The sequence below is a fragment of the Faecalicatena faecalis genome (assembly GCF_012524165.2).
Lineage (GTDB): Bacteria > Bacillota > Clostridia > Lachnospirales > Lachnospiraceae > Faecalicatena_A > Faecalicatena_A faecalis.
Genome location: NZ_JABACJ020000030.1, coordinates 1 through 57,671, shown reverse-complemented (window position 1 = coordinate 57,671; position 57,671 = coordinate 1). Strand labels below are relative to the sequence as shown.

42 protein-coding genes (1 of these 42 running past the window's edge) are annotated in these 57,671 nt (G+C 44.8%); 7 read left to right on the top strand and 35 right to left on the bottom strand.

The window, feature by feature from the left end; translation table 11 throughout:
- The 3 genes from HGO97_RS21140 to licT all read right to left on the bottom strand — a co-directional run.
- Nucleotides 1–393, bottom strand: partial view of a 6-phospho-beta-glucosidase gene (locus HGO97_RS21140; protein ID WP_216244991.1) — the 5' portion only. It extends 1,032 nt beyond the left edge of the window; only the first 393 of its 1,425 coding nucleotides appear in the window; the start codon lies at nucleotides 391–393; its stop codon lies off the left edge, out of view.
- Nucleotides 394–405: 12 nt separating this feature from the next.
- Nucleotides 406–2,376, bottom strand: a complete 1,971-nt coding sequence (locus HGO97_RS21135) for a beta-glucoside-specific PTS transporter subunit IIABC (protein WP_216244989.1) — start codon at nucleotides 2,374–2,376, stop codon at nucleotides 406–408.
- A gap of 87 nt (nucleotides 2,377–2,463) precedes the next feature.
- A complete protein-coding gene (gene licT / locus HGO97_RS21130) occupies nucleotides 2,464–3,309 on the bottom strand; it encodes a BglG family transcription antiterminator LicT (protein ID WP_216244987.1) in 846 nt (281 codons plus the stop codon).
- 410 nt (nucleotides 3,310–3,719) lie between these two features.
- Between licT and HGO97_RS21125 the strand changes: the two genes are divergently transcribed.
- Entirely contained in the window at nucleotides 3,720–5,066 is a 1,347-nt protein-coding gene (locus HGO97_RS21125; RefSeq protein ID WP_216244985.1) for a DUF4474 domain-containing protein, read from the top strand.
- 101 nt (nucleotides 5,067–5,167) lie between these two features.
- Here the strand turns inward: HGO97_RS21125 and HGO97_RS21120 are convergent, their stop codons facing one another.
- The 6 genes from HGO97_RS21120 to HGO97_RS21095 form a co-directional block, all read right to left on the bottom strand.
- Nucleotides 5,168–7,861: a glycosyl hydrolase gene (locus tag HGO97_RS21120; RefSeq protein WP_330654314.1), complete on the bottom strand. Its 2,694-nt coding sequence runs from the start codon at nucleotides 7,859–7,861 to the stop codon at nucleotides 5,168–5,170.
- Between the two features lie 30 nt (nucleotides 7,862–7,891).
- Nucleotides 7,892–9,010 carry a uroporphyrinogen decarboxylase family protein gene (locus HGO97_RS21115; RefSeq protein WP_216244984.1) on the bottom strand — a complete coding sequence of 373 codons (1,119 nt, stop codon included), beginning with the start codon at nucleotides 9,008–9,010 and terminating at the stop codon, nucleotides 7,892–7,894.
- A gap of 47 nt (nucleotides 9,011–9,057) precedes the next feature.
- The gene (locus HGO97_RS21110; RefSeq protein WP_216244982.1) at nucleotides 9,058–10,233 is read right to left on the bottom strand and encodes a trans-sulfuration enzyme family protein; all 1,176 of its coding nucleotides are present in this window, start codon (nucleotides 10,231–10,233) and stop codon (nucleotides 9,058–9,060) included.
- Between the two features lie 3 nt (nucleotides 10,234–10,236).
- The gene (locus HGO97_RS21105; RefSeq protein ID WP_216244981.1) at nucleotides 10,237–11,079 is read right to left on the bottom strand and encodes a carbohydrate ABC transporter permease; all 843 of its coding nucleotides are present in this window, start codon (nucleotides 11,077–11,079) and stop codon (nucleotides 10,237–10,239) included.
- Nucleotides 11,079–11,957, bottom strand: coding sequence for a carbohydrate ABC transporter permease (locus HGO97_RS21100; RefSeq protein ID WP_216244980.1), 879 nt, complete (start codon nucleotides 11,955–11,957; stop codon nucleotides 11,079–11,081). The genes HGO97_RS21105 and HGO97_RS21100 overlap by 1 nt, the downstream gene beginning before the upstream one ends.
- 153 nt (nucleotides 11,958–12,110) lie before the next feature.
- Nucleotides 12,111–13,478 (bottom strand): ABC transporter substrate-binding protein, encoded by a 1,368-nt coding sequence (locus HGO97_RS21095; RefSeq protein ID WP_216244979.1) that lies wholly within the window; start codon nucleotides 13,476–13,478, stop codon nucleotides 12,111–12,113.
- 398 nt (nucleotides 13,479–13,876) lie between these two features.
- Between HGO97_RS21095 and HGO97_RS21090 the strand changes: the two genes are divergently transcribed.
- On the top strand, nucleotides 13,877–15,946 hold the full coding sequence (locus HGO97_RS21090) for an alpha-amylase family protein (protein WP_216244978.1): 2,070 nt from the start codon (nucleotides 13,877–13,879) through the stop codon (nucleotides 15,944–15,946).
- A gap of 78 nt (nucleotides 15,947–16,024) precedes the next feature.
- Complete coding sequence (locus HGO97_RS21085; RefSeq protein ID WP_216244977.1) at nucleotides 16,025–17,140, top strand: uroporphyrinogen decarboxylase family protein; 1,116 nt, start codon at nucleotides 16,025–16,027, stop codon at nucleotides 17,138–17,140.
- A 138-nt stretch (nucleotides 17,141–17,278) separates the two neighbouring features.
- On the opposite strand, the gene HGO97_RS21080 is transcribed toward HGO97_RS21085, so the two are convergent.
- The 23 genes from HGO97_RS21080 to HGO97_RS20970 all read right to left on the bottom strand — a co-directional run bounded on the left by HGO97_RS21080 (nucleotide 17,279) and on the right by HGO97_RS20970 (nucleotide 48,178).
- A complete protein-coding gene (locus HGO97_RS21080; protein WP_216244976.1) occupies nucleotides 17,279–17,986 on the bottom strand; it encodes a FadR/GntR family transcriptional regulator in 708 nt (235 codons plus the stop codon).
- Nucleotides 17,987–18,139: 153 nt separating this feature from the next.
- Nucleotides 18,140–18,913, bottom strand: coding sequence for an SDR family oxidoreductase (locus tag HGO97_RS21075; protein ID WP_216244975.1), 774 nt, complete (start codon nucleotides 18,911–18,913; stop codon nucleotides 18,140–18,142).
- A gap of 89 nt (nucleotides 18,914–19,002) precedes the next feature.
- Nucleotides 19,003–19,761: an IclR family transcriptional regulator gene (locus HGO97_RS21070; protein WP_216244974.1), complete on the bottom strand. Its 759-nt coding sequence runs from the start codon at nucleotides 19,759–19,761 to the stop codon at nucleotides 19,003–19,005.
- A gap of 12 nt (nucleotides 19,762–19,773) precedes the next feature.
- Nucleotides 19,774–20,403, bottom strand: a complete 630-nt coding sequence (locus tag HGO97_RS21065) for an RpiB/LacA/LacB family sugar-phosphate isomerase (RefSeq protein WP_216244973.1) — start codon at nucleotides 20,401–20,403, stop codon at nucleotides 19,774–19,776.
- A gap of 23 nt (nucleotides 20,404–20,426) precedes the next feature.
- Nucleotides 20,427–21,911 carry an SLC13 family permease gene (locus tag HGO97_RS21060; protein ID WP_216244972.1) on the bottom strand — a complete coding sequence of 495 codons (1,485 nt, stop codon included), beginning with the start codon at nucleotides 21,909–21,911 and terminating at the stop codon, nucleotides 20,427–20,429.
- Between the two features lie 52 nt (nucleotides 21,912–21,963).
- Nucleotides 21,964–24,822, bottom strand: a complete 2,859-nt coding sequence (locus HGO97_RS21055) for a molybdopterin-dependent oxidoreductase (protein ID WP_216244971.1) — start codon at nucleotides 24,820–24,822, stop codon at nucleotides 21,964–21,966.
- 47 nt (nucleotides 24,823–24,869) lie between these two features.
- Nucleotides 24,870–25,751: an FAD binding domain-containing protein gene (locus HGO97_RS21050; protein ID WP_216244970.1), complete on the bottom strand. Its 882-nt coding sequence runs from the start codon at nucleotides 25,749–25,751 to the stop codon at nucleotides 24,870–24,872.
- A gap of 85 nt (nucleotides 25,752–25,836) precedes the next feature.
- On the bottom strand, nucleotides 25,837–26,943 hold the full coding sequence (locus HGO97_RS21045; protein ID WP_216244968.1) for a zinc-dependent alcohol dehydrogenase: 1,107 nt from the start codon (nucleotides 26,941–26,943) through the stop codon (nucleotides 25,837–25,839).
- Nucleotides 26,944–26,992: 49 nt separating this feature from the next.
- On the bottom strand, nucleotides 26,993–28,873 hold the full coding sequence (locus HGO97_RS21040) for a thiamine pyrophosphate-dependent enzyme (protein ID WP_216244967.1): 1,881 nt from the start codon (nucleotides 28,871–28,873) through the stop codon (nucleotides 26,993–26,995).
- 439 nt (nucleotides 28,874–29,312) lie between these two features.
- A complete protein-coding gene (gene ppdK / locus HGO97_RS21035; RefSeq protein WP_216244966.1) occupies nucleotides 29,313–31,943 on the bottom strand; it encodes a pyruvate, phosphate dikinase in 2,631 nt (876 codons plus the stop codon).
- Nucleotides 31,944–32,264: 321 nt separating this feature from the next.
- Entirely contained in the window at nucleotides 32,265–33,707 is a 1,443-nt protein-coding gene (locus HGO97_RS21030) for an aminopeptidase (RefSeq protein ID WP_168866408.1), read from the bottom strand.
- A 242-nt stretch (nucleotides 33,708–33,949) separates the two neighbouring features.
- Nucleotides 33,950–35,320, bottom strand: a complete 1,371-nt coding sequence (locus HGO97_RS21025; protein WP_174805372.1) for an aminopeptidase — start codon at nucleotides 35,318–35,320, stop codon at nucleotides 33,950–33,952.
- 173 nt (nucleotides 35,321–35,493) lie between these two features.
- On the bottom strand, nucleotides 35,494–36,885 hold the full coding sequence (locus HGO97_RS21020; protein ID WP_168866410.1) for a glycine--tRNA ligase: 1,392 nt from the start codon (nucleotides 36,883–36,885) through the stop codon (nucleotides 35,494–35,496).
- A gap of 189 nt (nucleotides 36,886–37,074) precedes the next feature.
- Nucleotides 37,075–37,791, bottom strand: coding sequence for a DNA repair protein RecO (gene recO, locus HGO97_RS21015; protein ID WP_216244993.1), 717 nt, complete (start codon nucleotides 37,789–37,791; stop codon nucleotides 37,075–37,077).
- Entirely contained in the window at nucleotides 37,757–37,966 is a 210-nt protein-coding gene (locus tag HGO97_RS21010; RefSeq protein WP_216244965.1) for a hypothetical protein, read from the bottom strand. The genes recO and HGO97_RS21010 overlap by 35 nt, the downstream gene beginning before the upstream one ends.
- Nucleotides 37,967–38,101: 135 nt before the next feature.
- On the bottom strand, nucleotides 38,102–39,001 hold the full coding sequence (gene era / locus HGO97_RS21005) for a GTPase Era (protein WP_216244964.1): 900 nt from the start codon (nucleotides 38,999–39,001) through the stop codon (nucleotides 38,102–38,104).
- 91 nt (nucleotides 39,002–39,092) lie between these two features.
- The gene (locus tag HGO97_RS21000) at nucleotides 39,093–42,020 is read right to left on the bottom strand and encodes an insulinase family protein (protein ID WP_216244962.1); all 2,928 of its coding nucleotides are present in this window, start codon (nucleotides 42,018–42,020) and stop codon (nucleotides 39,093–39,095) included.
- A 72-nt stretch (nucleotides 42,021–42,092) separates the two neighbouring features.
- Nucleotides 42,093–42,458, bottom strand: a complete 366-nt coding sequence (locus HGO97_RS20995) for a DUF1667 domain-containing protein (protein WP_216244960.1) — start codon at nucleotides 42,456–42,458, stop codon at nucleotides 42,093–42,095.
- 3 nt (nucleotides 42,459–42,461) lie between these two features.
- Nucleotides 42,462–43,769, bottom strand: a complete 1,308-nt coding sequence (locus tag HGO97_RS20990; protein WP_216244958.1) for an NAD(P)/FAD-dependent oxidoreductase — start codon at nucleotides 43,767–43,769, stop codon at nucleotides 42,462–42,464.
- Nucleotides 43,770–43,868: 99 nt separating this feature from the next.
- Nucleotides 43,869–45,305, bottom strand: coding sequence for an NAD(P)/FAD-dependent oxidoreductase (locus HGO97_RS20985; protein WP_216244956.1), 1,437 nt, complete (start codon nucleotides 45,303–45,305; stop codon nucleotides 43,869–43,871).
- Between the two features lie 232 nt (nucleotides 45,306–45,537).
- Nucleotides 45,538–46,029, bottom strand: a complete 492-nt coding sequence (locus HGO97_RS20980) for an L-2-amino-thiazoline-4-carboxylic acid hydrolase (RefSeq protein WP_216244954.1) — start codon at nucleotides 46,027–46,029, stop codon at nucleotides 45,538–45,540.
- Between the two features lie 11 nt (nucleotides 46,030–46,040).
- Nucleotides 46,041–47,540 carry a glycerol kinase GlpK gene (glpK, locus tag HGO97_RS20975; protein WP_216244952.1) on the bottom strand — a complete coding sequence of 500 codons (1,500 nt, stop codon included), beginning with the start codon at nucleotides 47,538–47,540 and terminating at the stop codon, nucleotides 46,041–46,043.
- A gap of 62 nt (nucleotides 47,541–47,602) precedes the next feature.
- A complete protein-coding gene (locus tag HGO97_RS20970) occupies nucleotides 47,603–48,178 on the bottom strand; it encodes a glycerol-3-phosphate responsive antiterminator (RefSeq protein WP_216244950.1) in 576 nt (191 codons plus the stop codon).
- A 225-nt stretch (nucleotides 48,179–48,403) separates the two neighbouring features.
- On the opposite strand from HGO97_RS20970, the gene HGO97_RS20965 reads away from it, so the two are divergent.
- The 4 genes from HGO97_RS20965 (at nucleotide 48,404) to HGO97_RS20950 (ending at nucleotide 54,275) form a co-directional block, all read left to right on the top strand.
- Nucleotides 48,404–48,754 (top strand): hypothetical protein, encoded by a 351-nt coding sequence (locus HGO97_RS20965; RefSeq protein ID WP_216244948.1) that lies wholly within the window; start codon nucleotides 48,404–48,406, stop codon nucleotides 48,752–48,754.
- Nucleotides 48,755–48,893: 139 nt separating this feature from the next.
- A complete protein-coding gene (locus tag HGO97_RS20960) occupies nucleotides 48,894–51,743 on the top strand; it encodes a hypothetical protein (RefSeq protein WP_216244946.1) in 2,850 nt (949 codons plus the stop codon).
- Nucleotides 51,740–52,444, top strand: coding sequence for a hypothetical protein (locus HGO97_RS20955; protein ID WP_216244944.1), 705 nt, complete (start codon nucleotides 51,740–51,742; stop codon nucleotides 52,442–52,444). Before HGO97_RS20960 ends, HGO97_RS20955 begins: the two co-directional genes overlap by 4 nt.
- A gap of 286 nt (nucleotides 52,445–52,730) precedes the next feature.
- Nucleotides 52,731–54,275, top strand: coding sequence for a hypothetical protein (locus tag HGO97_RS20950; protein ID WP_216244941.1), 1,545 nt, complete (start codon nucleotides 52,731–52,733; stop codon nucleotides 54,273–54,275).
- A 198-nt stretch (nucleotides 54,276–54,473) separates the two neighbouring features.
- Here the strand turns inward: HGO97_RS20950 and HGO97_RS20945 are convergent, their stop codons facing one another.
- The 3 genes from HGO97_RS20945 to HGO97_RS20935 form a co-directional block, all read right to left on the bottom strand.
- Nucleotides 54,474–55,409, bottom strand: coding sequence for a hypothetical protein (locus HGO97_RS20945; protein WP_216244940.1), 936 nt, complete (start codon nucleotides 55,407–55,409; stop codon nucleotides 54,474–54,476).
- Between the two features lie 64 nt (nucleotides 55,410–55,473).
- A complete protein-coding gene (locus HGO97_RS24305) occupies nucleotides 55,474–56,685 on the bottom strand; it encodes an ATP-binding protein (RefSeq protein ID WP_216244939.1) in 1,212 nt (403 codons plus the stop codon).
- Nucleotides 56,686–56,777: 92 nt separating this feature from the next.
- On the bottom strand, nucleotides 56,778–57,527 hold the full coding sequence (locus tag HGO97_RS20935; RefSeq protein WP_216244938.1) for a LytR/AlgR family response regulator transcription factor: 750 nt from the start codon (nucleotides 57,525–57,527) through the stop codon (nucleotides 56,778–56,780).
- Between the last annotated feature and the right edge of the window lie 144 nt (nucleotides 57,528–57,671).

The following is a 57,671-nucleotide window of genomic DNA, read 5'->3' as shown; positions in this document are numbered from 1 at the left end:
AATAGTCACTAACGGCTGTATTTTGTATTTTCTGCACGTCTTGAATATCTCTTCATAAAACTTCAGCCCTTCTTCATTCGGCTCCTCTTCATCCCCCCTGGGGAAAATTCGTGTCCATGCAATGCTCATCCGATAGACTTTAAATCCCATCTCTGCGAACAGGCGGATGTCCTCCTTAAAATGGTGGTAAAAATCAATTGCCTCCGCGGCTGGATATGTATGGGCATCATCCATTTTAAGCATCTTCATATGTCCCGTAATGACTGCATTTCTATCACTGCCAGAAGGACAGACATCTACATTGGCAAGCCCTCTGCCGCCCTCAGAAATTCCACCTTCGCACTGATTGGCTGCAGTTGCTCCGCCCCATAAAAAATCCTTTCGCAATCCCATGACAACACCTCCTTATCTCAAGATCTCCAGCAGCTTCTCCAAAGGATCGACCTGCTCTTTTCCACTTTCAATTACATCCAGAAAATCATCTGTGTTTGTAATAATCACAGGTGTTTCCATGCAAAATCCTTTGTTCATAATGAATTCCCGGTCGAACTTCACAAGGAGCTGTCCCTTTTTCACATGGTCTCCCTGTTTTACCATCGCCTCGAATCCTTCTCCTTCCAATTGAACCGTATCAAGTCCAATGTGAATCAGGATTTCCACTCCATCCTCTGTTTCCAGTCCCAGAGCATGCAGCGTTGGAAATAAAGTAGAGACCACTCCGTCTGCAGGTGCAAAAACATTCCCCTCTTCTGGCAAAATCGCCGCTCCTTTTCCCAGGACACCAGATGAAAATGCAGCATCCTGAACCGCTTCTAATTTCAGCACCTTCCCTTTCATCGGACTGGCAACCTCTACCCTTTTCAGCAGGTCGTCCTTCTTTTCCCCCGTTTTTATTTCTACAGCACTGTTTTCCACATCAAAGTCTGTATCTGCCTTGGCTTTTCCACATTCCAGCACAGCCGTATCCACTTGATCTTCCTTATATAGAACCATCGTTGCCACAAAAGCAATCACCATTGTAATTACGGCACCTGAAACAGCAACGATCAGGTTGCCCATGCTACCATCCGGCTCTATCATTGCCGGGAATTCAAAGATTCCCATACCGCCCATCATGAATTTTCTAAAGTTGAATGCTCCATAAAATCCACCACCGATTCCTCCTGCAATACAACTGATGATGAACGGCTTTTTTAAGGGAAGCAGAATTCCGTAAATGGCCGGTTCAGTAACACCAAAAATACCAGAGATACAGTTCGGCAGCGCCATCTCCTTCATCTGTTTATCCTTCGTCTTAAAGAAGATCGCCAATACCACCGCCGATGTAGCAAATGTACATGCAAAGAACGGCATCATTACGTTATCGAAACCATTTGTCATAATGTTATTGATGTAGACTGGAATAAATCCCCAGTGCAGTCCGAAAATCACAAGAATCTGCCAGGTCAGCCCCACGATTGCACCAGCCAGCATCGGACTGAAATTTCGTACTGTCATAACACCTTCCGCAATCAGAGTCGACGCAAATGTCGCAAGGGGTCCAATCAGTAGAAGACCTACCGGGATCGCTGCAAGCAGTGTCAGCATCGGCACAAAGAAAAATTTCACCAGATCCGGTATATATTTATTAAAAAATTTCTCACACTTGGATGCAAAATATACGACAAAAATAACTGGAATCACAGTTCCTGTGTAGTTCATAGCAATCAGTGGGATTCCGAAGAAATCTGTGTATACATTCGATTCGAACATTGTCCCTGTAAACAGGGTATATAACACATCGCCTCCCGATGACAAGGCGCTGGCCTGTATCGTCGGATAGCACATGATCGCACCGATGACCAATCCCAGCATTGGTTTTAGGTGAAACTTCTTAGCCGCTGTATACCCAAGAAACAGCGGAAGAAAGTTGAACAGGCCGTCTCCGATCGCATTCAGCACCAGATAGCCTCCACAGGTATCCGAATACAGATTCATTGCCACAAACAGAGCATTCAGACCTTTAACCATACCGCAGGCCGCCATAATACCAAGAATCGGCTGGAAAATTCCAGAAATAACATCGATGAACCGATTGAAGAGATTGCCGGATGGCTTCTCTTTTTCTTGGTCATGTGAAGCCTCCTCAAGACCAAGCAGCGGCATCACATCCCCATAGACATCAGGCACATGATTTCCGATGACTACCTGATACTGCCCGCCGCTTTTCATAACGGTCACGACACCATCCATATTCTTCAGGACATCATCGTTTGCTTTTCCTTCGTCTTTCAGTTTAAAACGAAGCCTTGTGATACAGTGTGTCAGACTGATGACGTTTTCTTTACCGCCGACATTTTTGACAATTTCTTTTGCCAGATTTTCATACTTACCCATTTTGTTTCCTCCATTGATAAAAAATATATTTATGAAGGTTTGGCCAACTTAATGTCACCATCCTGGCATACGTAAGATATAGTAGGTCTATTTCCCTGTTTTATTGATCACACGTTCAATATGAATGGTCAGATAAAGCTGTTCCTCCTTGGACAACTGATAATCATACTTTTTCTGAATGAACTGTGTGATTTTCTCCACACATCGAAAAGCCTGCGGGTACTTTTCCCGGATGACTTCCCAGAGGTCATCGTTCTCGTCTTCCTGATAAGTCTTATGTTCGGTCAGACGTTTTGCAAAAAACTTTAAATGTGTGATGAACCGATAATAATATACATCGTCCTCATCAAATTCTATATGGAAGTAATATTTAACGATATTCACCATTTCCTGCATGATTCTGGTAATTTCATACATATTGTGCATTTTTTCTTCGTTCATTTGGGCATTCGCCAGATGCAGTGCGATAAAACCCGCCTCATCCTCCGGAAGCCGAACCTTACATTTTTCCTCAATCAGGTCCAGCGCCCACAGTCCGACTTGAAATTCATCTTTATAAAATCTGCGGATGTCCCACAGCAGAACATTTTTCACCGTCACGCCTTCCAAGAAACGGACAATGGAGGTATGTACATGATCGATCAGTGAAATGTAGATCATCTCATTGAGCTTATTTCCCAGCCGCAGTTTTGCCTCGGTGATAATCTCCTCACCGATTGCGATATGCTCCATCGGGACATCCTGAATCAGCACCTGAAATTTATTATTTGCCTCGGATTCCGACAGGAAAAAGGTCTTGTCGATGACCTCGTCCGGTATCTCATCGCCGTTCCTTTTCTGAAAGCAGATGCCCTTTCCCATCACGATTTTTTCCTGTCCCTTTTCATCCAGTACGACCGCCACATTATTATTCAGAGTCTTAAAAATCTTCATTTTCACATTCCCCTTATATCGAAAACATTTCCGGTAACGCGGACATCCGCAATCCGCTTTTGCTGCTTAGGCAGTAAACAGGATGCTCTTACTTATCCTGCATTCAATTAAAAAAACCTATATGCACAAATAGACCTGGAAAACCTCTGTTTCCAAATATATCTCTACATATAGGTTTAGCTTGCCTTGGCAATCACCATCCCATTTACATGAAGGAGCATAACACAGCTTTTTAAAGAAGTCAATTCTATCTGGAACTCAAGATCTGACTTTCTCCATTTTGTCCAAAATTTAAATTCAATTTTTGGTAAATCTGCCCGATACCAATTCACGAATCATGGACCGTCCGTCACGAAAAGACCGCTATGGAATAAGATATAGTAATAATATTATAGAAAGGATAAAATAATATGATTACAAATTATCTTATTATCGCAGCAGTTATCCTGATTCTTTTGATACTGCTCATCTTCATCATATGGCGGGTCAGAAGCCGTCGTTTTCGGCCTGATAGCAATAAACAAAACCAGCAGAATGAACTGAATGTTGATCTTGAAGAGACCGGTTTCGCTTATGAACTGAACGGGGACTATTTTTATTCTCTAATGGACTGCTGGCAGAGAGAGGTCGGTTACTGCCGCCTTTATGATGAAGCAGCGCCTCTGTTCAATATGATCATGGACTGTGAACCCGTCACCTTTTCTTATGGTGGAAAACGTTGGCTCATTGAACTTTGGAAAGGCCAGTACGGCATCACGACAGGCGGAGAAATCGGTATTTATCATACCGAGCGCAGTGATATCGATACCGAAAAGTTTCAGGGAACCTTTTATGAAAACATCTCAAATGAGGAAAGACTGAAAATGTCATTTATACTCCGCAGGAATGGTAAAGTCATTCTGCGGCGCAGTGCAGTACACTGGTGGCTTACAGGCTTTAAACTGGGAATGTTCTCTCAGACCAGCCTGCTGACAATGGATGCTAAGATCACATTCCCTGACCGTGGGATGCGCAATGCATTTGTCGACAGTCTGACGGAACTAGGGTATCATAAAAAGGAATACTCTTTATTAAGGAACACCGTATCTATCCATTATACAACGCCCCATTCTCCTCAGACAGAATCCCGCAATAAAGCCAGTGAAACACTTGTACAGCAGACTAATCGAAATAACTGCAAGCTGTATGAATTTGCTACCGGAAAATATAGTGATACACTGGATAAACTGGAATATTTAAAGGCAATGGCGCCAGAACTGTACCAGATATTCCTGGACTCTCTCTATGCACGCGGAGTATATGAAGCATTCGACTGGATCAAGGATTGGCTGGGAGGAATCACCCCGGGTCCAAAACCAGATCCACATCCGCCGGTAGGGCCGTGTCCGCCTCCGGTAACGCCATGCCCTCCGCCTATACAGCCGTGTCCACCTCCGGTAACGCCATGTCCTCCGCCTATACAGCCGTGTCCGCCTCCGGTATGCCCTTGCCCAGAGCCTCCCATGCGCCCTTGCCCGCCCCACAATTGCCTGAATTCTCCTATGCATCACTGCTCTCCGCATCATTGTCCTGACTGCCCATCTGGTCTGAACCAGCAGCCAGGACAACAGAGACGGCGCAATAATTGTAATATGGATTGTAGGAATCAACCTTTGTGCCAGCCTTATCGGGAGAACTCATACCCTGAAAATAGAAGGTATGAAGAACCGCCAGAAAATGAAAGATGGAATACACAGGATGAGGATGACTTCTTATAGTTTATGACAAAAAAATTCCGGAGATGTATGTTTACATTTCCGGAATTTTTACACTCATACTCCTCTGCCAATCTGAGCTGATACACCCCCATTGCCCAATTCTACTTTTGTACGGTAATCTCGACCTTCCCCCAAATTCCTGATGGGTATGGTTCTTTCACCATTTCTCTTTCTCTCCAGTTAAACAGCCGTTCCTTCCTGCACTCATTCAATCCACCTGATGCATATGGCCACTGCGGCAGAATCGTTTCTTCCAGTCTCTCCGGATACTCTGGATCGATCATCCGATTGATCAGAAGATTTACTGCTGTAATCTCTATCCTATTCTCACCCTGCTTTAGAAGACCGGTAATATCCACACGGTAAGGATGCTTTATAATTGTATCAACAAATGTGCCATTCACATAGATTTCCGCGGTCTTTCCAATATGTTCCAGCTCTAGCAGCACAGTGTCTGCATCCTGAAGCTGCTGCCAAGCGCTTTCGGAAATCTGGAATGTCTTGCTATAAGAACCACTGCCAGAATAATATTTGAGCTCCGGCTCTCTCTCCCATCCTTCCAGGATATCATATTCCTTACGGAATGCCTTTTGAGGAATCTCCAATGTCCATCCATTGGAAAGCTCCAGACATTTCTCTTTTGTCTCTTTTTCCCTTTCAACAGAAGGGAAGGCGATATCTTGTCCAAACACAAATAGCAGCGACTGATAGGCATCTAAATCCACACTGACTTCGATTCCATCTTCCGCGATATTCAGTTGATGTATCTCTTTTTCCTTTCCATCCATAGGATCAAACACACAGAAACCTTTTTTATTCTTTGTAAACTTAATTATTTCTTTTATATCATTTATACTTACATTTGATATGAAATATATCTCTTCTGTATCTGTTCTTCGATGTACATATCCCACGGTGTCGGGATGATGATAAATCTGGACATCCGGCTTTTTCACTCTGCGCAATTCCTGAATCAGACTCTCGAACTTATCGGATGTGACCGTCAGCTTTCCTTGTTCTTTCATCTCACTTCCGATCCGGCATATTTCTGCTGTCCGTTCCTCATAATGCATCCTGCCGCATGACTTACTAGGAACTCTTTCTGCAGCGATGACCCTTCCTCCATGTTCCGCAAACTCTCGAATTTTCTCCATTGTTTCAAGTGGAATCCGATCGCATTCAATCAAGAGCAGGGTGTCATATCCATAATCTTTCCAATTCTTTAGCACATCATCATTCACATAGTCAAACCAGTATCCGGCTTTATGGATTCCATCAATACATGCAACCTGCAGCCTTTCATCCAACTTCATGCACATGTGTGTATCTGCGATCGGCGTCTCTGCCCAGATATCATGCTGAGGCAGATACACAGCCGTCGTCACAACAGGCTCGCCGCGCTGCATAAAATCACAGACACGGTTGATATAGACACTCAGCTTCTTATAGTACTTCCACCACGTATTTGTATGATTGATGTTCGTAGATGCATAAAAGGCCAGCATCTTCTCATCGTCGTCTTTACTGTAGCTGTATCCATGGTTCACGATCTGGTTGATTCCATCCAGGAAAATACTATCTGCCGCTGCTTTTATATTTTCCAATGAAACAACGAACCGTGGGAAACGCAGCCACGTAAAAGACTCATTTGAAATGATTGGTTTATGATATACATGTCCCGCTGAAACTGCCAGCTTCCGATGTACTGTATTCACCTCATATCTGTCAAATGCAGAAAATGTCTCTCCTTCCGGGATATCTGCTGCCCCATATGCCTGCAGGATGTCTCCCCAGGTCCCATGTGCCTGGATTCTGGAGACTGCACCCTTTTCGTGGCACCACGCCGTCAATTCCTGGAAAAAGTTCTCGACCGTCAGCTCTGCCATCGTTTTCTGGTAATCATATCTGACCTGGTCTGTCATCCCTTTGATTTCTCCCCACAAAGCATAGATATATGGTCTGAGTTCATATCCGCGCCGCTTTCTAAATTCATCGTACAGAATATCCGTCCAGTTATGTCCGAACACCTCGATGGAATCACAGAAAAAGTTCTGGATCTTCCCCTGTCCCACCGCCTCTACAATTGGATCTCCGCCATATTCTAGAAACTTCCTCAGAGAATCCTTCCTATTATGGTCTATAATCAGTCCATCACCGCCCCGCAGCGGTTTTAGTACCCTTTGCTTCTTATCACTGGAAACGAAAAGTACGATCTTGTGCAGGCCCGCAGGTATGTCGATTTCCTCAATTTCCGTTCCCCACGGCCAGTTGAACAGATATTTATCTACTACATGGTCTGTAATATCCACGATGGTCTCTGGCATCATCTGGGCACCTTCCATTTTTCCAAGCACCGCGCCCACCACTTTTCCATAAATGACAGTGGTCAGATCCTTATAAAATGTACACGGACCTTCCACATCAATACTAAATGGCAGGACATTCTGCCCACATAGTTCCTCTGGCATGAACGGCCCCCCGAACGGCCATGAGGACCCCAGCGTCAAATCGAACTGCATTCCCCTGGCAGCGGCCTCATCGGCAGCGAACCGAATCAGCTCGAAATAGCCCGGAGATAGATATTCGTAGTTTTGTAAACTTTTTTCTTTCTCATCTGCTTGTAAAGGATATAAAATCTGTAGCTCTACCCCTCCGATTTCTGCCTCCTGCATCATGTCCAATTCCCGGATAATTTCTTCCTTTTCCACTGCGCAGCCATACCACCACCATCTTGTCCGGCCTTTTGTTTCCTTGCGCGGGTGCCATAACTGATGTCTTACGTCCTCTCTATTCACTGCTATCTCCTCCTGGCTGCCCGTGGGTGCTCATGCATCCGCACAGGCCTGTTTCATTACTTCTTTCAGTCTGCTGATATAATACTTATAATTCTCAAAGGAAGCTGAAGGCGGTACCTGATGGTCTGCACCCGGGAGATACCCACCCTGCCTGATAACAGGCAGAATCCGCTCGAACTCCCTGTCGATCGCCTCTTTTCCTTCCGCGATTCTCAATTTATTGAATCCACCGATAAACTTAAGCTTTGGATATGCCTCTCTCACAGCGATGATATCCATCCCCGCATTCACATCCATCGGCAGAAAGCCGTCCACTTTCGCTTCTAAGAACTCTGGAATCAGCTTCATAAAATCCCCATCCGTATCTACAAACACATTCCCGCATCCATGCTCTTTCAGGAAAGGAACCAGCTTCTGATAATATGCCCCCACGAATTCCCGGAAACATTCCGGTGAGATCATAGGCCCATTCTTACCGCTTAAATCTTCCTGTATATAGACCACATCCGGCTGAATGATATGCAGGATACGAGGAAGGTATGTTTCATACAGATTCAAGATAAACTCATTGATTTCATGCATCCACTCGGGTTCGTCATAAAAAGCAAATAAGTGCTCCTCTACTCCGAAAAGTTCCCTGGGAATCCAGAAAAATCCCTGCAGGCTCAATCGTACAGAAAAATCTCCCCTCTCATGTCCTGCCTGCATCCCTTTGCATAACTGCTCTACCTGCTCTTCTGAAAGACACCGTTTTGCTTCTGCCTCTATATGTTTCTTTAAAGCCGTCCAATCCTCATAGGCGTGCAGCATGATTCCGCTTTCCTCTCCAAAAGGAAACTCGAACTTCACCCGCTTGACAGGATCAAAGCCAAGATACTCCTCATACACCATGACCGGACCGCCAAAACTCACCTTGAGAAATGTCTCATCTACAGAAATCATCTTCTTCCCGGAATCCGCCCCTGTAAAAGACACTTCCTCCTTCTCCGGCGCTTCCTTTCTAAGCCCCATCGAAATATCCTCCGGCAGCCCTTCTTTATGAAAGCGCTCTACCGTTAAATCCCACGGGTAGAACGTCTCCTCCACAGCTCCGCGTCCCATTGGATCGCCAAAATTCAAGGTTGCAAATTCTCTGTCTCTGTTTGTCATAGGATACCTCTCATATTCTATCTCTTGTACTGGCACCTGCCTTGCTTTTATGCTTCCCTCAATGCCTGTTCCAGATCTTCGATCAGGACATCCGCCCCCTCAAGTCCACAGTGGATACGAATCAGTCCTTTATCACGCTCTTTCAAATTCAAGAACGCAAGCTCCTCCGACGAATAATGGATAAGCGGACATAGTGCCAGGCTCTCGAATCCGCCCCAGGAACAACCGATTTCAAAGACCTTCATCTGATTGACCACCTTGATCGCTTTTTCCGGCTCACTTTTCAATACAAAGCTCATCAACCCGGTATGTCCCGTCTGCTGTCTTGCGATCAGCTCTGCCTGGGGATGCGATTTGAGCCCTGTGTAATAGACCCGTTCTACCTTCGGATGGTTTTCCAGATATTCTGCCACGATCATTGCAGTCTGCTGGTGCTGTTCTACACGCAGATGCATGGTACGCAGTCCCCTGATTGCAAGCCAGGCCTCCATAGGTCCTAAGATTCCCCCAAAAAGTTCCCGGATGGTATCCTGAATCAATTTCCCCAGCTCCTCATCCTTCACGATCAGGATTCCTCCGATAATATCACTATGTCCCCCGATATACTTGGATAGTGTATGCATCGAAATATCAATTCCCATCGTAAGCGGCTTCTGATAAAGTGGTGTACAGAACGTATTGTCGATGTAGGTCTTCACCCCATGCGCCTTTGCGATCTCTGCCGCTCCCTTGATATCTGTCACGGTAAACACGAACGTCGCCGGACTCTCCAGAAGAATCATCGCCGTATCCTCCTGAATCAATGCCTCCAGCTCGTTTAAATCCAGCCCGTCCCAATAAGATACGGTAATTCCCATTCTCGGGATAAAATAACGGTTCAAGATATTTTTAATCGGCTGATAGACATCCCTCATGCAAATGATATGGCTGCCGGCGCGGCATACGGCAAGAATTGCCGCCGATGCCGCTGCCATTCCGCTGGAAAATGCCAGTGCCATACACCCTTCTTCCAGCGCTGCCACCTTTTCCTCTAAAATCTGTACTGTGGGATTCGTGACTCTTCCATATACATATGCATGCTCATCCTCACGAGCCGCATAAGATTCCATACTGTCGAAAATATGGAGAGAATTCATAAATACGGGCGGCACTACCGCATTCAAATATTTGCTCTGTTCTTCTCCCAGATGTGTGATTGCTAATCTGTCGTCTCTCTTCTGCATATTTTACTCCTTCACAGCACCTGCTGTCATCCCTTCTACAATAAATTTCTGCATAGCCGCGAACATCAACGCTGTAGGCAGAAGTGCCATAACACCGCCGGCCATCAGAAGTCCCCATTCTACGTTGTATTTTCCGATCAGCGTCTTTAATCCAACCGGAATCGTCCACATTTCCGGCGTGCTGATGAAGATAGATCCTGCTATCAATTCGTTCCATGCTCCGATAAAACCGAATACGAATACAGATACGATTCCAGGGAACATAATCGGAAATACGATTTTGAATAAGGACTGCATCTTGGTACAGCCATCCACTCTTGCAGCCTCTTCCAGCGTAATCGGAATTCTTTCAAAGAAACTGCGCATCGTGATGACACAGAACGGCAGGTTCACCGTCACATAATAGATGAACAGCCCGATATGTGTATTGATCAGACCCATCTTTGAGAAAATAATGTACAATGGGATGATGACCAGGATACCAGGAATCATCTGCGTAATCAGGAAAAAGAGCACTACCGCCTGTTTCCCATTGAACTTATAACGTGCCAGCGAATATCCGCCCAGCATGGAGAATACAGTCACAACCAATGCAGAAGCAATGGATACCAAAAGGCTGTTTTTCAGCAGCACCCCGTAATTAAACTGTTCAAACAGATCTGTATAGTTCTGCCAGGTAAATGTCTTCGGAAAGAACGTCAGGTTATTTACATCCAGAATCTCACCGCTGGTCTTAAATGAGGTAATGACAATCCAATAAATTGGCAGCACGACCAGTAAAAAGAAGAATACTAAAACAATCACCCGGATTGTTGTCCCGATTGCATTTTTCGCTTTTCTGCTCATTAAAAATCACCTGCCTTATCATATTTGGTAAGCTTTAGGAATGCCATTGCATAAATTCCCAGGATTACCATCAAAATCACACCAAGTGCTGCTGCAAATCCAAAGTCATAAGATCCAAATGCCTTGGAATACATATATGCAGGAAGTGTCTGCGACGTATTTGCAGGACCGCCGTCCGTAATAATGACGACAAGGTCCAGGGAATTGAAGATCCAGATCGTCCTCAAAAGTACCGTTGTGATCAACGTCGGCTTTATGTAAGGAAGGGTAATCTGGAAAAACTGTCTGATCGTACCACAGCCGTCTACATCTGCTGCCTCATAGACATCTGTCGGAATCGACTGCAATGCAGCGAGTATCATGATTGCAAAGAACGGGATTCCCATCCAGATCATAGCAATAATGACAACGGCCAGTGAAAATCCAGGTGTTCCAAGCCAAGCAATGTTCTTGTCGATCAATCCGAATTTCTCAAGCAGATTATTTACCACTCCATATTCTCCGTTAAAGGACCAACGGAAGATCAGACCGACTACAAATCCTGAAAAAGCCCAGGGAAGGAATACGATGGACTGATAGATTCCTCTTCCTTTGAACTGCTTTTTCAATGCTACAGCCAGAGTCATTCCAAGCAGGAACTGTCCAAGCACGGAAACGATGACGTAAACGAAGGAGTTCTTCAAAATCATCAGTCCGTCCGGATCGCCTACCAGCTTCGCAAAGTTGTCAAGACCATTAAAATGAATATCATTCGGTGCTGTCAGCTTATAATTCTGAAATGCCATGATAAAACTGTTGATCAGCGGATAGCCGAACAGTAATAACAAAATCACCAGAACAGGAAGCAAAAACAGCCAGGGTTCCATTTTCTTTTTCATGTAGGTATCAGTCTCCTTTATTTTTTCTTAGCAGGTACACATGAGAAGCTTTGTATCTTATTCGGATAAAACATAAAGGGGGTTAATGTTCTTCTTACTTTCACATTAACCCCCTTTTTATTACCCTATTCCACTAAAGCTTATTGTCCCATTTTACTGCATTGTCTTAGGTGTTTCGATGGTAGAACCTTCGTTGTCAGCTAAATACTGTTTCATACGGGTCGTAAGTTCGTCCCCAATATGATTCAGTACGTCTTCTGCTGACTGCTGTCCCAGCAGATACTTCTGCAGTTCTGTGTGGAACATATCCTGATGAAGGTCCGTGTAGTTGAAAGGACCATACATCGGCGGAACTGTAAAGTTAGGGTCATTTAATTCATCTAAGAATACTCCGTAAGGCCCGTCTTCTCCATATGTCTCATCATCTCCAACGTCTTTCTTGATTGGAATCAGACCGCCCATCTTGCAGTATTCGATGTTGTTGTCAGCTCTTACAAGGAAATCAATCAGTTGAAGAGCCTCGTCTGGATACTCAGAGCTCTTGGCGATCGTATATGAATATGGGCTTCCTGCTGTATTCATCATCTTTCCGTCAACTGTTGATACAGGCATTGGAAGCACGCCCCATGTCTCCGGGTCCATCTTCTCTTCACATGCCTTCGCTACTTCTGAGTCATTGGAAATTGTTCCTGTCAGGCCGCCTGTAAAGTTGTCGACCATCTCCACGAATCCCCAGTTCACGGAATCCTCTGGTACATATCCGTCTTTGTAGATCTCACACCACTTCTCTACTGCTTCTACACATTCTGGTGTATTCAGAATGAAGTTGCCTTCCTCGTCATATACATAACCGCCTGTGAAGGACTGCAGGTATGCAAGCAATGGATCAAATGCACCTCTTGCTCCGCGGAAGGAGTTGCCATAACGCTTTTTATCCTTATCTGTCAAAGCCTTGATCAGATCGAAGTATGCATCGTATGTCCAGTCTTTTCCAGTAGGAATCTCATATCCGATTTCTTTTACCCAGTCTTTTCTATAGAAGATGCCTTTTACCATGAATCCATCCGGTACAGAATATACATGGCCGTATCTCTCTTTTTCCTGTGCCCAGTTGATCTTCTGCACTGCATCCACGAACTGATCGCCGTTCTTTTCCACATAGTCATCGATCGGGAGCACCCAGTCTGCTTCTGTAAACTGTCCGAGCCACAATGGATGTGTGGTGATAACATCCGGCAGTTGTCCTGATGAGCCAAGTACGGTCAGCTTGTCTGCCGCGTCATCCCACGGAACGCTCTCATACTTTACTGCAACTCCAGTCTCGTCCTCGAACTTTGCAAATACATTCTCATAATACTTCTGACGTTCCGGGCTGGGGCTTACATCAATAAAACGAAGTGTTGCCTTGCCGTCGCCTTTTTTGGAATCTTTAGATGAATCCTTACTGGACGATCCGCATCCAGCCAACAATCCGGCTACCATAGTAGCTGCCATCAATGCTGCCAAAATCCTTTTTTTCATAAACATCCTCCTTTTTCTTTTCAGTTCACAATACCAGATGACCTGAATGAATTCGTAACATATACTTTTCTCCCTTAACTGGTTTTTCCCCGCCACTTTCGTGAGGTATTTCCGGTCTGACCACTTATGCATTTATACTAACATCTCATATGCTAACTGTCAATATTTTTGTTATTTTTATACTTTTTATCTAATTTTTGCTTTTCTTTTTTGGTTATTTTTCATCAATTAACTTTTTGATTGTACTTGACAAGTCATCACATTTTTTATATTCTTACCTTAATACTTTCCCCTTTTCTGCCTCCATTTCCATTACACTTATGCGATGAATTGATTCATTACAACTAGAAAGGAGTCAGGCAATATAAACGAACTACATACATATTGCTGAATTTAAGATGAGTAAAAAATACACTGCCACCAGGCGATGCTACTTAATCGATCATCACTCCCCCCAACCCCCGGATGTCTTATTAAATAATCTTAATATTGACGAATACGATGCCTTTTTCGAAACTGCAGGCATTGATTCCCTTATGGTGTACTGCAAAGACCATTGGGGGGTTACTTATTACCCGAGCCAGGTTCCCGGAGCACAGATGCATGAGGGGGTCAAAAGAGACTGGATCAAAGAGGTGAGCAATCGACTGAAAGAAAAGGAGATAGAATTTGTAGCTTACTATTGTATCGAATATGATGAAGGGGCTGCAAGAAGATTTCCTGAATGGAGAGTCACCAGACCAGATGGCACCGGACGGATACGTGATGACGAATTTGCAAAATGGAGCCTCTGCTGCTATCAGACCGGTTACCGGGAATATTGCCTTAAACAGTTGGAGGAGATTGTTCAGAACTATGCACCAGACGCACTGTTCCTGGACATTTTTGGTGCATCTTTATGTTACTGTGAGCACTGCCGTAAAAAATTCGAATCCATTTATCACTATCCTCTTCCTGAAGACTTAGAGGATGTCCTGGCACACAAGACGGATATCATTGAATTTTTAAATCACAATGCAAAGGAGTTCCTGGCAGAATTAAAACAGCGTGTCAAGGCCATTGATCCGACCCTCGCTGTGACCATTAATTTCTCCTGTCATTATCCGAAGGAGATCCGTGATATGCTGGACTACCAGTTTTCAGAGCCGCTCCTTAAGGATAATTGGTTCTCCTCTGCCTATGCCCGTGATACTGCAGTGGGACAATACCCGATTCTTGCACCGGGAGAGGCTTCACAGGTCTATAATTACAGTGCTGTTTCTGAATACATCTGTGACCTTTCCTCCATCGCCGCACAGGGATGCCGTGTGGGCATGTACAGTGGTTCCCAGCATATAGACGGCACATTGGATTTTGAGGAAGCGAAAAGACTCGGGGCAGCCTATACAGAGATCAAGAAGATGGAGCCTTATCTGGTCGACCGTACTCCGGTAAAATGTGCGGGTATCATCCAGAGTGATCTGTCCATAGCAATTAATATTTCTTCCCTGGAACCTGATGCCATCCTTCGGGCCAAACGGCATAATCCTCACCAAAATGCCGTTCTGGGAGCTATGCAGCTCTGTGAACACGCCAAAGTGCCTTATATGGTACTGCCGGAACGCACACTGAACAAGGACCTTCTAAAGGAATTCGATGTCATTCTTCTGCCAGAAGTATTTGTCATCGAGCAGGATATCGCAGACCTGCTGACGGAATATACCGCCAATGGGGGAACCATCATCAGTTCCGGGCAGAGCGGTCTATGGGATGCTGACTCTAAGAAACGAGAAGTATCCACGATTGCCGGCCTGATGGGAACAAAAGAAAGTACCATCCATACTGAATATCAACAGAACCGCTGGTCCGCTTACTTAAAACCAACTGGCAGTCCTAAGTTCACAGGATTATTATCCTGCACAACACCTCCTGTCAGCGAACACTTTATTGAAACCACCGCAACAGATGACAGTGAGACTCTTTTGAACCTGATTCTTCCATGCGTTGCATGTGATTCGGAACATTGGGTCAACTGGTGGAGCCCGCCGCCGGGAGCAGATTCCGGTTATCCGGCACTCATCTGCCGCAGAGAAGGAAACGGAAGCACCTATTATATGGCCTTCGATTTCTTCACGATGGCTTCCCAGGAAAGCTTCCAATATCCGAATGAATTATTCGCAGATCTCCTTGAGCTTGCAGGCATTGTTCCAACTGTACAAAACCTGACAGACATTCCTGACATCATCCGTACGGCATATTTTGCGACCAAGGACAGCTACATCATCCACCAGATTTCTATGATGCCCAAGCGTTTCCACGGAGATGTCTGCCCGGTAAGCGGCGGCACCCTAGAATTCAAAGTGCCTGTTGAACAGGCAAAAATTGTCTATCCAGAACCTGCTACATTGAAGATGGACAGTATCGATGGCAGAACCACCGTAGCACTGCCGGACTTCACACTCCAGCAGATCATAGTTTGCAAAAAATAAATGATTCTTCAGACCAGTCGGTAAGCCGATGTTCCGGCTGGTCTGACTTCTTCTATACAGAAAGACGAGGAAATTATTATGAATAACCGCGAACGATTACATGCGATTATGAATTACCAGAAACCAGACCGTATGCCTGCTGTACATTTTGGATTCACCCCGGAAGTCATTGAAAGATGGGTCCAGGAAGGACATATCAGCAAAGATATTCTGGATTTTGAGGACTACGCCTATGAGGCCGAGGACCTTCTTTCCCAAAAGCTTGGCTTTGACTTTGGATGGCACGCGGCACGTGTAACAACAACAGAGCTTTTCCCCTTTTTCGAGGAAAAATTCGTAGAACATTTAGACGATGGTTTTGATAAATATATCAACTGTGACGGCGTCTATATCCTTCAAAGGAAGGATGCAAAGTCGATTCCCGCTGAAGTCGGCCACCTGTTAGAGGACCGGGCTTCCTGGGAAAAATATTACCTGCCAAGGCTGACCTATCAAGAGGAACGATTTTCTCAAGCAGAGCTGGACCGTCTGAAAGCGGAACAGGCAAAAGGAAATCCGATCGGTCTGCACTGCGGCAGCCTCTGCGGACGTCTCCGGGATTATCTTGGAATCGTAGGCCTTAGTTATATGGTCGTAGATGATGAGGAACTGCTTGAAGAAATGTTCTGCACCATCGGAGATCTGTGCCTAAAGTCCGTTCAGAGAACGCTTGATACTGGCGTGAGCTTTGACTATGCACACTTTTGGGAGGATGTCTGTTACAAAAATGGTCCTCTTCTCTCCCCTGCCATGTTCGAGGAATATACGGCCGCCTATTACAAGAAGATCACCACGCTCCTGCATTCATATGGAATTGACACGATCAGCGTAGATTGCGATGGAAAGGTGGATGCCCTTCTACCGATCTGGTTGGAAAATGGAGTCAACACCATGTTTCCGATTGAAGTTGGCACCTGGGATGCCAGTATTGCACCATGGCGTGAAAGATATGGAAAAGCCATAAAAGGAGTCGGCGGCATGCGCAAACATCTTCTCGCTCAGGATTACGCCGCTATCGATGAAGAAATCAAACGTTTAAAGCCTCTTGCACAGCTCTACGGCTATATTCCCTGCCCGGATCACCGGATTCCCGATGATGCAAAGTGGGAAAATGTACAATACTACTGTGAACAGGTGAAAAAAATCTTAGATTAAGTGTGTATCTCCAGCAGAATATCTGCAGGCTTACATCAGAAAGAAACTGCTGTACAGCGCCCCCTTTGGGCATGCTGTACAGCAGTTCTGCTATCCACATATCTCTTATCCATTAGCTAACAGATAAAAAACAGCACACTATTCAATCCTTCCATAAATCTCCAGGTCAAGTGCAACGATCTTATCGAACATCTCGAGCGCTTTCTCCACATTCCGCTCTTTCATGCAGCGTACCATCTCAAGATGATAAGGAAATGTACTGAGCAGGATTGGAAAATAATCGAAGCCTGTCTCCTCAAAATATCCATAGAGCTCTTTATCAAAGGTCTCATACATCTCGATCATATTACAGACCATGTTGGTCATCTCCTGATTTCCATAGCTTTCGATCACACTGCGGTGAAACTGATGATCCATCTCCTTGGGCATCACACCTCTTGCTGCTATGGCATCCATCTGAACCGCCAGATCCTCCAGTTCTTTAAGCTTAGACTCTGAAATCTTCGGAATCGCATTCTCCAGACAGTACCGCTCCAGGACTGTCTTGATCTCAAAAAGCTCCAGAAAGTTCTTCAATGCAAGATGAATGCTCATCTGCCTTCCTTCCACATAATCTGTAACAAAAGTCCCCTTTCCCACTTCCACACGGACGACTCCCTGATTCTCTAACTCCCGGATCGCCTCCCTGAGGGTGGGACGGCTGACCTTCCATTCCGCTGCCAGCTTCCTCTCTCCGGGAAGCCTGTCCCCGGGTTTTAAATCTTCTTCTTTGATGTATTGGTATATTCTATCTGACAGTTTGGAATATAACAATGATTTTCCTTCTGTTTCTCTACTGTATTCCATAATGCTCCTTACCGGTCTGACCATATTTTCTTTTATTATATCGGGATTCCGAAGGTACGTCAAGTACGTTCAATAGCCTATAAAAGCGAAAAAAATAAGTGTATCACTATTTCTAATGATACACCTATTCTCCTATCGTTTCTAAGCATTTTCTTATTTTCCCATGAAACCGCCATCGACCGGAATCACTGCACCGGAAATATAAGCCGATGCATCTGATGCTAAGAAGACCGTTAATCCCTGCAGATCCTCCATCTTCCCCCAGCGTCCCATCGGAATCCTGCTGGTGATCTCATCATACTGCTTCGGATTTACTTCCTTCATATTTGCGGTCAGCTCCGTAGCCATGTATCCTGGTGCGATTGCATTTACATTCACGCCCTGGCTGGCCCATTCGTTTGACAGCGCCTTCGTGATCTGTGCTACTCCAGCTTTACTGGCACTGTACGCCGGAATCAATACGCTGGCAAAAAATGAAGTCATAGAGGCAATATTGATGATCTTGCCGTATTTTTGTTCCAGCATGGTTTTACCAGCTAACTGTGACAAATAGAATACGGCATTCATGTTAATCGCTACAATCTTCTCCCAACGGTCATGCGGGAACTCCACTGCCGGCGCCCGGAACTGTATCCCCGCACCGTTCAGAAGGATATCCACCCTTCCTCCCAGTTTTTCCAGACATTTTTGATAGAGCTCCTTAAGCCCTTCCGTCTTGGACAGATCCCCCCGTACTGCATGCACCATCGGCCCATTTTCTGCCATTCTCTTAGCAGACTCATCCACCATATCCAAAATGTCTAACAGAACCACCTCAGCTCCGGCGTCATGCAGCGCCTGTGCCATGCCATTGCACAGTCCCTTAGCACCGCCTGTAACAATTGCTTTCTTTCCTTTTAAACTAAACTGCTGTATAAAATCACTCATAAAAACTTCCTCTCGTGGTACCGGCAGCTCAAAGTGCCGATTTCTACTTCGTCCGTATGTTTCTATATCTTCTTTTCTATCAAGATTCCCTAGCTTCTATACAGACCGTAACCTAATTCTTTACTGATCTGACTGCCATACTTTTTCATGCACAACGTGTATTTCTTAATCGTTGCCGGCGTAATCTGCTCCTTTGGTGCCGAAATTCCAACACAACAGCTAACATTCCCATTGTAGTTAAAAACCGGAACCGCTAAGCATCTTACTCCCAAAGTACGCTCCTCATCATCCAGGGCGTATCCCTGCTCTCTGATCTTTTTTAACTCTTTTTCTAAATCTGCATAATTTGTGATTGTGTTTGACGTATAATGTTCAAACTGGTAATCGCGGAAGATATCCTCAATAAAGGACAGAGGCTTATAGGCCAGAACACATTTCCCCACAGCGGAACAGTGCCAGGCCTCGATCATCCCGATCTGGGCCGAGAGATTATACTCCCTCTGACTCCGAACCTGGTCAACAATATACATTTTACGGTTTCCCATCGCAGCCAGATGAACACTTTCTTTTGTTTCATCACAAATTTTGTATAGATATGGCCGTGCTGCTATTGCAACATTAAAGTTCTTTTTGACTCCTTCACTTAAGTATAAAAGCCTGAATCCCAGCCGATATTTTTTGCTGACCGGATCAACACTGACCATATCATATTTCATCAGAGTTGCCATCAGCCGGGAAACCGTACTTTTGTCCACGCCAAGGACGGCGGCCACCTCCACAATTGTCGCACTTCCTCTTTCATGAATAATTGATAAAATCTCGATTCCTCTTGCCAATGACTGTACCATATAACACCTCTCCTATTTCATTTTCTCAAGCAATTCAAAGACTGCCTTTGCACTTTCTTTGCCGTCCTTCAAAGCCTCCATGAAGTCTTCACTCCCGGCAATTGCTTTTAAAATACCCGGATCAGATGCTTTCAAGATATCGATAAGATCCTTGTGCGTAATTTTAGAAATTTCCGCTAATATCTCTCGGCTCTGTGCCTGGCTTTCTGCTCTTTCCTTCGGATATCCTGCTCCTTTGGGATCTGCAAACAGCTTTTCAAAGATATATTCTAACTCAATATTGCCAGCCCATCCATACCCTTTATTCAGCGGCAGGGATACACAATTCCCTCCGTTGATCTGGGAGAAGAGCCAAGCATCCAGCGGTTCTACGATAAGGCCGCATACGACTTTCGGGAAATTGAGTACTCCATTCATAAATCCCTGTCCGGTACCGCATCCACCGACCACAAAGTCACAGCAGCCGGTATTTAATAGAATTGCCGCCATATAACTGGTATGGATGTAAGTCAGAGATGGGACCTGTTCCGGGCCTTTCATTCCAACATTCAGCACCTTTGCATCTGTGGTCTTATGTAATGCATTTACAATATCTGCATTTTTGTTAGAAGCACTTACTTCATTGATCACTGCGATCTTCATACTTATATTCCTCCATTCGTAGATTAATACAATCCTGTCAGTAATCCTACGCCATACATCACTACGGCTACGATCACGCAAGAAACGATCGACATCAGGACTCCTGCCTTAGCAAAATCCTTGATTGAAAAATAACCGGCTGAATAGGCGATTACGTTTGTTGGAGTTGATGTGATCAAAATAAACGCCAAGGAAGATGCTAACGCTGCCGGGAACGCAATTCCCAGTGTTGGAATTCCCAGATTCATAGAAAGCTCTATAATGATCGGAATTACAATACTCGCAGATACCGTAGCACTTGAAAGCGTAATATTCATCAATGAAACGCTCAATACAACCACGAAAATCATTAAAATTGGACTTAATCCACCTACATTTCCCAACAGACCAAGTGCGATCCAGTTCGCTACTCCTGTCTGATAAAGCACCATACCGATCGATACACCTGAAAGCACTAAGATTATGCTGCTCCAGGACATTTCTTTTTCGATTGCTTTGTATTTTGTCTGACTGACTCCCGGGAAGAAGAACAGCATCGTAGTCAGCATAACCGGCAGCGCGATCGGAAGGTCAATTCCCAATAATTTGGAAATTGGAGAAGAGAACACCCATAATGCAACCGTTGCAATAAAAATAATCAAGGTTACGATCTCATCACGTGAGAGCTTCGGCTGATTTTTGAACTCTTTCTTGATTTCTTCATTTGTCTTTTTAAGATACTTCATTTCGGGCTTAAATGCCAGTAAAAGCAGTCCCCATGCGATTGGAATATGTACCAGGGAAATCGGAATTCCATATTTCATCCAGTCTAAAAAGGAAACATCAATCCCTGCCATATCCTTCATAAAACCAATCGCTAACGGATTGGGACCATTTCCTGCCGGAGTCCCGAAGCCGCCGATCAAGCTGCCCCATGCAACAGAGATCAAAAGTGCTTTTCCAAAATTGCTTTCCAGCGGCTTTACTCCTTCTTCATCCAAAAGAGATTTTGCCAGCGGCATAAGCATCGCAGCAACAGCCATATTGGAAATCCACATGGACAACACCACACCTACGACCAGAAAACCTAATATAATATATTTGGTACTATTTCCGGTAATGGACAGACATATGTTGACCAGTCGTTTTCCAAGTCCTGATTTATTGATGAATGCACTGAGGATAAATACACCAATAAAAAAGACTACATTAATGTTACCGAAACCGACTTTAACAATATTCCCAAAGGAATCTACACCCAGCAAGGCCAGCAGAGCCATCGCAAGCAGACCGGTAAAATGGAACGGGATCGCCTCTGTGATCCAAAGCAGGAGAGCAAAGATAAGCACGGCCAGTGCCTTCTGTCCTTCTGCGGTCAGAGTTGCATCTTTTATCGTCACAATGGATGCCGGGAAACTGATATTCTTAATGAGTATCAACACAACAACGCTGATACATATATAGATCCATCTTTTTGCATTTACTGATAAACCGCTAGGTTTACCAGATACGTTATTTGTACTATTCATAATCAATTTTCTCCATTTACAATGTATTATGGGTGACGAGATACAAAACGTGCTATTTTGCCATCTCGTTCAAAATCTTTTCTGGAGTTGCCGGAAGCGAAGTAATGCGTACTCCTACGGCATCATAAATCGCATTCACAATTGCCGGTGTTGTCGGCAGAGGAGCCGGTTCACCGATTCCTTTTGCACCAAGCGGACTGAATGGATCCCTGTCTTCCACCAGATTGGTATAGACCTTTGGAACATCCACACTCGTAGGCAGGATATATTTTGCAAAGTTCCGATTGATCGGCACTCCCTCTGAAAGCTCAAAATTTTCCATGATGGCCTGACCCAAGCTCTGTACGGCGCCGCCCTCGATCTGCCCTTCAATTCCCTGTGGATTGATTGCTCTCCCGACGTCATGGGAAGCCCAGATACCAAGAACATGCACCTCTCCTGTATATGTATCGACAGCGACCTCTGCGATCTGGCTTCCAAATACATATGCCTGCCAGGGATTTCCCTTTCCGTTTACTGGGTCCAGTGCCTCATGATGGGCAGTATAAGTCCCCGAGCCCAAAGGAACATACCCTCTTACTTTTTTACAAATATCCACTGCTTCCTTCAGCGAAAGGTCATAATTCGAATGTCCCTGTACAAAAATTCTCCTGTCCTTCATACAGATCGAGGAAGAATCCACATTCCAGTAGGCCGCAATTTCCCGGATAAATTTTTCTTTTACATCCCGGCAGGCATTTAATACTGCATTGCCGATCATATAGGATTGTCTGCTCGCACCTGCATGAGCAGCTTCCGGTGCTCTGGCCGTATCATTATCACCAATCGTAATATCCTGTGGATACATCCCAAGCTCATCCGCTGCGATCTGTGTTAGAACAGTCAGAATCCCTTCTCCGATCTCGGTGACTCCGGTCAATATCATTGCCGTGCCGCCGTCATCGATTTCCACGAATGCGCCTGCTTTATCAACGGTAGCGCAGCGCCCTATTCCATACCATCCGCTTCCTACACCGCGTCCATATTTGAATCTTGCTTGACAGAGCTCAAGAGCGGCCGGTGACTTGAATTCATAGCCTGGAATATAAGGCTGTGCGATTTGGCTGCCCTTTACATCTTTTCTCACCTGTCCTCTTACATTAGAAGGACCCGGCTCCCAGGAGGCAAGTTTGGCACATTCCTTTAGCGTCTCACAATAGCTCACGCTCCCCAGTACTTGCTGAGTATGCGTGACTGCCCCATCCTTTACCCCATTTATGAGGCGGAGTTCGATGGGATCGATTCCTAACCGCTTGGAACAGATATCCATAGTGGATTCAATTGCAAAAGTGGGCTGCAGGATTCCAAAGGTCCGCATTGCCCCGGATGGTGTATTATTTGTATAATACCCGGTTGAAACCATCTTGACATTCTCTATCTCATATGGACCTGCTCCTAAGATCGCAGACTTCGCGACAGTACCTTTTGTAGAGAAGCAATAGGCCCCGCCATCTGATTTTATATTCACTTCGATCGCCCGTATCCGGCCGTCTTTACTAAGACCGATCTTATGCCGGATCAGAACTGGATGACGTTTACTGCTTCCTATCATAGAATCTTGTCTGGAAAATACCAGCTTTACGGGACGTTTTGTCTTCAACGCAGCGATTGCCAGGATTCCCTGATAAATCATATCCTCCTTGCCGCCAAAGCCTCCACCCACAGGAGTCATGATGACCCTGATCTTATTGATCGGCATACCCAGGATTTTGGCTAAAAGCATACGGTGATGTGTGATATCCTGATCACAAGATTTGACGACCAATACACCATCTGGATCACAGTATGCAAGTCCGGCCTCTGTCTCAAGGTAGGCATGATCCACACTTTGTGTGGAATATTCCTGTTCGATAATGACATCACTGCTGTGAAAGCCGCTTTCAACATCCCCCTTTATCACAGATGTTGTAGAGACCACATTATCTGGATAATCCTCGTGGACGATAGATTTGCAGTCAATTGCTTCCGCAATATTGGAAACGATTGGAAGCTTTTTGTAGGTGATCTCGATGCATTTTTCTGCCTCTTGTGCCTCCTCCAAAGTCTCGGCAACAATCGCTGCGACCGGCTCTCCATAAAAACGGATTTTTTCCTTTGCCAAGACAGGCTGATCATGATAGTAGACGCCGAACCCATCTATACCAGGAACATCCTCGCTGGTAATCACAGCTTCGACACCAGGCATCTCCAATGCCTTCTCATAATCAATCTTTTGAATCTGGGCATGAACCTCCCGGCTTCTGACCAGGTGGACATTAAGCATCCTGGGCATCGTCATATCAGCCGCATATTCCAGTGCACCCATGACCTTCCCTCTGGCATCGACTCTCTCGATACGAGAACCGATGATCTTATTTGTTTCCGGTGTAACTGCCTCTAAACAATCTGCGCTTTTCTCATGGTTCAAGATATCCCGGGCCAATTCTATCGCCTCTATGATCTTCGCGTAGCCCGTGCATCTGCAGATATTTCCACCGAGGCCTTTTCTTATTTCTACTTGATCGGGATGTCTGTTCTTTTTTAGAATCGCTGTTGCAGCCATGATCATACCAGGAGTACAATAACCGCATTGGACAGCGCCGACCTTCATAAAGCACCTTTGAATGATGTCCAGCCCATCCTTTCCGATACCTTCTATCGTTAGAATTTCACAGTGATTGACTTTCTTGACTGGAATCATACAACTTTTCTTTAGCACGCCGTTGATCAGGACAGAGCATGTCCCGCATTCTCCAGCATTACAGCCTTTTTTTGTTCCAATTAAATGAAGCTCTTCTCTTAAAAAATCTGCAAGCCGCATAGCCGGTGGAACATACTTACAAACCTTTTTTCCGTTTACTATCAGTTCAATCTTTTCAAGTTCTAAATCCATAATCTCTCACTTCTTTAAGCTTCTTTTCTCATTTCTGTGTCGTTTGGTTACCTCAGTACAATATTTATTTCTGCAAGCGATTCATAAAGCCCCGCCATTAAAAAGTTTCTGACAACAGTCCTCCTATATTCTCTTCTGCTTCTGGAGCGTACAATGTCCTCTGGAATATAATCGGCCACTTTCTGAATCACCTCTTTTGAAATAGGTCTTCCCTTTAATCTCTCCTCAATCTCCTTTAATCTTGTAGGAACCGGGGCGATTCCTCCAAACGCAATTCTAACATCTTCAAAATACTGTTTCGTTTTATCAGCTTTTACTAAAAAGGCAGAGTTCACTGCCGAAATACACAAAGAACGTCTAAGTCCTACTTTCTTAAATGCACAACCATAATCCTTTTGTATCGGACAGGAAACGGATTGAATCACCTCTCCTTCCAGCAAAGAAGTCTTTCCTACTCCTTTCACGAATTCAACAGCCGGAATCTCCCTCATTGATACACCGTCCTTATTTTTCATTGCGGTATGAATTACTGCATCCAATGTAAGCAGGGGCGGAATCATATCTCCGCAGGGAGAAGCATTTGCCAGATTCCCCCCGATCGTTGCGATTTCCCGTATCTGCTGATCAGCAAAATAACAGGCAGCATGCCTCAGAATAGGTACATTATCAATGAATTCCGGTTTTTCCAAAAACTGTTGGATTCTGGTATTTGCCCCAATGATTATAGAATCCTTTTTCAGTTCAAATGTTGAGAATTCTTCGATACCACTGATATCGATCACGACCTCGATATCATAGAATGGAGTCCTTTCCTCTGCATAAAGATCTGTTCCTCCTGAAATAAGATCGTAAGAATGCTCATTGTTTTCCATGAGTTCAAAAAGCTCTTCCTTTGATTTGGGCATATAATATTTTTTATATTGAAGCATACAATTACTCTCCTAGTAAGCACCAAGTCAAAGCGGATATTGAAATCCGCTTTGCTCCTTCTTGATGCGGTTTTAACAGGCTTTCCTATTCAGGAATCTTCACAACAACTTTAATCGCGTCATCAATTCTTTCTTTTGAATATTTCAGCGCTGTAAGCAGCTCTGTGAACCCAAATGTATGAGTATGGATCAAGGATGCATCAAACCGTTTTTCACTGATCAGTGAGGCGGCTCTATGTACAGCGCTTCGTCCTTCCCCTCTGATACCAAAGAGAGAAATATTATTCCGTACCAGGGCAGCAACATCAACCTCAACAGGTTTGGACGGGAAGGCTGCCAGGCAGATCCTGCCACCTCTTTTCACCATATTAGCAGCTTCATTGACAGCATTCGGAGCTCCAGAGCATTCCATCACATAATGCACGCCCTCTCCATTTGTAATTTTCTTCACTGCATCGACTGCATTCTCTTTTCTGACATTTACGGTATAATCTGCACCAAGTTTCTTGCCAAGCTCCAGTCTATTATCTCTTGTACCAGTCAGAATAACAGGGTTAGCGCCTAAAGATTTAGCGACTGCGACCGCCATCAGACCGATCGGTCCAGGACCAGTTACGACTACGGATTGACCTGCGATGATACCACCAAGTGTATCCAGACCATACATTGCAGTTCCGGCTGTTACGATCAGTGTTGCCTCCTCATCCGTAACGTTATCCCCAACATGACACAAGGTGTTTACGTTGTTGATCGCATACTCTGCGAAGCCTCCGTCTGTTGTGAATCCATTCGCTCTGTGTCCTTTGTCGTTGCCTTCATAGTTCTTGCCGTAGTTCAGACATGAGGTGTACATTCCCTCACGGCAGCGCTCACAACTGGAACATCCTGCATGGATCTCTACTGCAACTCTGTCACCGATTTTATATTCGTCGACACCAGGTCCCAGCTTCACGACTGTACCCATGTATTCGTGGCCAGGTGTAAATCCCTTGTTGAAAGGCAGGCCGCCCTGAATCATGGCCGGTGGTCCGTTTTCGATGATTTCCAAGTCCGTTGCACAGATCGCTACTGCATCAATTCGGACAAGCACCTCTGACTTTTTAGGCTGCGGGACCGGTTTCTCCTCCAATGTAAGTTCTCCCGGATTCCCGAGAACCCATGCCTTCATCTTTTCTGGAACTTCGTAATTCATAGTATATATCCTCCTTCAAATATCTTTCTTTTCCTTGTATTTTTAACGCTTAAAATCCAATAGTATGTTTGAGTTTCTGTACTCTTTCGCACCAATTACCGACATTCCAGTCTCCAAAAGAACCAAGACCGGAGAGTTCCTCTTTTCCGTAATGTACCGGAATATGTACCAGGGACAGACCGCCATACTCGTATGCCTGTTCAAGTGCCTGTTCAAGCTCTTCTAACGTCTCGCCTCCGTAGAATCCCTTCACGCCCTCTACCGCTTCTGCCATCTGTACATAATCTACTGCGACCGTATCGTCTGTTTTGTACTCTACCTCATATTGTGAATGCTGCAGACTTGTGATCGCACCCATGCGACGGTTGTCGAACAGAACGATCATCCCTCTCAATCCGTGCTCGACTGCATCGATCAAAATCTGTGGATTCATCATAAAGCTTCCGTCACCTGTGAAGGCCATCGGATAATCTTTCCCGCCTTCCAGCGCAAATGCCAGCATGGAGGATACGGCAAATCCCATATAGGAGGAACCTGTATCGCTGATTGTCTGGCCTGGTCTTTCATCTGTTACGATCTGGAAGCCGTTTGCCTGGACATCCCCCGCATCAAATATTTTAATGCAGTCATTACGATCAGCAAAATCCACGGCTTTCTTGATTGCAGCCGGCTCTGTAAGAATTGCTCTTCCACGTTTTTCATCCAGAAGAACAGGATGGTCATATCGTAACTGCTTATAGGCCTCCCACTCCATTTTCTTATTTGTGCACTCTTTTAACCATGCAGGATCAGAAGTCTTATCTTTCACATTTTTTAACATACCGATCAATTTTAAGAGTACTTCCTCGGCATCTCCCTGGATGCGTACAGAATTATTATACTGTGCCAGGTCTTCATATTCACAGTTAATATTTACCATCCTCTTAGCCTTTCGGTAGGCAGTTCCAGAGCTGTCCCATTGACAGACGCCTCTCGCTCCAATGACAATTGCCAGATCACATTCGTTCATCGCATAGTTTCCGCAGATAGAGCCTTTGGAGCCGCCGACACTCATATTGCGTTCTCTGGAATATGGATATAAGCCCGGTACCTGTGGGCCATGAACATATACAGCATCTGTAAGCTCCAAAAATTCATCGAATACCTCTGCTGGAACATGGGCGGCTCCGCCTCCAACCTTAACTGTGATTCTGGATGCATCGCAGATTGCTTCCACCGCAGAATTAAAAAGCTTTTCATCTGTACTTATGACCTTCGATTCCACTGATTTTTCAGGGAACTCAAGCAGATTGCAGTTTTCCATGACTTTAGGCTGAATGTTCATCGGAAGCAGCATATAAAATGGAGAATGCTTTGCCTTTCCATTCACTGCTGCGTCCCCCCTCTTCAAGGCTGTAAATACGGCCTCTGGAGTATGCAACGAATATGCTGGTCCAAGTGTTGATAGAAATCTCAGGAACAGCTCCTGTTCTCTTCTTGGAATCTGTTGCATATTAGGACCTTCGCTGTGACTGGTCTCATCTCCCATCAGGTAATAGATCCCAAGTCCATTGGCCAACGGAACTAAAGATCCTGCGGCGGCCTGTAACGCTCCTGGTCCAATCGAAGTAAATACTGCTGCTGTCTCACCATATTTCCATTTGAGCATCGATGCCGCGTGGGAAGCCTCCACTTCATTTCGGACATTTACCGTTTTCACAGCTTTCTCTTCCTCATAGATACGTAAAACTTCGCCGACATCCGTCATTCCATGGCCGAAAATCCCAATAAAGGTCTTTACCCCCTGATTTATGAAACCTAACACAACCGCTTCACTCAGACTAATGTCTTGAAATTGTTCTAAGCTGCCTGCTTCTACAGCCTTTCGAACTGTGCCATAGGCTTTGATCTCCCTGGCACGTTTTCTTCTCTGTTCAATCATTTCACTCATAATTATTCCTCAATATACGTTTGATTTTTTCTACTTCTGTATTCATATTTTACTTTTCACAAACATTCGTTTTATTTCGTACGCTTTCACCTCGCTTATCCATTTCATCAAATCAAAATTTGTTTCTTTCTTGAGTTTGATTATAGCATAGTGAAATCCTGATACAAAACAGAATCCAAAGGCCTATTGCGCATTATGCAACCTTGTCTATTTTTGACGTTTTGTACAAATGTAAAAGTGTTTTTTTATGCATATTTACCCATATAGGACCATATAAGTTTTTTATAATCATAGGAAAAAATTAGAAAGAAAAAAGAGCTTTTTATAGCAGCTTTACAAGATGAGCAGACTTTTGAAGGCGTCGGATGCCCGCACGGAAGTTAACAAAACACCAAAAAAGGACTGCCTTTCGACAGTCCTTTTCGTATATAAAATCTAATTATGCATTCTTCTTAGCGATTGCAGCCTGAGCAGCAGCCAGTCTTGCGATCGGTACACGGAATGGTGAGCAGGATACATAATCCAGTCCAAGTGTGTTGCAGAATTCTACAGAACTTGGATCTCCACCGTGCTCTCCACAGATTCCGATGTGAAGGTTCGGATTAACCGGTTTTCCTAACTTAATGGACATTTCCATTAATTTGCCGACACCTGTCTGATCCAGTTTTGCAAATGGGTCATTCTCGAAGATCTTAGCGTCATAGTATGCATCTAAGAACTTACCAGCATCGTCACGGGAGAATCCGTATGTCATCTGTGTCAGGTCGTTTGTTCCGAAGCAGAAGAAGTCAGCTTCTTTTGCGATCTCGTCAGCTGTAAGAGCAGCTCTTGGGATCTCGATCATTGTACCAACTTCATACTTTAAGTCGCTTCCTGCTGCTGCGATCTCAGCGTCAGCGGTCTCAACAACAACCTTCTTCACATATTTTAACTCTTTGATATCTCCAACCAATGGAATCATGATCTCTGGGCATACATTCCAGTCAGCGTGTGCTTTCTGTACGTTGATTGCTGCACGGATAACAGCCTTTGTCTGCATCTTAGCAATCTCTGGGTATGTCACTGCCAGACGGCATCCACGGTGTCCCATCATTGGGTTGAACTCATGCAGAGAATCGATGATAGTCTTGATCTCTTCTACTGTCTTGCCCTGAGCGTCAGCCAGTTTCTTAATGTCCTCTTCCTCTGTAGGAACGAACTCATGAAGCGGTGGGTCTAAGAAACGGATGGTTACCGGATTTCCTTCCAGTGCTTCGAACAGTCCCTCGAAGTCTCCCTGCTGTACTGGAAGAATCTTCTCAAGTGCTGCTTCTCTTTCTTCTACTGTATCAGAACAGATCATCTCACGGAATGCATCGATTCTGTCGCCTTCGAAGAACATATGCTCTGTACGGCAAAGTCCGATACCTTCTGCTCCAAGTTCACGAGCCTTCTTAGCATCTGCAGGAGTATCTGCATTTGTACGAACCTTCATTGTTCTGTACTTGTCAGCCCATCCCATGATTCTTCCGAACTCACCAGCGATTGTTGCATCAACTGTCGGGATCAGACCATCATAGATGTTACCTGTAGAACCATCCAGGGAGATTGCATCTCCTTCGTGATATTCTTTTCCAGCAAGTGTAAATTTCTTGTTAGCTTCGTCCATAGCGATGTCGCCACATCCAGATACACAGCATGTACCCATTCCACGTGCAACAACGGCAGCGTGAGATGTCATACCACCACGTACTGTCAGGATACCCTGAGCAGCCTTCATACCTTCGATATCTTCTGGAGATGTCTCAAGACGTACAAGTACGACTTTCTCTCCTCTTGCAGCCCACTCTTTTGCATCGTCAGCTGTGAAGACGATCTTACCACATGCAGCTCCTGGTGATGCGCCAAGTGCTTTTGCAACTGGCTCAGCAGCCTTTAATGCAGCAGCATCGAACTGTGGGTGAAGCAGTGTATCTAAGTTTCTAGGATCGATCATTGCAACAGCTTTTTCTTCTGTGATCATTCCTTCGTCAACTAAGTCACAAGCGATCTTTAAAGCAGCCTGAGCTGTTCTCTTACCGTTACGTGTCTGAAGCATGTACAGCTTTCTGTCTTCGATCGTGAACTCCATGTCCTGCATATCTCTGTAGTGATCTTCCAGTTTATTGCAGATCTCTACGAACTGATCATAAACTTCCGGCATTACTTCATGTAACTGAGAAATCTTCTGTGGTGTACGAACACCAGCAACAACGTCTTCTCCCTGAGCATTCATCAGGAATTCTCCCATGAGCTTCTTCTCTCCTGTAGCTGGGTCACGTGTAAATGCAACACCTGTACCGGATGTCTCACCCATGTTACCGAATGCCATCATCTGTACGTTAACAGCTGTTCCCCATGAGTAAGGGATGTCGTTGTCACGACGGTATACGTTAGCTCTCGGGTTGTCCCATGAACGGAATACAGCCTTGATAGCTCCCATTAACTGTTCCTTCGGATCAACTGGGAAGTCTTCACCGATCTTCTCTTTGTATTCAGCCTTGAACTGCTCAGCCAGTACATGTAAGTCTTCTGCAGTCAGTTCAACGTCCTGTGTAACACCTTTTTCTTCTTTCATCTTGTCGATGAGCTCTTCGAAGTACTTCTTACCAACTTCCATAACTACGTCAGAGTACATCTGGATGAATCTTCTGTAGCAGTCCCAAGCCCAGCGTGGATTGCCTGATTTAGCTGCCAGAACTTCAACTACTTCTTCATTTAAACCAAGGTTCAGGATTGTATCCATCATACCTGGCATGGAAGCTCTTGCTCCTGAACGAACGGAAACAAGAAGCGGATTCTCTTTATCGCCAAATTTCTTTCCAGTAACTTCTTCCATCTTTGTGATAGCATCCATGATCTGATCCATGATTTCATCATTGATCTTTCTGCCATCTTCATAGTACTGCGTACAAGCTTCTGTTGTAATCGTGAATCCCTGCGGTACTGGAAGACCCAAGTTTGTCATCTCAGCAAGGTTAGCACCTTTACCACCAAGCAGGTTTCTCATGGTCGCGTTACCTTCTGTAAACATATAAACCCATTTTGCCATGTCTTAATGACCTCCTAAAAATATTTTTTACAAATAATGTTGCACTAAGTCGCATATAATATTTTAATGGTTTTATTTAGGCTCGTCAAGCATTTTGTACGTAATTTTGACCAATCTTTCGGGGCATTTTTTGTCTAAAATACCCGTTTCTGACAAGTGCCGTTTTTCTATTTGGAATTATTCACAATTTTCTTCTCCATAAACCTAAAAAACTAGGCAAACTCCCTTATAATCGGAAGTCTGCCCGTCCCAACAAACATAAGCCCACTACTTCTTACCGCCGCCTGATATCTGATTTTATCACTTTTTGCCAATCTCCTGTCATGCTTCCTTTAAGAATGCGAGATATCCCTTTAAGGCCTCATACAGATCGGCTTTACTGGACACCTCCCAGGGAGCGTGCATGCTTAGCACCGGAATTCCGCAGTCAATGACCTCCATGCCATAATCCGCCATCAAATAGGCAATAGTACCTCCGCCTCCTCTGTCTACCTTTCCCAATTCAGCCGTCTGGATAACAACTTTGTATTTCTCCATGATCCGCCTTAGTTCGGCAATAAATTCAGGATTTGCGTCATTCCCGCCTGACTTCCCGCCGCTGCCGGAATATTTGTTGAATACCAGTCCATTTGCCAGATAGGCTGAATTTTTCTTTTCGTAATACTCTGCAAACATAGGGTCATAAGCCGCACTCACGTCAGACGAGAGCATCTTTGAGTTTGCCAGCGCCCTGCGCAGCCCCAGTTCCGAATAGCTGCCGCACAGCTCCATCACCTCGGCCAGTGTGTTTTCAAAGAAATGTGACCGCATCCCAGTCGCTCCGGTACTGCCGATTTCCTCTTTATCCACCAGAATGCAGCAGGAGGTACGTCTTGACATTTTCAATTCCAGCAGCGCAATCAGGGAAGTAAATGCACAGCTTCTGTCATCCTGTCCGTATGCCAGGATCATACTTCTGTCGAATCCGCAGTCTCTCGCTTTTCCTGCCGGTACGATTTCCAGTTCCGCAGAGATAAAGTCTTCCTCCTTGATGTGATATTCCTCCCGGAGAATTTTTAAAATAGACCGTTTCACCAGCTCATTTTCCTCCGCAGACGCTTCCATATCTACGATCTCCAGATGCTTTTTCCCCAGTGCCTTGTTCTCCTCCCCTTTTGATGCCGGAAGATTTCCAATCAGAAGGTCCATCTTTTCTGCATCGATAAATTCCTTTACCTTCTTCTCATTTTGTTCTTTTCCCAAATGGGGCAGCAAGTCCGTAATGACAAAGACAGGGTCCTTCTCCTTCTCCCCGATCTTGATCTCCACCTTCGTTCCATCTTTACGTACAACGACTCCATGGATTGCCAGCGGAAGTGCCATCCATTGATATTTCTTCACACCACCATAGTAATGTGTATCCAGATAAGCATTCCCTTGCTCTTCATACAGGGGGACCTGCTTGACATCCAGCCGCGGAGAATCCGTGTGGGCACCCAGGATATTCAGCCCTTTCTCTAAAGGTTCTGAACCGATCTGGAACAAAACCACAGCCTTCTCCATATGGCAGACATACACCTTATCACCCGGTTTCAGAGATTCCTTCGCCTCCTTTACCGTGTCCAGACTGCGGTAGCCCTGGGCCCTGGCAAGTCTGACTGCTGCCGCCGCACATTCCCGCTCCGTCTTGCTGCAGTCAAGAAAATGGCAGTATGCGCGGCAGATCTCCTCCACTCTTTTTTTCTCCTCAGGACTATATGCATTCCATGCATTCTTTCTTTCCATAATATCTCCCCTTTTCTCGGAAAATTCTTTTCATCTGCTTAATCGATCTACCGATGGACAGATGACTCAATCTTATGGATTTCTCAATCCAATCGTTGATATTATGGATGATTTTGGAAGAAAATATACCTGATTGAACAGGAGTCGTTCAATCAGGTATACTTTTATTTTACAGCACGGCTGTAAATCCGCCCGCAGGGCATGGATTACGGGATGCCCTATGGGTATTTCATAATTTTTTATTATTGCATATCCTTCAAAAATGCGCAATAAGCACGGTAAGCCTCATAGATATCTGCCTTGCTTGCGATCTCCCAAGGTGCATGCATACATAACACTGCTACACCGCCGTCGATCACTTCCATACCGAACTGTGCCAGAATAAAGGCGATCGTGCCGCCTCCTCCTGCATCGATTTTGCCCATCTCGGTCATCTGGAAAACCACCTCATTCTCATCGAATACCTTCCTTAACTTGGCGATATACTCTGCATTTGCATCATTAGAACCGCTCTTTCCTCTGGCCCCCGTGTGCTTCTTGATCACAAGTCCCTTTCCAAAGAAGGAGGAAGATTTCTTATCATACACATCCGCATACATCGGATCGTACGCTGCTCCAACGTCGGAGGAGATCATCGTAGAATTTGCCAGTGCATGGCGAAGCTTCAATTCTGAGAAGCCATCCAGCTTATCCAGAAGATCTGCCACTGCATTCTCAAAGAAACGGGACTGCATTCCTGTCGCTCCCACACTGCCTATCTCCTCTTTATCTACCAGAATACAGCAGGAAGTACGCTTTACCTTCTCCTGCTTTAACATCGCTGCCAAAGACGTATAGGCACAGACACGGTCATCCTGACCATAGGACATGATCATGCTCCTGTCGATTCCACAATCCCTGGCCTTTCCTGCCGGAACGATTTCCAGCTCTGCGGACATCAGGTCTTCTTTTTCAAATCCATATGTATCCTTAAGGATCTTCACGATCTGCGCTGCTGCAGCGTCTTTTTCCTCCCCTTTGAGCGGCTTGCTGCCAATGAGGATATCCAGATTTTCTCCTTCTACTACTGTAGCTGCATTCTTCTCCATCTGCTTGCCTGAAAGATGAATCAACAGGTCCGTTACAACAAAAACAGGATCGTCCTCTTTTTCTCCGATGGTGATTTCTACCTTCGTTCCATCCTTTTTGACTACGACACCATGGATTGCCAAAGGGATCGTGACCCACTGGTACTTTTTAATGCCGCCGTAATAGTGGGTATCAAAATAAGCAAAACCACTCTCCTCATACAGTGGATTCTGTTTCAAGTCCATTCTTGGTGAATCTACATGTGCGCCAAGAATATTCATTCCCTTTTCCAATGGCTCTTCCCCGATGTGAAAAAGAGCAATGGATTTTCCCATCCAGGCTGCATATACTTTATCTCCTGTTTTCAGTCCTTCTGCATCAGCAAGGTTTTTATAACCTGCCGCCTCTGCCTGGCGAATCACCTCTGTCACGCATTCCCGTTCGGTCTTACCTGCATCAAGGAATCTCTTGTACTCAGTTGTCAGAGACTTAAGCTCCTTCAATTGTTCTTCTGTGTAGATTTCCCATAAATTCTTGTCCATCATGACCTCCATCATCTCTTACTATATTCCGCTTAATATCAGTTAGGGACGTAACCTTTCAAAAAAGAGTACGTCCCTAAATTGTATCATCCTGTATGAATCCTCCATACGGGATTCCATATATCATTCACTCTTAAAACCTGTCCTTTGCGCACAGCGAAGTAATGTGCACGATCCTAGAAGCTGAGTTTTTCTTCAAAGTAAGCCTTCAGATCTTCGATCTTCACTCTTTCCTGCTCCATAGAATCTCTGTCACGCACGGTAACTGCTCCATCCTCTTCGGAATCGAAATCGTATGTCACACAGAAAGGTGTTCCGATCTCATCCTGACGACGATAACGCTTTCCGATATTGCCGCGGTCATCGAACTCACAGTTGTACAGCTTGGATAACTCAGCATATACTTTTTCAGCACCCTCGTTCAGCTTCTTGGATAATGGAAGCACACCGATCTTCACTGGTGCAAGTGCCGGATGGAAATGAAGGACTGTACGCATGTCTCCGCCTTCCAGCTCTTCTTCATCATATGCACTGCAGAGGAATGCAAGTACCATACGGTCAGCGCCCAGTGACGGCTCGATTACATAAGGAATGTATTTCTCTTTCTTTTCATCATCAAAATAGGACATATCCTGCTTGGAGACCTCCTGATGCTGTGTCAGGTCATAATCTGTTCTGTCAGCAATTCCCCACAGCTCGCCCCATCCGAATGGGAATAAAAATTCCACATCGGTCGTTGCTTTACTGTAGAAGGAAAGCTCCTCTTTATCGTGGTCACGGTATCTGATCTCATCATCCTTCATTCCCAGTGAATGCAGCCAATCAAGGCAGAACTGCTTCCAGTATGCGAACCACTCAAGGTCTGTGCCCGGCTCACAGAAGAATTCCAATTCCATCTGCTCGAATTCTCTTGTACGGAATGTAAAGTTACCAGGCGTAATCTCATTTCTGAAAGACTTACCGATCTGTCCGATACCAAATGGAATCTTCTTTCTGGATGTTCTCTGTACATTTTTAAAGTTTACAAAAATTCCCTGTGCTGTCTCAGGTCTTAAATAGACCGTGTTCTTAGCATCCTCTGTCACGCCCTGGAAAGTCTTGAACATCAGGTTGAACTGACGGATATCTGTAAAGTTATGCTTTCCACAGGACGGACATGGGATATTGTGCTCGTCAATAAATGCTGTCATCTGCTCCTGTGACCATGCATCGACTGCACCCTCAATTGCAATTCCATTGTCCTTGCAGAAATCCTCGATCAGTTTATCTGCGCGGAAACGCTCGTGGCATTCACGGCAATCCATCAGAGGATCAGAGAATCCACCAAGGTGTCCAGATGCTACCCAAGTCTGTGGGTTCATCAGGATCGCACAGTCAACTCCTACATTGTAAGGAGATTCCTGGATGAATTTCTTCCACCATGCCCTTTTTACATTATTCTTCAGCTCTACACCAAGATTGCCATAATCCCAAGTGTTGGCCAACCCTCCATAAATCTCAGAACCAGGGTATACAAATCCCCTTGTTTTCGCAAGAGCTACAATTTTTTCCATTGTCTTTTCTACCATAATACTGCTCCTCACATTCTTTTTTTCATCTCGATTGCTAACTATTATAAGGGCTAATTCCTAATTTTTCAAGCTATTTGGGAATTCATGGGGAAATATTCTTACATTCTGGTTCCTGTTCACAGTCAGATAAAAGTCAGAAGCTATTTGCTGACTTCTATCCAACTAGAACCTTCCACACATTCCGGGCTATAATAGGGTCTCCAGTATTTCCAATGATTTAAATCTCTTATCCACATATACATCCCGGTATCTGTCCATGACTTTTGCGAGCTGTTCCAACACTCCCTCTTTCACATTAAACGTGTAGAGCTTCTCTATTTTACTCGTCTCAATATATTGCATACTATATAAAGTAGACTGATCCAGGCGGATTCCGTCGATAACATCCCTGTCACATTCGCTGCACACAAGTCCGCCCTTTCTGACACTGAATACAGCGGGCCGATCCTTACTTCCACAAGTCACGCACTGGAAAACCTCAGGTCCCTCCCCATTGATCGAATATGCCCGGAGTTCGAATATGTAGCGGATGAGCCTATTGGGGATATGCGGATTGGAAAGAGCCTTTAAGGTCTGATATAAAAGCTTTAGCATCTCCCGCTCATCGTTAAATTCCTTGGTATAATAATTGGCGAATTCGAGAAAATAAAAACCATAGTATGCACCGATCATATCATTCCGCAATTCAGAAAAATAATTGGTGATATTGGCAGACTGGATCGTATGGGAGGTCCGCCCTTCATACATGGTGAATTCCCCAAAGGAAAACGGATTGACCGCCCCCACCAAAGGACTGTTCGGACGTCTGGAGCCTTTGGCGAATGCGGCAATCTTTCCCTGTTCTTTTGTCAAAATCACTACTCTTCTGTCATACTCTCCAACCGGAGCTGTAGACAGCACCATTCCCGTCAGTACAATCTGATTCACAATCTCTTACCCCAATACTTCTTTCCTTTTCAAGTCCTTTTGCTGCCCCGGATGCAGATACAGCGTCATCTTTGCTGCCTGTCATCTTATAATGCAAATAATCCTCCACTTTCCCGGTGGCCGTAAACTGCTGCCAGTATTCCTTCTCCATCAGATCACCTCTGTTTCATAAGTATGCCTTATCAGCCATTCGCAGCTCAATAAGTATATATTTAGGTTCTCCGATATGGCGGCGCAGTATACGACGTAAAATCTGCCAGTACTTTTTCAGCCAAAAGCCTTGACACTAATTTTCATCCTCACGGTAGCCAAAGTTCTTCATCAGAAAATCACTGTCGCGCCAGTTTTTCTGTACTTTGACCCAAAGCTTTAAATTGACCTTGCAGTCCAGCAGCCGTTCAATCTCGAACCGTGCCGTGCTGCCGATTTTTTTCAACATGCTTCCCTGCTTTCCGATAATAATTCCCTTATGAGAATCCCGCTCACAGATGATCGTTGCGTCAATATGCATCACCTTTTTCTGCATCTTCATGCTGTCGATCGCTACGGCGATCCCGTGCGGGATTTCCTCCTGCAGACAGTGCAGAGCCTTCTCACGAATCAATTCTGCTACAATCTGCCGCTCCGGCTGGTCTGTAATCGTATCCTCATCATAGAACTGCGGACCATAAGGAAGGTACTGCATGATGACCTTGACAAGCTCATCCGTGTTATCCCCATTTCTAGCAGAGACCGGAACGATTTCCGCAAAATCATATTCCTTGCGGTAGACATCGATAAAGGTCAGGATTTCCTCTCTCTTTACCATATCGATCTTATTAATGACCAGGATGACCGGTGTCATTACATTCTTCAGCTTCTCTATAATATGCTGTTCGCCCGCACCGATAAAATCAGTTGGCTCCACGAGCCACAATACCACATCGACTTCGTTCAGAGTCTTCTCTGCCACATTCACCATATACTCGCCAAGCTTATTCTTTGCCTTATGTATCCCCGGTGTATCTACAAATACAATCTGCCCCTCATCCGTCGTCAGGACCGTCTGGATACGGTTCCTTGTCGTCTGTGGCTTATTTGACGTAATCGCGATCTTCTGCCCGATCAACTGATTCATCAGCGTAGATTTCCCCACATTCGGACGTCCAATCAAAGTTACAAAACCTGACTTGTAATTTTCGTTCATACATTCTCCTCTCATTTACACATCATATGATCTTTCATGATAAGGGACAAAGCGGATATTCAAAATCCGCTTTGTCCTTTCCTTGGTGAGGTTAAAATAAATTTTTCACCTCGATAAACAGCTCTTTCTGTTCCTCAATCTTCTCTTCTCCACCGATCACGCAGAGCAGATCTGCTGCCAGCACGGCCTCTACCACTTGTGCCAGCCTGCGTATATCTTCCTGTTGTGCTTCCAGAATCTGCATCCTCTCTTTTTGAATCATCTCCTTTGAGACATGATTCATATACAGGTTCATGGAACGGTCTCCTTTTGCTGCAGGAGTCATCGGACGGTCAATATTGCTGATCGTACCGATCACATATTTATTCATGTCCCGATCATCTACAGTAAAATTCTTCAGGTAATCCACGATTCCTTCATAGACCTCGATCGTTTTCTCTAAATTCGGGTCACGGTAAGAAATGAAGTACCCCTCACCGATTCTGTTGAAGCTGCTCATACAGCCATATGCACCGCCCTTTACGCGGACATTCTGCCACAGATAATCGTAGCTTAAGATTACTTTTAAAATCTGGAGCGCTCCGTCATAATCCACGCCCCTGTCAATAAAGTTCCCGACTCTTGCCACATACTGCACCTTCGAGGATGTCTTGAAGCCTTCATTTTTCTTCTCACAGTGTATGATACATGGAGTCTCCTTAGTCTTAGGCTCTTCATGCAGGCTTTGTGCTATCTTTTTGATCTCCTGACAAGCTGGCTTAAGCCCCTCTTCTGACGCTGTATAGCTTACCATCATATTGTCTGCTCTAAAAAGCGTTGCTGCCAACTCTTTTAGGTTCGCGATCAGTTCGTCCTTCTTTTCCTCAAAATGCTCTTCGATTTCTTTGATCACCTGATAGTAACCGATTCCATCCACATCATCCTTGAACTTCGCGAGCGGAGAATCGTAGGACAAAGCCCGCAATGCTGCTGTCGTATGCCCGGAGGATAAGAAGCTCATCTGCAGCCTGGACTTGAGCATTGCCAGGATTTCTTTCAGACGCTTCTCATCATCTAACTTCGACTCCATCAAAATCTCGCGCATCATTTGAAAGAGCACATCCAGCTTCGGATACAGTGCCTTACCTTTGATCTCGAACGTCGCGCGGAATTCTTTTTCTTTGGCCTTGGTCACATCAGCATACAATTCCAAGGATGTCCCAATCCCTCCTGTATGCACATTGATCTCATTGAACAGTTCTCCATACTCATAATGGTTCGTATCGATCATTCCTAAGACTGCCTGCAGAATTCCTGCATATGCAAGCTTCTCCTGAGGCACGCCAGACAGATCGAACATCAGGGTGACATAACCGATCCCGTTGGTATCCACACCATGGTAGATCGTTTTCGTCCCGTCCACGTCTTTTTCCTCATTATAAATAGGAGCTATCTCTCTGGAAATGTCTTCCCTGCCCAGGACTGGAATCTTCTCCATATCCTCCTTCGAATCTTCCTCTTCCTGATACTCGACCAGTGCCTTTGTATCCTCGACCAGCTTCTTAACCTCCGCTTCACTTAAGCTCAACTTATAGCTTTGAAGTTTTTCCTCCAGAGCCTTGTCCATACGGGCAGTCCTTCCCTTTTCCGGCTTCACGATCACAATGGATGCGTGGGGATTATCCAGCAGATATTGTTGAATCAACTGCTCAAAATATCCGGTGTTGATCTGCTCTTTTAAGAACTCGAACGTCGGAAGCGCCTGCATGTGGATAAATGGCTTTTCATCGTCATACAGCCAACTGTCAAATAACTGAAGACCATACATAAGCCCTTTTGGATAATTTCCAAAGTCAGCCTCACGGAAACGGAACTCGTGATAATTGATTCCTGCCTCAAGGGCTTTTTTATTGATTCCATTCTCCACCAGGTCTTTCAAAGTACCCTCGATCACCCGGATAAAGTCTTCCTTCTGATCAAGATTGGCATTCTTCGCGATCACAGAAAAAATCGGCTGCAGAATTCCATTGTCATAGGAGCCCATAATATCCTTTCCAATTCCTGCATCCACAAGCGCCTTCTTTAACGGTGCGCCCGGTGCGGACAAAAGCGCATAGTCCAGAATCTGGAACGCCAGATAAAGCTTTTCATCCAGACTTGTCCCAATGACCTTATTATAGGAAAGGTACGTATTATCTTCCTCAGATTCCTCGCTGGAAATAGAGTATTCCATCTCCAGCTCTTTTACTTGGTCAAAGGGCTTCTGGTAACGAATCGCGGAATCCACCTCGATCTGATTGAACTTGCTCAAATACTTCTTATCCAGCCAGTCCAGCTTTTCTTCCATATCCATGTCGCCATACAGATAGATATAGCTGTTGGACGGATGATAGTACTTCCTGTGGAAATCCAGGAACTGCTCATAACTCAGTTCAGGAATCACATCCGGGTCTCCGCCGGATTCATTCGCATAGGAAGTATCCGGGAACAGGGAGTTGAGCACCATCCGGTCAAGCACGCCCTCTGGTGAGGAAAAGGCTCCCTTCATCTCATTATATACCACGCCGTTATACTTAAGCTTCGCATCTTCCTCATCTAGCTGATAGCTCCAGCCTTCCTGACGGAAGATCTCCTCGTGCTCATAAATATTCGGATAAAGCACTGCATCCATATAAACATGCATCAAGTTCTGGAAATCCTTGTCATTGCAGCTTGCCACAGGATATAGGGTCTTGTCCGGGTAAGTCATGGCATTTAAAAATGTGTTCAAGGAACCTTTCACCAGTTCTACAAATGGGTCCTTTACCGGAAACTCCTTAGAGCCACACAGAACGGAATGCTCCATGATATGCGGAACGCCCGTGCTGTCAGACGGGGGCGTACGGAACCCAATCGCAAATACTTTATTTTCATCATCATTTTCCATTAAAAGGACTCTTGCCCCACTCTTTTTATGTTTGAAAAGATAGCCTTTCGATTTTAAATCGGATAGATCTTCCTGCTGCATCAATTCATATGCATCCAAATCAAAAATACTCATAGTACACCTCTCTTTTTTATTCGATTCTCCTATTATAGCATCTTCCCAAACACAATAAAAGGGGGCTATCTCTTATCTTGCTTCCACATCTTTTGTAGCTACGATATCGACCCCTGTGCCTGCCACATTTTTAAGGATCACATCTCCGATCCTCACAGGCGCTATGGCTTCCACATTTTTGAGCGCTCTTAAGCAGCCAAATATCTTCCCTTTCGGAATGTCTGATTTTGTCTTTACAGGTACTCTTTCGGCCGTACCGTTCTTCACCTTCACCGTAGTGGTTACGATCCGGGTCGGATCTGTCACTTCTTTTCTTGCATAGCGTTCCCCTTTTGTACAGGTATTCCCACTTACAGACAGGACTTCTTCGCCCTCCATCTCGACCTGCATCACACATCCCATCGGACAGCCGATGCAGACTAATTCTTTCTTCTCCATCTTCTATGCCTCCTCAATCTGAATCGTCATCTCTGCGTTTTTCGGCACATTCGCGAACCAAGACTCCTTGAGCTTTATTTGCTCCATTTCTCCCGGTGCCATCACAGGACGTTTCCGGTGCAGCAGCCGTTCGCCATTCAAATATACATTAATATAACAGTTATAGTATACCCTACCTACCCTAAAACGGACAACCTGTTCTTCCTGCATCCGGTCAGGATGAATGATGGACGGAACGGTATAGCGGACGCCTCCTGTGGGAATAAGCGACACGGCTGCCTGGCTCTGCCCATGGTAAGGATCAGCCTCTTCTTTTCCATATATGTTCTCTTTTTTTAAGAACTTATCCACATACCGAGCTGCATTTTTCCCCGCAGCAGCAGCCTCCTCCGACACAAAATCAACAAGATCATGCACATGCAGTACATTTCCGCAGGCAAAAACACCTTCTACATCCGTTTCCAGGCTCTCATCCACAATCGGCCCGGAGGTCACAGGATTCAACGTAACCCCTATCTGGGAGGATAATTCATTTTCCGGGATCAGTCCTACCGATAAGAGAAGGGTATCGCACTCATACTCCTCTTCTGTTCCCGGAATCGGGACTCCTTTTTCATCGACAGCCGCCAATGTAATTCCTTCCACCCGTTCTTTTCCCTTGATATCAATGACCGTATGGCTCAGCTTCAAAGGAATTCCAAAGTCATCCAGACACTGTACAATATTCCTCTTTAATCCTCCTGAATACGGCATCAGCTCAGCTACCACCTGCACGCTGGCCCCCTCCATTGTCATTCTTCTGGCCATAATCAGACCGATATCTCCTGAACCCAGGATTACGACCTTTCTGCCCGGCAGTAAGCCCTCAATATTGACCAGACGCTGTGCAGTTCCTGCTGAATAGATTCCTGCAGGCCGGTATCCGGGTATGTTCAAAGCACCTCGCGGCCGCTCTCTGCACCCCATCGCCAGTATCACTGCCTTGGCCTGTATCTGATACATTCCCTTTTCCCGGCTCATTGCGGTAATGACCTTTTTTCTGTCGATGTCCATGACCATCGTATGCAGGCGGTATTCAATCCCCAATTCCTCAACCTGGCTGATAAAACGTGCCGCATATTCCGGTCCTGTCAATTCTTCTTTAAATGTATGTAGACCAAATCCATTGTGAATACACTGGTTCAGAATTCCCCCCAGCTCTTTATCTCTTTCCAGTATCAGGATTTGGCCTGCTCCTGCGTTTCTTGCAGAAACTGCTGCCGCCAGCCCAGCGGGGCCGCCTCCGATAATTACGATTTCATATTGTTCCATTTTGCTGCCTCCTATCATCTATCTGATCTCACACTGTTCGTCTGCATCGCAAACCAAAACGAATTTTGAAGATCCGCTTCACTGCGTTCTCTGCTATGTTTAAAAGGAATCTTTATTCGTACCTGCAATCAGCCTCGATTCCCCTCCTGATTTTGTCAGTTCCTCCATGGGGATTCCACATTCTCTGGAGAGGATTTCCATCGTCCTTGGGGAGCAGAAGCCTGATTGACACCGCCCCATTCCGGCTCTGGTCCTGCGTTTCACCCCGTCCAGCGAGCGCGCACCTAAAGGTCGGTGGATCGAATCCAGAATCTCCCCTTCGGAAATCATCTCGCATCGACAGATGATATTTCCATAGGCCGGGTTCTTTTGAATCAACTCGTTACGTTCTTCCATCGAAAGCTTGGAGGGGTCTAAAATTCCTTTTCTTCTGCCCTGAAAATGTGGATTTTCTGTCAGTCCCAGCTTTTTTCTTAAAATTTCTGCGACCATTTCCCCAATTGCCGGAGCACTTGTCAGCCCTGGAGATTCTATTCCCGCACAATCGATAAAACCTGGGGCGTCATTTGCCTCTTCTATCACAAAGTCATGTCCGTCCTCATGGGCACGCAGGCCTGCAAAACTGGTAATCACTTTTTTAAGAGGAAGGCCGCTTACATTTTGTCCTGCCTTTTCTGCAATCGCTGCCAGACCATCCGCAGTTGTATTGGTTCCCTCTTTATCTTCGATGTCCGCTGCTGTCGGCCCGACCAGTAGATTTCCATGGATTGTCGGAGTGACCAGGATTCCCTTCCCAAAGTTTGTAGGAAGTGCGAAGATAGTCCGTGTCACCTGTGTCCCAGCGCTCTTATCAAGCAGATAGTATTCCCCTTTTCTTGGGGTAATGTTAAGTTTTTTCTCACTCACCATATTATGGAACTGGTCCGCATAGACACCTGCCGCGTTTACAATATATCTAGTTTCATAATCACCTCTGGAGGTCTGGACCCAAAAGCCTAGTTCTGTCTTCCTGATTTTTTGCACCTCGGTATCCAGATAAAATTCGATTCCATTTTCATTCGCATTCTCCGCAAGTGCGATGTTCAGACTAAACGGACATACAAGCCCGGCACTTGGCGCATAAAGGGCGGCGATCACGTCCTTCGACACATTCGGTTCTATGGCAAGTACCTGTTCCCGGTCCAGAATCTTTAGCCCCTCTACTCCATTTTTCTCTCCCCGTTCCTTTAATTCTTCTAACCTGTGAAGCCCATCCTTTTCCCTGCATATTACCAGAGATCCTTTTCGTGAAAATGGAAAATCCAGCTCCTCTGACAGTTCTCCCATCAAATGGTTGCCGCGGACATTGAGCTTCGCCATTAATGTCCCCGGCATGGCATCATATCCTGCATGAACGATCCCGCTGTTCGCCTTCGAAGTTCCGCAGCAGACATCCTCTGCCTTCTCAAGCACACAGGCCTTGACCTGATATCTGGATAATTCCCTCGCCACTGCACAGCCGGATACACCGGCACCTATAATAATTACGTCATACATTTTCTTACCTCCCATAAATCTTCTGAATCAGCCACATTTAAATGTACATAAAAACAGAGCCTGACAAATAAACATATCTGCTGATATGTCATCTGCCAGGCTCTGTTCTCATAGGCATACGCTATTCATTTCTATTCTTATTATACCGTCCGGTCTGCTAAATTTCAACCCACATCTTAAAGAACTCCCCATGACTGAAGAATTATCGTAACTGTGCACAGTTACAAATTATCTATTTATGATAATACAGCCTGCACACCTCATCCCCCTTGGCAATGCTTTTTAACAGCTTCAACTCTCCGCCGTAAGCCTCGCCGATTCCGTGGTCTCCGCACATCGCAATATCACACAGCAACGCGATTTCTTCATCCGTACATCCAGCTTTCTGCCATGCCTTTACCAGAGGACAGTAGTGAAAATCGATTGCTAATACTTCTGGAGTACTTTTCCTGATCTTCATCTCAAACACCCACTGTGCCGGCTTGGTGAACAAAGTCTTTCGAAGTCCGGTAAAGTCCTTTGTTCCGCCTTTCTTGACCAGACCTGCTCCCTGGCTCAGTCCGCACCTCTTGATTGCCGCACTTCCAAAGTCCTTCCATTCCAGTCCCCGCTTCCCGGCCTCATCACACAATAGATAGAGCCACGTCGCCCGATGTTCAAGTTGTTCACGGATAGCTGTAATCAAGGCATTCTTTATTTTGGGTTCATTTTTTACTCTGCTCATCTTCTTTTCTCCTATTCGTCATCCTTTGCCCATCCATAGGAATACTTGACAGCCTTATTCCAGCCGCGTAGCATCTTTTTGCGCACATCCGGTTCGATATCTGGCTCAAATACACGGTCGATCGCCCAGTTGGACAGAACCTCTTCTTTATTCTTCCAGTATCCGACTGCGATTCCTGCCAGATATGCAGCTCCCATCGCTGTTGTCTCTACGCACTGCGGACGTTTGACAGGAGCATTGCTTAAGTTCGCCTGAGTCTGCATAAGGAAATTATTCGCACTGGCGCCGCCGTCCACCTTTAAGGCGGAAAGCTTGATTCCTGAATCCGCCTCCATGGCCTCAAGTACATCATTCACCTGATAGGCCAAAGATTCTAATGTAGCACGGATAATGTGATACTTGTTCACTCCGCGCGTCAGCCCCACGATGGAGCCCCTGGCGTACTGATCCCAATGTGGAGCACCGAGTCCGGTGAATGCCGGGACCACATAACATCCGTTCGTATCGTCCACCTTCTGTGCCATATATTCGGAGACCTGAGAGGAATCGATGAGCTGCATCTCATCCCGCAGCCACTGGATGGCCGCCCCCGCAACAAAAATCGATCCCTCCAATGCATAATTTACCTTACCATTCATGCCCCAGGCAATCGTTGTCACAAGCCCATTCTTAGAAAACACTGGCTTTTCCCCGGTATTCATCAGCAGGAAGCAGCCCGTTCCATATGTATTCTTTGCCTCGCCTTCCCCAAAACATGTCTGCCCGAACAGCGCGGCCTGCTGATCCCCTGCTGCCCCGGCAATCGGAATCGGTGCGCCGAAAAATCCAGCATCCGCTTCCCCGTAAATACAGCTTGAAGGCTTGGCCTCTGGCAGCATACAAGCTGGAATTCCAAGCTCTGAGAGAATCTCCTCATCCCATGTAAGAGTATTGATATTAAACAGCATGGTCCTGGACGCATTGGAGTAATCCGTCACATGGACCGCTCCCTTCGTCAGCTTCCAGATCAGCCATGTCTCTACCGTCCCGAACAAAAGCTCGCCCCTTTCGGCCCGCTCTCTTGCTCCCTCTACATGATCCAAAATCCATTTTACCTTTGTCCCGGAAAAATAGGCGTCGATCACAAGTCCGGTCTTCTTACGAAACTGCTCCGTCAGCCCTTTGTCTTTTAAGCTGTCGCAATACTCCGATGTTCTCCTGCACTGCCATACAATGGCCTGATAAATGGGTTCCCCGGATTCCTTGTCCCAGACAATCGTTGTCTCCCTCTGATTCGTAATTCCAATTGCCGCAACATCAGCCGCCGTGGCATTGATATTTGCCATCGCCTGCTGTGCCACCTCAAGCTGGCTGGACCAGATTTCCTCCGCATTGTGCTCCACCCAGCCCGGTTTTGGGAAATACTGGGTAAATTCCTTCTGTGCCATACTGCACATCTCACCTTTTTCATTAAACAGAATACACCTGTTGCTGGTCGTCCCGGAATCCAGCGCCATCACATACTTCGCCATAAATGCAGCCTCCCTTTTCATCTTTTTGTTTTATCGATTTTGTTTTTTATCTCCCTTTATGCTTAAAGCATCCATACATCCTGGTTCGTCGTAGATACGGCAACTGCGCCCGCATCCAGTGCGCCCATCACATCCTCTTTATCCGCGATCAATCCACCTGCAATGACCGGAATCCGGCTGAGTCCGCAGATTTTCTTTAATACCTTCGGCATCACTCCCGGAAGCACCTCAATGAAATCCGGTCTGCCGCCCTTTTGCTTCTCCAGGCTTTCAATACTTTTCAACGCCATAGAATCTATCACAAAAAAACGCAGTACCGTATACATAGACAGCTCTTTTGCTCGGTGCACAAGCATAAGCTTCGTCGTGATGATTCCATCCGCCTGTGTATGTTCCTTTATAAAATCGACCGTGATCTCCTTGGAGCTAAGTCCAGTGACCAGATCGATGTGCACCAGTGCCGTCTTCCCTGCTGCTTTGATCCTCTCAACAATACTTCCTATGGTACAGATATCACCGAATAACACAAAAATCACTCTGATTTCTTCCATCTTGCAGCTTTTTTCCAGCCCTTTTTCGTCCTTTACGGCAGCGATCATGGGGTTGCCTTCCACGATGTCATAAAAATGATTCACCATTTCACCTCTTCTTCGTTTTTCATGCTATCTTCTCTGTAATCCATTATAAATTTAATTCTATATAAAAGCAACGGAAGATAAAAGTTTTTCCTTCCAGTAAACGCCAGAATCCCCTCCCTTGCATCCAAACTCTTGTAAAATAAGATCCGTCTTTGTTATGCTCAATTCGACAAGATTTTTAGTCTGTCAATCACATAAGAGGTAGTTCAGAAAGGAGAACGCACAATGGAAATAGGGATTCAATTAAAGGTAAAGCTGGATGCAAACACAATGTATAATATGGGACTGGATATTCCCACATCTATCTCCATGGAAAAACCATTTAATTTTGCAGTCATCCAGGAGACGGGAACCGGGGAAGCCGTGGTACGTGAAAATGTCATGCAGATCACCTTCGGTGACAAGGATCATATCTACGCACAGATTCAGCCTCCTAAGAGTATCATAGAGCTGGCAGGAATCGAGGAGTATATCGACAGCTTCCAGGCAAGTGTAACAGAGGGTGCCTATGACAAGGAGACCGGCAAATTTATAGAAACAAAGAACAATCTCCTAGAAGACACTACGGAAAGCTAAGAAAAGCGGAAAGGGTAAAAAATTGATCTTTCATATATCAATCAGTCTTAAGACAGGAAAATTTCTCAATGGATCACAAGAATGGCCCGTCCATGCAGGATTTGAGGGAAATCTGGATACACAGGCCTTTTATCTGCAGATGAAAGATCAAAAAACCCTGGATGCAGGCACCCTTCTCAAAGACATTATGGGAGATACAGGAACTGGCATATTGGAACACTGCAGGGTCGAAGATCTTGGCGTCTTTTTTCTAAATATGCCGCCCGATCCACAGGATGCCGAAAACGCCGTTTATCATCTGCTTGATACCATAGACTCTAAGGTATGCACCTCTGTTTCCGTCTTAACAAAAGGAAGCGAACTCGTCAAGGGAAAATGCATCTGTGTCTGGCTCATTGCAGACCTCTGCGATATTGAAGTCTTTTCGAGTCTTCTCAAGATAGGATATAACGGCGGCAGTCGTCTGGCACTGCTGGGGTGCTTTTGCAAAAGAGCACCAAATAGACTGGACAGCTATTTTTATGCGGCACTCCCTTCTATTCAATTGCTGAAAATATTTCATTTTGAAGATGTGAAATTAAAGTATCAATTGACAGATACAAAATATTTTGCATTATCCGGTCAGATCGGGCTGTGTATCGAGGAAACAGCCTTTGTATTTCGCGGGGACCTGGTGCTTGACGATGCCGGATACTGCGCGGCCCTTGAGAATGTCGGTCCACTGGATATCTTAAGACCATTTACGGGAAGAGTCGACGAGCTTTGTTTTGACAAGATAAGATTCCAGATGGAATGCACGTATCAGACCGCCCATTTGGCGGAACAACATACCTATTATCTATCCGCCAGCGTAATTTTTGCTCAGATCAAAACAAGCGGCCAGATTTATTTTCAGGATGGCAGCAGCATCCTGGCACAGGTACAATTAGACTCCGGTTTTTCCCTGGCCGCCTTGTGGGGCGTGATATTTCCATCCTTTACCTGGGATGCGGATGTCTTTGATTTGAAATTCCTAACAGGCACCCGCTTTTATTACTGCTCTGCCCCCGAAAAACTTATGTTTCCTGTTTCTGGAAATCCAAGCTATCAGAAGGGCTATGGCGTCCTATTATATGCAGAGATCACGCTGATTGCCACACTGGCTTTAAACGGAAGCCTTACAGTAACAGACGAAGCTCTGGAAGCGGCTTTGATTTTTCCGGCTCCGCTGGATTTATCTATCCTAAAGATCTGTGGAAATGATATGGAACACGGTCCTGAGTTCACCTTTTCCTTCCACAAAAATAGTCCCCTAAAAGAAAAGACCGCAAAGATCCAGGGCGGTCTCTGTTTCTTTGGTACAGATCTGGGGACAGGCACCGTGGAGTATACCAGTACAGTGAACGATTGGAGCCTATGTGTGAAACTCGCACTGCCTGAATTCATGCAGAGCATATTCGGAAAGACTCTGACCATCATTTATTCCAAAAGCAAAGGATTCAAACTGGAAAACCTGGAAGAAGTGCCTTTTTATAATGAAGCTCTGAATTTCATTAAACGGTTAGAACAGTATATTGAGGCCGCAAATAAAGGAGGAAAGTGCAAAGCCTTAAGCATCAAAGGAGAGAAGAACAAGCTGCAGCTAAAATTCCGGCTCAAGCCTGCCATCAAAGGGACTCTGGGAGGCAATGGTTCCGAACAGTCAGTCACTTTGGGCCTAACCGGCAGTCTTCTGGTCTTAGACCAGACACAAAAAACCATACTGTCGAGAGAACTTCCGTCCGATATCAGTATCACGATCGGAAAGGATTTTTCTTTCCAGAACCTTTATGATCAGGTCGTCGATATCCTGGCAGGCATCCTGGATTCTCTCATTTCGCTTCTGTTCGATGACAGTCATTTTGAGGACTTGGAAAAAATCCTGGAAATCCTTGTTATCGACCAGCTTGAGGATTATGCTGCCGGACTCCTATGCCGGAAATTAGTAAATGAAAAAAATGTCAGCAAACTCTTAGAGAAGGTCAAGCCAGGGACACAACCGGGTACGGAGCCGGGAACAGAACCTGAACCTGGAACGGAGCCATCTGGGGGCAGCGGCGGTTCTGGCGGGGGCTCTGGCGGTGGTGCGGCCGGAGGCGGCGCGGCTGCTGGTGGGGCCGGTGCCGGTGGGGCTGGGGCTGGTGGGGCTGGGGCCGGTGGAGCTGGCGCTGCGGCTGCTGGCGGGGCCGCGGCTGGTGGAGCTGGCGCTGGCGGCGGCAGTTCGGGCGGAAGCAGTTCGGGCGGAAGCAGTTCAGGCGGCAGTGGCTCAGGAGGCAGCGCCCCGGGCGGCACCACGGGCGAAGAGGAAAAGCTATCCTGTCCACAATTTCACGCAAACATCCGAGAGGCTTTCCTGGATCTCACAATCGAGAAAGTAGAGGATGCCGTCGGATATCAGCTCCATTTAATATGGGATTTCGGAGAAAGAAGAGAGGATATTCTGAACATCGATGCCTCACAAAAGATGCCCGTTTCCTTCTCTCTTCTGGACATTCCAGTTTACGGAAAGCTGTATCTGCAGGTAAAAGCGATTCACCAAAAAGAAGCCCTATCCAGTAACTGGTCAGATCAGATCTACCTCTATGAGATTACAGACTCGCTGATAATCTGTTGGGCCTGCCAAGCCGGATACTGCATCCGGGACTGCTATGAAGCATTAAAAAAACGTAACGTCGACATTGGAGATTACAGCATCCTAAAAAAAGTCTTAGAATTTTATGACCGCCCTGACACCAAGGAGGACATTGCAAGACAACATTTTTCCTCGGGCGACAGTGCATCCGTCTGTCTGGAGCATATTGACAAGGCACTTCCACATCTGTCCTGTCTGGATATCATGGACTGCATGTGGCATGCCGGATACCAGGAGGAAGAGATCAAGAGCGCCCTGCTTGAATTGAGAGCGGGATTGACCCACGAGGATGTCGATGGACTACTGGAAAAAATTTTACATAAAGGAGAAAATACATGAATATCAGATTAGAATTAGAAAAAATTATGGAAGCTTACAATACAAGAACCATTTCTACGGAGACTTGGCAGGCATCGATCGCCGAATTATTGAAAAGCTATGCCCCTCTGGAAATTGCGATCATCCTGAAGGAATTCTATCATATGGATGCCGAAGAAATCGCCTGTGCGATGCATAAAATCTCCGGGGAATACCCGGCCGTCACGGTGGGAGCAATTCTGCTGAACGAACGGATCTATCCGAAAACAACGAAAGAGGAAATGCAGCGAATCCTGACAAAAGTATTTCCTCAGGAGGATATTTCGAAGGCTTTACAGATTCTTTACCCTGCTTATGTCACTGTCGATGCAAGAATCTATTGGTATGACACGGGCGTGGATGTCGATTCCGACGAACTCCTTACTGTGACCTACAAAGGAGGACTGTGGAATATCAATCCAAGCCAGCCCTCCTGTGACGGAGAGGGCATCCGTATTATCGCCAAACCAGGGTATGCACTCCCTGGCCGCAATGAAGGCTGTCTGGTCGGAAAAATCGGGAATGGCAATGCCGAATATATCGGGAATCATTCGACCTTTTTAGGGCCGCGCAAAGGACGCTTATACCTGACCGCCAATGACGACATCTATCAGCGGTATGGAGCCGGATATAAAGATAATTACGGAAGTATTCAGGTAGAGATCAAGAAAGAATTACGGTAATTATCTTTAAAAATAGAATCAAAAGTCTGCTTTTATCAGCAGGGATAAAAAGAGAGCCGTAAAGGTAGCTACGCATAAAACAGTATTAACCGACAAACTGAATTAAGGTAGCTGCCCGTAAAGGGTGTAAAAAAACGAACGTATCGCCGCACGAGTGATATGTTCGTTTTTTTGTTTTTGATAAAAATTTATCCAAAATCAGTTGGTGATAGAAATCACTTTTGTTTGTTAATAATATACATTTATGTTATGCTAAGTATAGCTTGATTTGAAGGAGAGATTGTAGGTGAGCGAACTACAAAATATATTTAATAATAGAGAGATTGCAATCAGTATTTGGGTTGCACTTGCTGTTATAATATCTATCTTTATAAAACCTGTAAAACAATTTTTGAACTCCGTTATTCCAATACTGTTTTGTCACAAATTTGTTGTTTTTTATGTCGTTTTTTTATTTCATTTATGCTTGATGACATATTTCTTGTACGCCATAGGATTTTGGTCAATATCATTACTGAAAGATACAATTTTTTGGGTTCTATTCATTGAACTACCTTTATTTGTTAAAACCATTGAAAAAGCTAAAGATAATCATTTCTTTACAAAACTTATAAAAGATAACTTAGCTATTGCTGTAATTATTGAATTCGTCATAAATTTTTGGACTTTTGGTTTAATTGCAGAAATCATCATTGTACCAGTAACTGTTTTTATTGGTCTTTTATATGCATTAGCTGCACGAGAACAGAAATATTGGAAAGTCAAACAACTCTTTGATTGGATATTTGTTGCTTTTGGTTTTGTCCTTATTATCAATTCAGGTAAACATTTATACGAAAATCCTATGGGATTTTTTAATTTAAGAACATTGAAAGAGTTTTTGCTTCCATTATTACTACTCTTGCTTAATCTTCCTGTGATTTACGGATTAGCATTATATAATACCTATGAACAAGTTTTTATAAGAGTTAAAGGAAATAAAACCGAGAACATTAAAATGAAGTGGAGTATTATAAAGTTTTCCGGTATTTACTTGTCTAAAATTACAGCTATACACAACAATCTTCTGTACACAACTGTGATTAGTTTAACTGACAATGATATGAAGGAAAATTTGAAAAAGCTCAAAAATAAACTATCAATGCAAATTGGAGATAATTATATGAAAAGAGCAAATTATTATATTCTATGGTGTATCATTGGCTTCTTGATTTCTATATTGGGAATTGTTATTTGCAATTCCCAAGTTTCTTTAAAAGACCTTATCGCATTCAATTTTACGATGGATATTCCACGGGTTAAAGAGATAATCACCTATATTTGCTCCACTGGTGTCGTCTTTTCTTTTTGCTTCTTTATTTATTCTTTGGGTTTTAGAAAAAAGAAAAACGAAGAAATATCGCAGGTGAAGAAGTATGCTTTACATAATTTGCTTTATCTTATCAAAAGGCAATATGATGTGCTTCAAGAATTTCCACCAATTGATAAACCTAAGGAGCTTTTTGTGCAATATGTAATGAACGCATATGAGTTAAAAATTGAATGTGATAAAGATATTGCTTCTTTTGAAAACTTACTTGCATCATGGGAATTGGATACAATAAGGCAATTATATACATCAGTATCTAAAGTTGTTTTTAGTATTGGAATAGATGAAACTGAAATAAGCCGATATACTATGGAGGAATTTAATATCTATTATTCGGAAAAGAAAGGCGCCGCACCACAAAACGAACAAATAAATGTGTTCGTCCATGATGTTCAAAAGGGAATAGAAAAGTATTCCGATCAAATAAAATTATGTGTTGAAGAGTTTAAACGCTATTTTTAGCAAGGCTTTATTGCTGTGCTCACGTATACTGCGAAGCTACTTTTGGAACAAATACAATTCATTTTGTTACGCAGTAGAATCTCGTTTTTGAGGGGGATATCGCACGATTTTTTAATCCTTAAAGCGACATCCCTTTCCCGAAAACATTCTTATGCTGTTTTATGAGTGCCGCCCGTAAAAGTTCCTCTTTTTCATTGATCAGCGGATACGTTCTATCTGGATTTCTCCCAGATTCTCCAGATTTTCTGCATGATATACAAAATCAGCAGGTGCTACGAACAGAGAATCAATCGGAGCATCCATCCCCAGCACCTGAGTGAGTTTCTTTAATTTTCCGGCAAATTTATTTACAATCGGCACCATTTCGAAAGAGCCATCCCTCTCGATGGAATCCATAGCGATGGAATTTTCTGTATCTGCACTTGACAATGCCTGATAGAGCTGGGCAATGAGATTCTCCTCTTCCTCCACATCTCTTATCACGCACTTTACATCCGAAACGGCGTCAAGGTCAGACTCCTTAGTGGCTGCCAGCGAGATTGCGGCAGGTTCCTGAAGATCCAGCAGCCGGATCGTATGTGTCTCTTGCAGCATATTGTCCTGCTTGAATCCATTCTGTAATGCTCCGTGGATGTGGATTCGATACGCCTCTCCACAATCCTCATAGACCTGATAGACAAACTGAGAACATACCATGGAGCGGTTCTCTGGATGCTTCGCAAGCCTCTGCAAAAGCTTATCCAATTCCAAGCATGCTGCATCCATGATTCTCTCTGTAATAGATAACAGCCTCTTCGTCGGAGTAATCCTGCGGCATAAAAGAAGGCCCCCCAGATAAAGAAGCGCCGGGAAATTATATTGTGTCCCTGCATCCAGATACTTTTTTGCGGCCTGAATCAAGGGTGCCGAATCTTTTGATGGAGTCAGACGCAAAAGGTATGCAAAATCCCCTTTTCCTGTGCAGACCCGATTCTGTACCACTCCCGGAGCAATTGTTTCTACAATAGAATCCTTGGTATAGAACATTGCACTGTGGGAAACATCAGAATTGGTCAGCCATGCAATGGATCTGCTCAAGAAATCATCTTCTGCTTTAAAGATTAAAATGTCACCTGGTTGATAAGCTTTTTTCATGAAATACTCCTTTCATACTGGCGGATAATCTGTCCCCTGCCATGGCATGTGAATGTGCGGTGCGTCAGTTTTTTGGAAAAAGTATCATAGATAGCTGGAAAACATGATCATCCTGTGTAAACTTTAAGATTCCATTATATTTCTCAACTATCTTCTGGATGGAACTGACACCGATCCCTGTATGATTCTCTTTTGAAGACTGGAGGGTCTTTCCCTGCTCTTTCATGATACCATCATAGGAATTATCCTCCAAAATTACGACGGCTTTTCCTTCTCTTCGTATGGTAAATGAAATATAGGAATCCCGGCTGTTCTGTCTTATGCAGGCTTCCAGTGCATTCTCCAAAAGATTCCCGATGAGAACGACCTGATCCGGTTCTGGAAGCGGAACACGCCCCTCCAACTGGATATTCGCCTGAAAACGAATCTGCTCTTTACGTGCCTTCTCTTCATAGATGGATAGAAGTGCATTCAGCGTATAGTCATCACTGTACAGCCTGGCACTGTCAGAGGGCAGTGATTCCAGATACTGTTCGATATAATTCTGCAGTCCTTTTGTATTCCCATCATTTAAATATGTCTGAAGAATATTCACTGTATGACGCAGATCATGTCTTGCCCGGCGGGCATCGTCCATCTGTGCTTTCAGATTCTTGTATTGAATGGACTGGAGGCTGAATTGGTAACTTTCCCTCTCCAGGCGCAGTCTATCGTTGCTGTCCTCCACAAGCCTCAACACAAGATAGGTAACGAACAGAGCTCCTGCATTAAAGGTGACAGCGAACAGTACATTTTTCACACTTCCTGCATATACGATGATTCCACCATTGGAATAAAGATTATAGTAGTATGCCAGACAGAAGGTTGCCGGAATCAGCCACAGGAACTTCCAAATCTTTGTATTTGCCGGAAATTCCATCAATGGATTTAGTTTTTTATGAAACAACTGGTATACGAACGGATAGGAAAGGCAAAGAACCACCGCATAAATCAGGCTGGACCCAAATGAATACGGATATCCTGCTGCATCTCGAAACACGTAAAATGAAAAATAGTTTACTAATATCACGGTAAAACTGCCATAATTGAGCAGTGTCAGCAAAACGAACAAAAGCTTAGAAAGCTTTGCACGAATACTGAAGCGGTAAAAGCCTAAATAAATCACGATCCAGATGACTGACATGAACACCGCATAAAGAGGATTCGTCAATGCGATCACTCTGCTGGCAGAGAGCATGACATAGATCAGGAAGCACAGAACTACATTTGTCCTCACGGAAAAACGTATCTCTTTTCCAAACGCGCAAAAGGCCAATACTAAGTTGGGAATCAAATCTATTAATTGATATAAAAATATTTGTAAAACATCTACGAATGTGGTGTCCATAAGTTCTGCTTTCTTGTTTTCATGAAAATATAGTCGGAGTACATCTGCAATATCTTTGTGCGTTCCTTCTGACGTATCGGAATCCGCTCCCCATTGACCAATATAAAACAGAATTCATCCAGGTTCTCAATATGATCCATATTCACAATGCAGCCTCTGTAACAGCCTAAAAACTGTGGATATGACTCAAGCTGAAGCGTCAGTTCATGGAATGTCATTCTCGTACGTTCCATTTTCCGATCCAGAGTATGTATCTGGGCGTAGTGCCCGGAAATATCGCAGTATGCAATATCTTCAAGAAAAACACGACAAGTCCTGTAACCGTTCACGAACTCGATATATTCCTGCTGATGCCATGCCTCTATCTCCAGAAGAGAGAGTAATTCCGCCAGTTCCTGATAGGCAAAGGGCTTTACCAGGTAACCAGAAGCTTTGACTTTATAGCCCGCTATGGCATAATCCCGGCTGATTGTAACAAAAATCAGGATGGCCGGGTCGCCGGCACCGCGGATATACTTTGCAAGATCCAGACCGGAAAGTTGATCCATATAATAATCGATTAATATGATCTGATAAGTGCCGGGCTGATAGCTATGCAGAAATGTCTCACCATTTTCATACATATCAATCTCCAGGGCAATCGTAGGGAAATTACCAGCAAAATATTTATGTAGAAATAATGCAGCTTTTTCTCTGTCCATTTTTAAATCATCTATAATTGCAATTTTCATTTGCGGAACTTCCTCTTGGTAATTTTTACCATTGATTATACATTAAAACCTTTTTACCTGCAAATTATTTTACAATATTTGACAGTTATTGGACATCCACATGTCTATATAATAAACCATTTTTACTGTCCTGATAACAGCATT

Coding starts and splice junctions, on each gene's coding strand:
- HGO97_RS21135 (WP_216244989.1), bottom strand. CDS start 2,376: ATGGGTAAGTATGAAAATCTGGCAAAAGAAATTGTCAAAAATGTCGGC.
- licT (WP_216244987.1), bottom strand. CDS start 3,309: ATGAAGATTTTTAAGACTCTGAATAATAATGTGGCGGTCGTACTGGAT.
- HGO97_RS21125 (WP_216244985.1), top strand. CDS start 3,720: ATGATTACAAATTATCTTATTATCGCAGCAGTTATCCTGATTCTTTTG.
- HGO97_RS21115 (WP_216244984.1), bottom strand. CDS start 9,010: ATGACAAACAGAGACAGAGAATTTGCAACCTTGAATTTTGGCGATCCA.
- HGO97_RS21110 (WP_216244982.1), bottom strand. CDS start 10,233: ATGCAGAAGAGAGACGACAGATTAGCAATCACACATCTGGGAGAAGAA.
- HGO97_RS21105 (WP_216244981.1), bottom strand. CDS start 11,079: ATGAGCAGAAAAGCGAAAAATGCAATCGGGACAACAATCCGGGTGATT.
- HGO97_RS21100 (WP_216244980.1), bottom strand. CDS start 11,957: ATGAAAAAGAAAATGGAACCCTGGCTGTTTTTGCTTCCTGTTCTGGTG.
- HGO97_RS21095 (WP_216244979.1), bottom strand. CDS start 13,478: ATGAAAAAAAGGATTTTGGCAGCATTGATGGCAGCTACTATGGTAGCC.
- HGO97_RS21090 (WP_216244978.1), top strand. CDS start 13,877: ATGAGTAAAAAATACACTGCCACCAGGCGATGCTACTTAATCGATCAT.
- HGO97_RS21085 (WP_216244977.1), top strand. CDS start 16,025: ATGAATAACCGCGAACGATTACATGCGATTATGAATTACCAGAAACCA.
- HGO97_RS21080 (WP_216244976.1), bottom strand. CDS start 17,986: ATGGAATACAGTAGAGAAACAGAAGGAAAATCATTGTTATATTCCAAA.
- HGO97_RS21075 (WP_216244975.1), bottom strand. CDS start 18,913: ATGAGTGATTTTATACAGCAGTTTAGTTTAAAAGGAAAGAAAGCAATT.
- HGO97_RS21070 (WP_216244974.1), bottom strand. CDS start 19,761: ATGGTACAGTCATTGGCAAGAGGAATCGAGATTTTATCAATTATTCAT.
- HGO97_RS21065 (WP_216244973.1), bottom strand. CDS start 20,403: ATGAAGATCGCAGTGATCAATGAAGTAAGTGCTTCTAACAAAAATGCA.
- HGO97_RS21060 (WP_216244972.1), bottom strand. CDS start 21,911: ATGAATAGTACAAATAACGTATCTGGTAAACCTAGCGGTTTATCAGTA.
- HGO97_RS21055 (WP_216244971.1), bottom strand. CDS start 24,822: ATGGATTTAGAACTTGAAAAGATTGAACTGATAGTAAACGGAAAAAAG.
- HGO97_RS21050 (WP_216244970.1), bottom strand. CDS start 25,751: ATGCTTCAATATAAAAAATATTATATGCCCAAATCAAAGGAAGAGCTT.
- HGO97_RS21045 (WP_216244968.1), bottom strand. CDS start 26,943: ATGAATTACGAAGTTCCAGAAAAGATGAAGGCATGGGTTCTCGGGAAT.
- HGO97_RS21040 (WP_216244967.1), bottom strand. CDS start 28,873: ATGAGTGAAATGATTGAACAGAGAAGAAAACGTGCCAGGGAGATCAAA.
- ppdK (WP_216244966.1), bottom strand. CDS start 31,943: ATGGCAAAATGGGTTTATATGTTTACAGAAGGTAACGCGACCATGAGA.
- HGO97_RS21030 (WP_168866408.1), bottom strand. CDS start 33,707: ATGGAAAGAAAGAATGCATGGAATGCATATAGTCCTGAGGAGAAAAAA.
- HGO97_RS21025 (WP_174805372.1), bottom strand. CDS start 35,320: ATGATGGACAAGAATTTATGGGAAATCTACACAGAAGAACAATTGAAG.
- HGO97_RS21020 (WP_168866410.1), bottom strand. CDS start 36,885: ATGGTAGAAAAGACAATGGAAAAAATTGTAGCTCTTGCGAAAACAAGG.
- recO (WP_216244993.1), bottom strand. CDS start 37,791: ATGGTGCTGTCTACAGCTCCGGTTGGAGAGTATGACAGAAGAGTAGTG.
- HGO97_RS21010 (WP_216244965.1), bottom strand. CDS start 37,966: ATGGAGAAGGAATACTGGCAGCAGTTTACGGCCACCGGGAAAGTGGAG.
- era (WP_216244964.1), bottom strand. CDS start 39,001: ATGAACGAAAATTACAAGTCAGGTTTTGTAACTTTGATTGGACGTCCG.
- HGO97_RS21000 (WP_216244962.1), bottom strand. CDS start 42,020: ATGAGTATTTTTGATTTGGATGCATATGAATTGATGCAGCAGGAAGAT.
- HGO97_RS20995 (WP_216244960.1), bottom strand. CDS start 42,458: ATGGAGAAGAAAGAATTAGTCTGCATCGGCTGTCCGATGGGATGTGTG.
- HGO97_RS20990 (WP_216244958.1), bottom strand. CDS start 43,769: ATGGAACAATATGAAATCGTAATTATCGGAGGCGGCCCCGCTGGGCTG.
- HGO97_RS20985 (WP_216244956.1), bottom strand. CDS start 45,305: ATGTATGACGTAATTATTATAGGTGCCGGTGTATCCGGCTGTGCAGTG.
- HGO97_RS20980 (WP_216244954.1), bottom strand. CDS start 46,029: ATGAGCAGAGTAAAAAATGAACCCAAAATAAAGAATGCCTTGATTACA.
- glpK (WP_216244952.1), bottom strand. CDS start 47,540: ATGGCGAAGTATGTGATGGCGCTGGATTCCGGGACGACCAGCAACAGG.
- HGO97_RS20970 (WP_216244950.1), bottom strand. CDS start 48,178: ATGGTGAATCATTTTTATGACATCGTGGAAGGCAACCCCATGATCGCT.
- HGO97_RS20965 (WP_216244948.1), top strand. CDS start 48,404: ATGGAAATAGGGATTCAATTAAAGGTAAAGCTGGATGCAAACACAATG.
- HGO97_RS20960 (WP_216244946.1), top strand. CDS start 48,894: ATGAAAGATCAAAAAACCCTGGATGCAGGCACCCTTCTCAAAGACATT.
- HGO97_RS20955 (WP_216244944.1), top strand. CDS start 51,740: ATGAATATCAGATTAGAATTAGAAAAAATTATGGAAGCTTACAATACA.
- HGO97_RS20945 (WP_216244940.1), bottom strand. CDS start 55,409: ATGAAAAAAGCTTATCAACCAGGTGACATTTTAATCTTTAAAGCAGAA.
- HGO97_RS20935 (WP_216244938.1), bottom strand. CDS start 57,527: ATGAAAATTGCAATTATAGATGATTTAAAAATGGACAGAGAAAAAGCT.